This is a genomic window from Vibrio sp. 2092, assembly GCF_033339635.1.
Lineage (GTDB): Bacteria > Pseudomonadota > Gammaproteobacteria > Enterobacterales > Vibrionaceae > Vibrio > Vibrio alginolyticus.
Window position 1 is genome coordinate 1 of sequence record NZ_JAWOUY010000003.1, and the last position, 57,671, is coordinate 57,671.

Sequence of the window (57,671 nt, forward strand, 5' to 3'; positions counted from 1 at the left end):
CGTAGATATCTATAATCAAATGAGGCCTCATACGGCTTTAAAATACAAAACGCCCGATGAAGTACATCGAGCGTTTTGGTTAAAAAGTGTCAACCCATATCAGGACGGGTCATTTGGATGTCGATTTTTTCTTCTTCGGATAAACACGAACGAGCTTGATTCGGTTCTCTTTAATCTCAACAAGTTCCATTGGGTGACCCGCTACTCTCACGCTTAAATGGCTCTCTGGAATATCTTCCAGGTGCTCCAAAATAAGACCGTTTAACGTTCTTGGGCCATCCGTTGGTAAATCCCATTTCAGGCCTTTGTTGATATCTCGGATATTGGTGCTGCCTTCAATAAGAAAGCTTCCGTCACCTTGAGGACTGATTTCATCAGAGAGGCTTGGAGAAATGGACGTCGTGAACTCACCAATGATCTCTTCCAGAATATCTTCAAGAGTGATTAGACCGATGATATCACCGTACTCATCCACGATCAGACCGATACGTTGCTTGTTACGTTGGAATTTTAACATTTGCACGTTCAGTGGTGTGCCTTCTGGGATGTAATAGACCTCATCAGCAGCACGTAATAGCGTTTCTTTGTTGAATTCGTTCTTTTCCAACATCAGACGATAAGCTTCACGCAAGCGCAGCATGCCAACCACTTCATCAATTTGGTCACGATAGAAAACTATGCGTCCATGTGGTGAGTGTGTTAGCTGGCGAACAATGGATTTCCAGTCGTCGTTAATATCAATACCGGTAATTTCATTGCGTGGGACCATAATGTCGTTCACGGTGACGTGCTCAAGATCTAAAATAGACACTAGCATGTCTTGGTGTCGGCGAGGGATCAAACCGCCAGCTTCATTTACCACCGTACGCAGCTCATCGGAGCTAAGATGATCTTCTGCTGAGTGATCCGCTCTTACACCAAGTAAGCGGATAAAGCCATTCGTAATAAAGTTAACAAGCATCACTAAAGGCGACAGTAACTTCATCAGTATGGTCAATAATATACTGCTCGCGTAGGACACACGTTCAGGGTAAAGCGCTGCAATTGTTTTAGGGGTAACCTCGGCAAAAACCAATACAACCATAGTTAGTGCACCGGTTGCGATAGCGACACCTAAATCACCATACAAACGCATACCAATAATGGTCGCGATCGCGGACGCGAGAATATTAACGAGGTTGTTGCCAATAAGAATAAGACCAATCAAACGATCTGGACGGTCTAATAGTCTTTCGACTCGCTTAGCACCCTTATGCCCGTTTTTGGCTAAGTGTTTTAAGCGATAACGATTCAGAGACATCATCCCTGTTTCTGAACCGGAAAAGTAACCTGATATGACGATAAGACACGCGAGTAGCGCAAACAAGATACCCGTAGAGATGTCGTCCAAAACGTTGCTGTTCCTTGTAAGTATTGGGTTATATAACGGTTGAGTAAGTCCGTTAAGTCAAAGAGTTAAGGCGTACTGTATTTTATCTAGCCTAAAATATAAAGGATAGGAGCCCTAGAGCTCCTTAATTCAAGATGATTTCTTTTACAAAGCGACTGCCAAAATATGCCAGAGTTAACAGTGTTGCTCCTGCAACAGCGAACCATGTGACTTTTCTACCACGCCAGCCTTTTTGATAGTGACCCCAAAGCAGTATTGAGTACACCACCCAAGCGATGAAAGAAAGAATGCCCTTATGTGCCTTACCTTGGGCAAACATATCCTGCACAAAGACAAAGCCAGTAATGAGCGTGGCAGTTAACAATAAGTTACCGATCAAAATAATTTTGAAGAGTTGACGCTCCACCATTAATAGAGGCGGCAGGTTTGGGTTAATCGCCAAAGATTTTTTTGCTTTCAGTTTGTGATCCAGCCAAGCCAACTGAAGCGCATAGAGTGCCCCGATAGTTAAAGTCGCGTATGAGAAGAGCGCAAATGAAATATGAATGAGTAGCTTAGGGTCATTCTCTAGGTGCTTTATAAACGTGCTTGGCAAAAATGTGGCAGCAGATAAATTGATGGCAGCAAAGCTATAAACGACAGGCAATAAAAACCACAGTCGGTTTTTCAACATAGCAAGGCTCATGACCAGAGAAATAATAAAACTGATCAAAGAAGCCACGTTGAGAATACTCAGGTTTTGACCTGAACCATCAAAAATCAGATCACTCAAAATCCACGCATGAAAAACAAGCGCACAGGCAGCACTAGCAAACACTGTTTTTGCTTTGATTCCTGACTGTTGTGAGAGTCCGGGTATGATGGTCGCAATCGCCAAGACATAAAGTATGGCGGCCGCGATGGCTATTAAGCTATCCATGAATCCTAAATATTATTGTGCACGATGGAGAAATTATACCTTGCATTACACTTTGGGGCTACGTTATATCCGACATCAATCGTGAGAGATGAGATATTGAAATTAATAAGTTACCGCACCATATATAAATAGAGACAAGAATAGGACAGCGGTACGGGTATGACTCAGACCTTGGCTAATGTATACTCACACTAATTAATCGCCATTTTAGCGAAGAGACAAAGATGTTTGAGAATTTAACGGATCGATTATCCAAAACGCTGAAAAATATCAGTGGTAAAGGTCGTCTGACCGAAGACAACATTAAAGAAACCCTACGTGAAGTCCGAATGGCTCTACTTGAAGCTGACGTTGCGCTTCCGGTCGTTCGTGAATTTGTGAACCGCGTTAAAGAAAAAGCGGTGGGCGTAGAAGTTTCTAAATCTCTGACTCCAGGTCAGGAATTTATCAAGATCGTTCAAACAGAACTTGAAGCCGTAATGGGTGAGTCGAATGAGGCGCTAAACCTTGCTGCTCAACCACCTGCTGTGCTTCTTATGGCTGGTCTACAAGGTGCGGGTAAAACCACATCGGTAGGTAAGTTATCTAAGCTTCTAAAAGAACGTGACAAGAAGAAAGTCTTGGTTGTGTCTGCCGACGTTTACCGTCCTGCGGCAATCAAGCAGCTTGAAACACTGGCATCAGACATCGGTGTTGACTTCTTCCCATCATCACCAGACCAAAAGCCTATTGATATCGCCAATGCAGCGATTGACCATGCGAAGAAAAAATTCTACGACGTATTGATTGTCGATACCGCAGGTCGTTTGGCAATTGATGAAGAGATGATGGGGGAGATCAAAGATCTTCACGCAGCTATCAACCCAGTAGAAACGCTATTTGTTGTTGACGCCATGACGGGTCAAGACGCAGCAAATACAGCAAAAGCCTTTGGCGATGCGCTACCTCTTACCGGTGTAGTTCTAACTAAGGTTGATGGTGATGCTCGTGGTGGTGCGGCACTTTCAGTACGCCATGTCACGGGCAAGCCAATCAAATTCTTGGGTGTCGGTGAAAAAACTGACGCGCTAGAACCGTTCCACCCAGATCGTGTTGCTTCACGTATTCTTGGCATGGGTGACGTTCTGTCTTTGATTGAAGACCTACAACGCAACGTTGACCAAGAAAAGGCAGAAAAGTTAGCGAAGAAGTTCAAAGAGAAGAAAGGTTTCGACCTTGAAGATTTCCGTGAACAGCTAGGCCAGATGCAAAACATGGGCGGCATGATGGGGATGATGGATAAGCTTCCAGGAATGTCCCAGCTACCAGACAATGTGAAAGATAAAGTCGATGACAAGATGTTCAAACAGATGGAAGCGATCATCAGCTCCATGACAATGAAAGAACGTCAACGCCCAGAAATTATCAAGGGCTCGCGCAAGAAGCGTATCGCGGCTGGTTCTGGTGTGCAGGTTCAAGATGTAAACCGCTTACTAAAACAGTTCACCCAAATGCAGAAAATGATGAAAAAGATGCAAAAAGGTGGCATGAAAGGCATGATGCGCAACATGCAAGGCATGATGGGCGGCATGGGTGGTGGCGGTGGCTTCAACCCATTTGGTCGTTAATTAATCGATCACGCATAGATTCAGGGTGTTAGGTACGTCACAAACTTTAAATTCAATTTATGTTGGTGAAAAAGTAACTAAACTCCTTGCATTGCTCCGGGAGAAGAGTAAAATTCCGGAGCTTTATTTTGGCACGAGACCCCAAACTGTTTAATTTCTTGAATGGTTTTTGGGGTTAATTTTATTTTTGAGAAAGCAAAGAGGACGACATGGTAACCATTCGTTTGGCACGTCACGGCGCTAAAAAGCGTCCATTTTATCAAATCGTAGTAGCGGACAGCCGCAACGCTGCAACTGGCCGTTTCATCGAGAAAGTTGGTTTCTTCAACCCAACTGCTAAAGGTCAAGAAGAAGGTCTACGTCTAGACCTAGACCGCGTTAACCACTGGGTTGGTCAAGGCGCGTCAGTATCTGACCGTGTTGCTAAGCTAGTTAAAGACGCTCAAAAAGCGGCTTAATTTTTTACTTGAAAAGTAGAAACTAGTTTATGTCGATGAAAGGTAAAGAAACAATGAGCAACGAAAAGATTGTTGTAGGCAAGTTTGGTGCTACTTACGGCATTCGTGGTTGGCTTAAGGTTTTTTCCTACACAGACAATGCTGAAAGCATTTTCGATTACAGCCCTTGGTACATTAACCAAAAGGGCAAGTGGGTTGAGTACAAAGTAGAAAGCTGGAAGCGTCATAACAAAGGTATGGTGGCTAAGCTGGAAGGCATGGATGTTCGTGAAGACGCGCATCTAATGACGAACTTTGAAATTGCTATTGACCCTGCGGTACTTCCTGAATTGTCAGAAGATGAGTTCTACTGGCGCGAATTGTTTGGGATGCAAGTTGTAACTACTAAAGGTTACGATCTAGGTGTCGTTACTGACATGCTAGAAACTGGCTCAAACGATGTTCTGGTTGTTAAAGCAAATCTTAAAGATGCTTTCGGGCAGAAGGAACGATTAATCCCGTTCCTTGAAGAGCAAGTGATCATTAATGTTGATCGCGAAGCTCAACGGATCGAAGTTGACTGGGATCCTGGATTCTAATCTCCAAAATTACAGAGCGAGATAAACATGTGGGTTGGCGTTATTAGCCTTTTTCCAGAAATGTTCCGTTCTGTTACTGATTTTGGAGTAACAGGTCAAGCGGTTAAAAAAGGTCTTTTGTCGATTGAGACTTGGAATCCTAGAGATTTCACTCACGACAAACATCGCACAGTCGATGACCGACCTTACGGTGGTGGCCCTGGTATGTTAATGATGGTTCAGCCTTTGCGCGATGCCATTCATACCGCGAAAGCAGCCTCACCGGGCAAGACGAAAGTCATCTACCTTTCTCCTCAAGGTCGCAAGCTCGACCAGAAAGGAGTGGAAGAACTGGCAACGAATGAGAACTTGCTTCTGATTTGTGGTCGTTATGAAGGGGTAGATGAGCGCATCATTCAATCTGAAGTCGACGAAGAATGGTCGATTGGTGATTTTGTGATGACGGGTGGTGAGATACCAGCCATGACGTTAATCGACTCTGTCTCTCGGTTTGTTCCGGGTGTACTAGGGGATTTCGCGTCAGCAGAAGAAGACTCTTTTGCAAATGGCTTGTTAGATTGCCCTCACTATACGCGTCCAGAAGTATTGGATGACAAAGAGGTACCAGCGGTACTGATGTCAGGCAATCACAAGGACATTCGTCAATGGCGACTCAAGCAGTCGTTGGGCCGTACTTGGCTAAGAAGACCAGAGCTCCTGGAAAACCTAGCTCTGACTGACGAACAGGAACAATTACTTGCTGAGTTTGTTAATGAGCATAAAGCCATTAAAGAACATAACGCAAAGTAACCTAATTTATTTAGTATCAGTTTATTCTAGGAATTTAAAAAATGAGTAACATCATCAAAGCTCTTGAAGAAGAGCAAATGAAATCAGACCTACCTAAATTTGCACCAGGTGACACTGTTGTAGTTCAAGTTAAGGTAAAAGAAGGTGACCGTGAGCGTCTACAGGCTTTCGAAGGCGTTGTAATCGCAATCCGTAACCGTGGTCTACACTCTGCTTTCACTGTACGTAAGATCTCTAACGGTGAAGGTGTTGAGCGTACGTTCCAAACACACTCTCCAATCGTTGATAGCATCGAAGTTAAACGCCGTGGTGCAGTACGTCGTGCCAAGTTGTACTACCTACGTGAGCGTTCTGGTAAGTCTGCTCGTATCAAAGAGAAACTTGCTAAGAAGTAATGCTATAACTAGCGTTCTCATCTTAAACGGAGTCCTTTTAGGGCTCCGTTTTTTATTTGTGTAATTAGCTTGCTCGTTTCTTTTCACCCGACCTGAACTGTCGATGCTCATGCACTGATGTACACTCCACGCCTCTGCCTTGCTGTGAATAGATTCCTGATGTCGCTATGGCTCCTCGGAATGACGGGAAATGATGGCCAAAGATTACAGGGTACCGCGGTTAAAATTCGTCATTTTGAATAGCGACGGAGGACCGTGATTCAGAATCTACTAGTCGAGCATGCAAGTGTTTACGTTGTTAGCTTCATCCTTGCTATGAGTAGATTCCTGATGCCGTTATGGCTCCTCGGAATGACAGGAAATGATGGTCAAAGATTATAGAGTACCGTGGTTAAAATTCGTCATTCTGGACAGCGACGAAGGAGCGTGATTCAGAATCTACTAGTCGAGCATGCAAGTGTTTAAGTTGTTAGCTTCATCCTTACTGTGAGTAGATTCCTGATGTCGCTATGGCTACTCGGAATGACGGAAAATGATGGTCAAAGATTATATAGCACCGAGGTTCAAATTCGTCATTCTGGACAGCGACGACGGAGCGTGATTCAGGTTCCCCAAGAAGGAACCTAGGGTATTCCTTTACCCTAGGTCTCAATTTAATACTGGTCTTCAGACCAGCCATCACTATCGGACATATCGGGTGCGCCTGGGATGGTGTTTTCTTCATCTGCCCATTCACCAAAATCAATCATTTGGCATTGTTTACTGCAGAAAGGGCGATGAGGACTTTGTTCTCCCCATTCTACGTCGGCGCCACATTGTGGACATTGAACGATGGTAACTTTAGACATAGTTGAGCGTCCCATTACTAATTGGTGTTAAAGGGTAGTATACCTAAACGAATTAAAGATGGCTTATTCAACGCGCTATTGCTGCTACGAAATTTTATCAAATATAAGCGCAATAAAGCGTTGAATTTTAGATTATGGAGGCGAGGCTAAGTGTCGTCTTAGCTGCACACAGCAAGTTCAAATTCAATATCTTGTGTGCACGCTTGACCGTTTTCAAACGACATGAACTTGATCGCAAAGCGGTTTTTATGGCCTGAAATCATAGGATACACGCCATATTCCATTGGGATGTGAAGTCTTAGAATGTTGGCTTCATCAGCGTCACTTTGGAAGAAACCTGCACGACCGATTTGAGCTTTGAAATGTCCGGTCTCTCTAGTGAGCTTTAACCATAACGAAAGCGCATCAGATAAGGGCTTTAAGCTTGCTTGCCACTGTTGTGCATCACGCTTTTTACGTTCAATAGGTAGATGAAGCCAGTAGTGTAATGCTGGCAGATCAAAACAGCATGAACCACCCGGTAGATTAAAGCGTTGACGGATAGAGCTTAGGAAGCGATCTTCTTTTAGTGCTTGACCAAAACGTTCTGCACCCATCAGTTGGCTATGAACGACATCTATCTCTTGTAGTAGGGTATTTAATGCGTCTTGATCGACGCCATCAACATTTAGCCAATGGCGGTACGACAGCCGTTGCTTCTCAAGATCTTTAGCCAGTTCACTTTTCAACTGGATCTGTTCGAAGATCTCAACCATATCGAATAACGCACGGAAAAACAGTTGATACTGATGATTTTCGCTAAACCCAGAGGCCAAGTGAGCCTGACGCAGCAGAGACTCCACTCTTAGATAAATACGAGTTTTCTCATTTAACGGATGTTCAAATTTGTGCGTGGTCATCGACATAAGCCTTTGTGAGTTTCGTTCCTATTTTCGCAGATTTTTCTTACACATGGCTAGGTACTTTTCGTGCAAATCTGTGATTTGAAGCAAAAGATCAGGGTCACTTGGATTATTCTTAACCACATCGTCTGCAAGCGCGAGCCTTTGCTCTCTTGATGCTTGAGAGGCAAGGATGGCGCGAACTTGATCTTCACTCACATTGTCTCGTTTCATCGTGCGAGATATCTGTGTATTCGGTTCTACATCGACGACAAGAACGCGATCACACAAACTATCTAGCTTGTTTTCTACGAGCAACGGCACCACAAGTAACGCATACTCTGAAGTGACTTGCTGCAAATCTTCGATCATCTTTTCACGAATTATCGGGTGCAACAGTGCGTTGAGCCATGCTTTTTCATCTGAATTCGAAAAGATTTTTTCTCTCAGCTTTGCGCGATCTAAAGTTTGGTCTTCACGAACGATATCGTGACCAAAGTGTTCAATAATCGCGTTTAGGCCGGGAGTACCTGGTTCGACAACTTCTCTTGCTACAATGTCGGCATCAACGATATCGATTTTAAATTGTTGTTTGAACAGATTCGCGACGGTTGTTTTTCCACTAGCGATACCACCTGTTAAACCAATAACCAAAGCCATTTACACTCCTAGAACTGAAGTAAAGTACCAGTTTAAAATCTGCTCGCCCCAAATTAAGCTTATCCAACCAGCAATTGCTAAGTAAGGACCGAAAGGGAAAGCTTTTTCAATTCCCTGCTTTTGCAAGCGTAGTTGAATGATGCCAAATACGATGCCAACCACAGAAGAAAGTAGAATGATCATCGGCAGTGACTGCCAGCCCAGCCAAGCCCCTAGTGCTGCTAGTAGTTTAAAATCACCATATCCCATTCCTTCTTTACCAGTAAGTAGCTTAAAGCCCCAGTAAACGGACCAGAGACATAGGTAACCAGCAATAGCACCAATGACAGAATCTTGTAGAGTAACAGGACTTATTTCGACTAATGCTAAGGCAATGCCAGCCCAAGTTAATGGTAATGTTAATTGGTCAGGTAACAACATAGTATCGAGATCGATAAATGTTGCAGCGATTAAGATAAAAGTGAAAAAGAGTAGTGCAACGGTAAAGTAACTAAAACCAAAGTGGTAAGCGACAAAGCCTGAGCAGAATGCAGTGAGCAGTTCAATCAGTGGATAGCGTGTGCTAATGGTTGTCTGACAGTTGTGACATTTGCCTTTTAAAAGCAGCCAGCTAATCACAGGAATGTTGTCGCGAATACGTATCGGTGTTGCGCATTTCTGGCAGGAGGAGCGTGGGACGCTCAAGGTCAGCACTTCTTTAGGAGGTTCTATTTTGTATTCAGGAAATGACTCGGCACATTCGCGTCGCCATTCTAGTTCCATGATTTTAGGTAGTCGATAAATAACCACATTGAGGAAGCTACCCACGATAAGACCGAAGATGGTGGCAAACACAACGAATAGCCAAGGGTAGTACTGGAATACTTCCATATTTGTCTCTTGAGCGATGAGTGAAATCAGCAAGATGCTGTTTTAAAGGAGTTAACAGCTCATTCTAGCCCAATACACTCATTAAGTTAAAGATTGGCAAGTACATTGCTGTCACTAATCCGCCAACAACGATACCTAAAAAAACGATAATTAGTGGCTCTAGAATTTTACTAAGGTTGTCGACGGTGTTGTCGACTTCAAACTCGTAGATTGTTGCAACTTTATTGAGCATATCGTCAAGTCGACCAGACTCTTCACCGATCATAACCATTTGTAACACCAATTCAGGGAACACATTACAGTTGCGCATGGCTACATACATTGGCATACCTGCGGCGGTATCACGGTAAACTTCTTCTATGGCGAGTTGATAGTGCAAGTTTCCTGATGTTTTTGATGTAGTTTTTAAACTGGTTAGAATTGGAATGCCCGCTGTAAAGCTTGTGGCGAGTGTTCGACTAAATTTGGCGATCGCTGCTTTTGATAATACAGGCCCAAGGACAGGAAATTTAAGCACAGATCGATTGAGCGTTAAGCGAAAAGAATCTGAACGCTTAGAGAGGATTCTCGCCGAGATGAATAAACTAATGGAGCCTAGTGCGATAAACGGACTCCAGTTTTGTGTCCAGGCGGAAAGATCTAATACTTGCCTCGTAAACCAAGGTAAGTCAGCACCAAAACCAACAAACATTTTTTCAAACTCGGGAATGACTTTGGTGAGCATGATAAACGACACGCCTAACGCGACGAGCACTACCATCGCTGGGTAAATCAGTGCTTTGATCACTTTCGCACGGAGTTGTTCATTTTTTTCTCGGTAGGTGGCTAAGCGCTCGAACACTTCTGCTAAGTTACCGGATTGCTCACCTGTGGCGATAAGATCGGTATAGAGTGGGTCAAAGTGTTCACTTGCAGTGCGCATGGCTTTTGACATGGGCGTCCCCGCTTCAACGGCGCGTGTCACGCTCATCAAAATGGATTTCATCTCTGCTTTTTTGTGATTTTCTGAGACCAATTTTAAAGCCTGAACTAAGGGCACACCGGTTATCAACATCGTCGAAATCTGACGGGTAAACACCGTGATGTCTCTGGCTTTCACGCGATGGCTGAGTTTAGTGAGAAACGAAATACTGCTTTTCTTTAACTTCTTGATCTTGATGTGCTGTGCGTCTAGACGCTCGCGTACTTCAATTTCTGTCATCGCGAGAGTTTGTCCAGACGTCTTTTTGCCTGAACTGTTGATGCCTTTCCAGCGGAAGTTTTTAAGTTGTGGTGTAGTGGTTTTCATAGAGGTGACTGCTGATTAAAGGATTAAAAATAAAGTACGCGCTGTAGTTCACTAAAACTTGTGATCCCTTGTTTGAGTTTTTCTATGCCCGACATTTGTAACGTGCTCATACCATTTGCGATGGCGAGTTTTTCTAGTTCATGTACCGACGCGCCTTTAATAAGCGCTTCGGAAAGAAATTCATCAAAGCGCATCACTTCATAAATCCCCGTTCGGCCAGAATAACCATGGGTACACTCATTGCATCCATCGGGATTGGCTTTAAAAATGTTGTCGCTTGCTTGAATTCCGAGATGTTGTAGCTGAACGGTAAGCTCTTGTGATTGTTTGCAGTGCGAGCACAGTTTACGGGCTAAGCGCTGGGCAATAATCAAACTAAGAGATGAGGCCAAGTTAAAGCTTTCTACGCCCATGTTTGATAAACGAATAACCGTTTCAGCCGCAGAATTGGTATGCAAGGTTGAAAGTACTAAGTGACCGGTTTGCGATGCTTTTATGGCGATTTCCGCAGTGTCTAAGTCACGAATCTCACCGACCATGACCACATCGGGGTCTTGACGAAGAAAAGAGCGCAGGGCTTCGGCAAAACCAAAACCAATCTTAGGCTGAACTTGAACTTGGTTAATGCCCGATAAGTTAATTTCTACTGGGTCTTCTGCCGTGGAAATGTTGATTTCTGGTTTATTGAGAATACTCAGCCCAGTGTACAGAGAAACGGTTTTCCCGCTCCCAGTTGGGCCTGTCATCAGAATCATGCCTTGTGGGCGACGCAGCGCATCCAAGTACAATTGTTTTTGTTGTTCGCTATAACCAAGCTTGTCGATATCCAGTGACGCAGAGCTGCTGTCGAGCAGTCGTAATACAATTTTCTCTCCGAATAGAGTCGGTAGTGTGGATACACGCATATCAATCGCGGTGTCTTGATTCAACTTGAGCTTTATACGCCCATCTTGTGGTAAACGTCGCTCTGCAATATCAAGCTTAGAGAGGATTTTGATACGAGCGGATAAGCGGCGACTTAAGTGGCTTGGTGGCTGCTGTGTTTCAATTAAGATGCCATCACAGCGTAAGCGAACGCGGTACATCTTTTCATAAGGCTCAAAGTGGATATCGGATGCGCCTTTGCGCACAGCGTCCAGCAGAATTTGGTTTATGTAACGGCTGACGGGTGACTCGTCTTGGCTCAAGTCTTCAATGTTGTCGATTCATCTGCGCCCACATCAACCAGGTTGGCTAACTCTTCTTGGTTGATCTCTTTTAACCCAGACTTTTCCTGCCCAAGTGCGCGGCCATATAAGCGCCGAATCGCAGCGGTCAGCTCGCGAAAATCAGCGAGAACAAGTTCTACTTGCAACCCTGTCGCAAAGCGGAAGTCATCTTCTGCTTGTTGGTTCGTGGGGTCGGCAACCGCTAATAATAACGTTGAAGGCGTACGTTGGAGTGGGAGTGCGTTATGCCGAGTGATTAATTCACGTAGACCGAGTTGTTGACAAAGCGAAGCGTACTCGTACTGAGATAACTCGGGCTGATTTAAACCAAAGAGAGAGCTTAAGTGCTCAGCGAGTTCGCTTGACGTGAATAACCCTGAACTGAGTAAAGCTTCTGGCATCGAAATGCCAGAAGCTTTGACTTGCTCAAGCAACGATTCTTCTTGGGAAAATGTTAGTAATCCGGCCTGGCGAAGAACCGTGGAGAGATTGGTTAGCATTAGCTCTTAGGACAGTAGTCATTGCTGCCAAGATCACAGGTAACCTCCCAAGTCACCCCTGACATAGTCAATTTTGGCGCTAGATTTATGGTCCCGTTCTTTTTCAGACCTGCTTTACCGTCAGTTGCATCTACTGTTGCGGTAACGGTTCCTGTGATGCTAGCTGCTGCTGACGAGGTAGCTGCAGCAGTTACTTTGACATCAGAGGTAACTGCAAAATGGTTTCCGGCACCTTTATCAAATTCTTGACTTGCGGGAACATTAGGCTGTCCGGCTCCGCAATCAGTGCCACCACTTAATAGGCAGACGCCTACACCCGCTTTCATCGCTGATGCAGCACTGAGCATTTCAGAAGCATGAGTTTTGTTGGTGTAATTTTGATATGCAGGCACGGCAAATGCGGCCAAAATACCAATAATCGCGACGACAATCATTAATTCAATCAAGGTAAAACCTTGCTGTTTTTTCTGTTTACTGTTTTTCATTTTTAACCCTTTCCTAAAAATTAATAATGCTCTTGCATTGGCGAAAGATTATGGAGAGTTAAGGTGGGTTGAAAATGGGGAAGGGATGGGCTCTCGAGTGAGATAAAATTCTTTGGTGAAAAATTGCATATCGCATGCAGAGTTTTGCGAGTAGTACTATTTTTTTAGTGGATAAAAAGAAAGGGCCAATTGGCCCTTTTAAATGATGAATTGCTCACAACTCACTGAGTTAGTTGAAGTAATTTAAGATTTGTTGCTTTTATTATTTGAAGCGCATCGAAAGATCCATCGCTTGTAGATGCTTAGTCAACGCGCCTACCGAAATGTAATCGACACCGGTTTCTGCGTATTCTGCGATGGTCTCTAGCGTAATGTTGCCGGAGTTCTCTAAAGCGGCACGACCTGCGTTAATCGCTACGGCTTCACGCATCATTTCTTTTGTGAAGTTATCGAGCATGATGATGTCGGCACCAGCCTCTATCGCTTGTTTCAACTCTTCTAAGCTTTCCGTTTCTACTTCTACCGGTTTGCCTGGGTTAAGCTCTTTCGCTTTTTGGATGGCTTGAGTGATGCCACCACAAGCAATAATGTGATTTTCTTTAATAAGGTAAGCGTCGAACACACCGATGCGATGGTTAAAGCCACCACCGCAGGTCACGGCGTATTTTAGTGCGCTACGCAGACCAGGAATGGTTTTGCGTGTGTCTAGTAGACGGCACTCAGTATGCGCGATTTTTTCAGCGTACTCTGCGGTAACTGTTGCGCAGCCAGACAGCGTTTGGATGAAATTCATTGCGTTACGCTCACCAGTCAACAGGTCACGAGCAGGGCCTGTCAGCGTGCAAAGGGTTTGGTTAGGTTTGACTTTATCGCCGTCCTTTACGTGCCATTCAATGCTGACCTTGCCACCGAGCTGTTTAAAAACTTCATCAGCCCATGCTTGACCACAGAACACACCATGCTCACGAGTAATAATCGTTGCGGTATTAACCGCATCGGCAGGGATCAAAGATGCAGTAATGTCGTTATCTGCGTCGACACTGCCACCTAGATCTTCTTTTAAGGTATCAGCGACAGAGCGAGTGATCTCTAAAGGGAGTTGTTGTTTAAGGTATTCTAGGCGTTCTTGAATGTTGTGTGTGTTCTTCATCGCAAATCTTGTCTTGAAAGGGAGATGGCAACGAATGATACTCTCCGGTGTCAATAATTTCAGCAGTTAATTTGCAAAGTAGAGAGGTTGATATGCGCCCAATTATCGAGAATGGCTGGCTGACACAGGCAAAGCATGTTCCGTCACCATTTTTTGATGCTCGCTCTGATACAAACGACATCTCTCTGCTGGTGGTACACAACATCAGTTTGCCTCCTGGGCAGTTTGGTGGACCGTATATTGAGGACTTCTTCACTGGCAAGCTAGACCCAAATGCACATCCATTTTTTGAAGTTATTCACAAAATGGGCGTTTCTGCACATTGCTTGATTAAAAGAAACGGCGAGGTTGTTCAATTTGTTTCTTTTCTCGATAGAGCATGGCATGCCGGTCAATCCAGTTTCGCGGGCAGGGAGCGTTGTAATGACTATTCCATTGGTATCGAGCTTGAAGGGACAGAATTTACTGCCTACACAGAAGCGCAATATCAATCACTTGCAGAGATCACTGAGGTGATTATGCAGTCTTATCCTCAAATCACCCCGCCACGAATTACCGGTCATCAATATATTGCGCCCTTGAGAAAAAGCGATCCTGGTCTAAGCTTTGATTGGGTGAAATATAGACTGCTTATACAGCGTTGATTTGTAGCGAAAGTGTAAATTCAAAAAAGCGAAATAAATAAGGCATACGATCAGGTATGCCTTTTTTTGATACCAGAAATATTAATGATTGTTAAAAGTTAACTACATTTTTACGCTCGCACATGCCGTTTTGGTGAATAAATAGACTGATAATTTTGTCATTTTCTGTATTTCTTTTCCAAAACTGCTAGCACGTCGACTTCCCATTTGTATGCTTTATGTAATTGGTCATACCAATTCTATTGCTGTTTTAACAGTCGATTGTTATCAGAGTGTTGGAAGTAAGCTCGTTCTATGATTTAGGTCAATTTTCGGCTGGACAGTGGCGTTTTAATTATGTTAATTTCTGCACCAACTTAAAATTGGTATTACCAATTACCTGCAAGAGTAGAAGAACAATAAATTATGGCTTATCAAAGGATTCGTCAGCCAAAACTCTCTGATGTTATAGAACAAGAGTTAGAAAGGTTGATAGTGGAAGGAACATTGTCTCCGGGGCAACAACTGCCTCCAGAGCGTGAACTGGCAAAACAGTTCGATGTGTCTCGTCCTTCAGTCCGAGAAGCCATTCAACGTTTGGAAGCGAAGCGTTTGTTGACTCGTCGCCAAGGTGGCGGAACATTCGTAAGTGAGAATATCTGGAAGAGCTTTTCAGATCCCTTGTTGAATTTGTTGTCTAGTCATTCTGAAACCCAGCTTGATGTGCTTGAGTCTCGTCATGCGATGGAAGGAATTTCAGCCTACTTTGCAGCTTTACGTGGTACCGAAGAAGATTTTGCGCGTATTCAAGGTTGCCTTGAGCGCATTAGTCAAGAGCAAGCAAACAACGATATCGAAGCTGAATCTGCGGAAGTAATGCAATTTTTGATCGCTTTGACAGAGGCCGCGCACAACGTGGTTTTGTTGCACATTGTTCGAAGCTTAGCACCTTTGCTTGAGCAAAATATTCTACAAAATTTTAAATTACTACGTCGCCGCCCAGAAGCGGTCGAGAAAGTCAGTAAACACCGAGCCAATATCGTGGATGCGATTGTTTCTGGTCAGCCTGAAAAGGCGCGAGAAATGTCCCACTCGCACTTGGCTTACATCGAAGAAACATTGTTGGATTTGACTCGAGAAGAGTCTCGACGAGAGCGTTCTCTACGTCGAATTCAGCAGGGTAATGACTCGTAAGAGCGTTACTTAAATAAGTAGATCCAACCAACAGAAGGATAGATCGCCATGTCTGATATGAAGCATGACGTAGATGCACTGGAAACTCAAGAATGGCTACAAGCGCTTGAGTCAGTTGTACGTGAAGAAGGTCTAGAGCGTGCTCAATTCCTATTAGAGCAAGTTCTAGATAAAGCACGTCTAGACGGTGTTGATATGCCAACAGGTATCACAACTAACTACATCAACACGATTCCTGCAGACCAAGAACCAGCATACCCAGGTGACACAACACTTGAGCGTCGTATTCGCTCAATTATTCGTTGGAACGCTATCATGATCGTTCTACGTGCATCTAAGAAAGACCTAGAGCTAGGCGGCCACATGGCGTCTTTCCAGTCTTCTGCTGCGTTCTACGAGACATGTTTCAACCACTTCTTCCGTGCACCAAACGAGAAGGATGGTGGCGACCTAGTTTACTACCAAGGTCACATTTCACCAGGTATCTACTCACGTGCATTCGTTGAAGGTCGTCTAACTGAAGAGCAGCTAGACAACTTCCGTCAAGAAGTAGACGGCAAAGGTATTCCTTCATACCCGCACCCTAAACTGATGCCTGAATTCTGGCAGTTCCCGACAGTATCGATGGGCCTAGGTCCAATCGCTTCTATCTACCAAGCTCGTTTCCTTAAGTACCTAGAAGGCCGTGGTCTTAAAGATACTTCAGAACAGCGCGTTTACGCGTTCCTAGGTGACGGTGAGATGGATGAGCCAGAATCACGTGGTGCTATCTCTTTCGCTGCGCGTGAGAAACTAGACAACCTATGCTTCCTAATCAACTGTAACCTACAGCGTCTAGATGGCCCTGTAATGGGTAACGGTAAGATCATTCAAGAACTTGAAGGTCTGTTCAAAGGTGCTGGTTGGAACGTAGTGAAGGTAATCTGGGGTAACAACTGGGATTCACTACTAGCTAAAGATACGACTGGTAAGCTTCTACAGCTTATGAATGAAACGATCGACGGCGACTACCAAACATTCAAATCAAAAGATGGCGCGTACGTACGTGAGCACTTCTTTGGTAAGTACCCAGAGACAGCTGCACTTGTTGCTGACATGACTGATGACGAAATCTTCGCACTTAAGCGTGGTGGTCACGAGTCTTCTAAGCTATACGCGGCATACAAAAACGCGGCAGAAACTAAAGGTCGTCCAACAGTAATCCTAGCTAAGACTGTTAAAGGTTACGGCATGGGTGAAGCGGCTGAAGGTAAGAACATCGCGCACCAAGTTAAGAAGATGGATATGACTCACGTACTACACCTACGTGATCGTCTAGGCCTTCAAGACATCCTAACTGACGAAGCAGTGAAAGAACTTCCGTACCTGAAACTTGAAGAAGGTTCAAAAGAGTACGAATACCTACACGCTCGTCGTAAAGCGCTACACGGCTACACGCCACAGCGTCTACCAAAATTCACTCAAGAATTCATCGTTCCTGAGCTAGAAGAATTCAAGCCACTACTAGAAGAACAGAAGCGTGATATCTCTTCTACTATGGCATTCGTACGTGCGCTAAACGTTCTACTTAAGAACAAGAACATTGGTAAGAACATCGTTCCTATCATTGCTGACGAAGCACGTACATTCGGTATGGAAGGTCTGTTCCGTCAAATCGGTATCTACAACCCGCACGGCCAAACTTACACACCAGAAGACCGTGGCGTTGTTTCTTACTACAAAGAAGCGACTTCAGGTCAGGTTCTACAAGAAGGTATCAACGAGCTAGGTGCTATGTCTTCATGGGTTGCTGCTGCGACTTCATACTCGACAAACGACCTACCAATGATCCCGTTCTACATCTACTACTCAATGTTCGGCTTCCAACGTGTTGGCGACATGGCGTGGATGGCTGGTGACCAACAAGCACGTGGTTTCCTACTAGGTGCAACTGCGGGTCGTACAACGTTGAACGGTGAAGGTCTACAGCACGAAGACGGCCACTCGCACATTTTGGCGGGTACGGTTCCTAACTGTATTTCTTACGACCCAACATTCGCGTACGAAGTAGCAGTAATCATGCAAGACGGTATCCGTCGCATGTACGGTCCAGAACAAGAAAACGTGTTCTACTACCTAACGCTAATGAACGAAAACTACGCAATGCCAGCAATGCCAGAAGGCGCTGAAGAAGGCATCCGTAAAGGTATCTACAAGCTAGAAACTTACACGGGCGACAAAGCGAAAGTTCAGCTAATGAGCTCTGGTACTATCATGAATGAAGTACGTAAAGCAGCTCAAATCCTAAGCGAAGATTACGGTGTTGCTTCTGATGTTTACTCTGTAACGTCATTCAACGAACTAACTCGCGATGGCCAAGATGCAGAGCGTTTCAACATGCTTCACCCAGAAGCGGAAGCGAAAGTACCTTACATCCAAACAGTAATGGGTACTGAACCTGCTATCGCAGCAACTGACTACATGAAGAACTACGCAGAGCAGGTTCGTGCATACATTCCTGCTGAGTCTTTCAAAGTTCTTGGTACTGATGGCTTCGGTCGTTCAGACAGCCGTGAAAACCTACGTCGTCACTTCGAAGTGAACGCAGGTTACGTAGTAGTAGCAGCGCTAACTGAACTAGCGAAACGTGGCGAAGTTGAGAAATCTGTAGTTGCAGAAGCAATTAAGAAATTCGACATCGACACAGAGAAAACAAACCCGCTATACGCTTAATTAAGAAGGTAGATAAGAAATGGCAATCGAAATTAATGTACCAGACATCGGTGCGGATGAGGTTGAAGTTACTGAGATTCTTGTAAGCGTTGGCGACAAGGTTGAAGAAGAGCAGTCTCTGATCACAGTTGAAGGCGATAAAGCTTCTATGGAAGTTCCTGCTTCTCAAGCGGGTATCGTTAAAGAAATCAAAGTTGCAGAAGGCGACAAGGTTTCTACTGGTTCTCTAATCATGATTTTCGAAGCCGAGGGTGCAGCTGACGCTGCACCTGCTCCTGCGGCAGAAGCAGCTCCAGCAGCAGCTCCAGCTCCAGCAGCAGCGGCAGAACTAAAAGAAGTTCACGTACCAGACATCGGTGGTGATGAAGTAGAAGTTACCGAAATCATGGTTGCCGTTGGCGACAGCATCGAAGAAGAGCAATCTCTTCTAACTGTTGAAGGCGACAAAGCTTCTATGGAAGTTCCAGCGCCATTCGCAGGTACTCTAAAAGAGATCAAAGTTGCAGCAGGCGATAAAGTATCGACTGGCTCACTTATCATGGTATTCGAAACAGCAGGTTCAGGCGCTCCAGCAGCACCAGCGGCAGCTGAAGCTCCTGCGGCAAAAGAAGTGAACGTTCCAGATATCGGCGGCGACGAAGTTGAAGTTACTGAGATCATGGTTGCGGTTGGCGACACAGTGGAAGAAGAGCAATCTCTAATCACTGTTGAAGGTGACAAAGCTTCTATGGAAGTTCCTGCACCATTCGCTGGCACAGTTAAAGAAATCAAGATTGCAGCTGGCGACAAAGTGTCTACTGGCTCACTAATCATGGTATTCGAAGTGGCGGGTGCAGCACCTGCTCCTGCAGCCGCTCCAGCTCCAGCTCCAGCTCAAGCGGCAGCACCTGCAGCTCCGGCTCCTAAAGCAGAAGCTCCAGCGGCAGCAGCTCCAGCAGCGACTGGCGATTTCAAAGAAAACGATGAGTACGCTCACGCGTCTCCAGTTGTTCGTCGTCTAGCGCGTGAATTTGGCGTTAATCTTTCTAAGGTTAAAGGTTCTGGTCGTAAGAGCCGTATCCTAAAAGAAGACGTTCAAGCTTACGTGAAAGATGCACTTAAGCGTCTTGAGTCTGGCGCAGGTGCAGCAGCATCTGGCAAAGGCGACGGCGCGGCTCTTGGTCTACTACCATGGCCAAAAGTGGACTTCAGCAAGTTTGGTGAGACAGAAGTTCAACCGCTATCTCGCATTAAGAAGATCTCTGGCGCAAACCTACACCGTAACTGGGTAATGATCCCGCACGTTACACAGTGGGATAACGCAGACATCACGGCTCTTGAAGCATTCCGTAAAGAGCAAAACGCGATTGAAGCGAAGAAAGATACTGGCATGAAGATCACACCACTTGTGTTCATCATGAAAGCGGTAGCTAAAGCGCTTGAAGCGTTCCCAGCGTTCAACTCTTCTCTATCAGAAGACGGTGAGAGCCTAATTCTGAAGAAATACGTGAATGTTGGTATCGCGGTAGATACACCAAACGGTCTAGTTGTTCCTGTATTTAAAGACGTGAACAAGAAAGGTATCTACGAGCTATCTGAAGAGCTAATGGCGGTTTCTAAGAAAGCACGTGCAGGCAAGCTAACAGCTGCTGACATGCAAGGTGGCTGTTTCACTATCTCTAGTCTAGGCGGTATCGGCGGTACGGCGTTTACTCCAATCGTAAACGCGCCAGAAGTTGGTATCCTAGGTGTGTCTAAGTCAGAAATGAAACCGGTATGGAACGGTAAAGAGTTCGAACCGCGTCTACAACTTCCACTGTCTCTATCATACGACCACCGTGTGATCGATGGTGCTGAAGGTGCGCGCTTCATCACTTACCTAAACTCATGTCTATCTGACATTCGTCGTCTAGTTCTGTAATAGAAATTAGATGAATGAGAGGCGGCAACTTAGCCGCCTCTGCTAATCATAATTACCGACAATTTGGTTATCAGCCTTGCTTCGTTCAGGGTTTTCACAATCGAATTGTTGTCTAGCTCACAGGCTAAATTGATTTACTTTTCACACCATTAACATCTCTGTAAACTGTTAGCGGTCTGAAAATAACTGTTTAAAACAAATCTCTCTTAAACATAAAAAATCGATACCCACTCAGCCTGTTAGGGATAATGACTACAAGAGGTCAAAATGAGCAAAGAAATTAAAGCCCAAGTTGTTGTACTTGGTTCTGGTCCTGCTGGTTACTCCGCTGCATTCCGTTGTGCGGACTTAGGTCTTGAAACTGTACTAGTTGAACGTTACAGCACGCTTGGCGGTGTATGTCTGAACGTGGGTTGTATCCCATCTAAAGCACTGCTTCACGTTTCTAAAGTAATTGAAGAAGCGAAAGCGATGGCTGACCACGGCGTTGTGTTCGGTGAGCCTCAAACAGACATCAGCAAAATCCGCATCTGGAAAGAAAAAGTTGTTAACCAACTAACTGGCGGCCTAAGCGGTATGGCTAAGATGCGTAACGTAACAGTAGTTAACGGTTACGGTAAGTTCACTGGCCCTAACTCTATCCTTGTAGAAGGCGAAGGTGAGCCAACAGTTGTTAACTTTGACAACGCAATCGTTGCGGCTGGTTCTCGTCCAATCAAACTGCCATTTATCCCGCATGAAGACCCACGTATTTGGGACTCTACTGACGCTCTTGAACTAAAAGAAGTGCCAGAAAAACTGCTTATCATGGGCGGTGGTATCATCGGTCTAGAAATGGGTACGGTTTACCACTCTCTAGGTTCTAAAGTTGAAGTTGTTGAAATGTTTGACCAGGTAATTCCTGCAGCAGACAAAGATATCGTGAAAGTATTTACTAAGCGTATCAAAGACAAGTTCAAGCTAATGCTAGAAACGAAAGTAACAGCAGTTGAAGCAAAAGAAGACGGTATCTACGTTTCAATGGAAGGCAAGAAAGCGCCAGCTGAAGCTGAGCGTTACGATGCGGTTCTAGTTGCTATCGGTCGTGTACCAAATGGTAAGCTAATCGACGGTGAAAAAGCGGGTCTAGAAATTGACGAGCGCGGCTTCATCAACGTTGATAAGCAAATGCGTACTAACGTTCCTCACATCTTCGCGATCGGTGATATCGTTGGTCAACCAATGCTTGCTCACAAAGGTGTGCATGAAGGTCACGTAGCTGCTGAAGTTATCTCTGGTAAGAAGCACTACTTCGACCCTAAAGTTATCCCTTCAATTGCGTACACTGAGCCAGAAGTGGCTTGGGTTGGTAAGACTGAAAAAGAAGCGAAAGAAGAAGGCATCAAGTACGAAGTAGCAACATTCCCATGGGCAGCATCAGGTCGTGCAATCGCATCTGACTGTGCAGACGGTATGACTAAGCTAATCTTCGACAAAGAAACTCACCGCGTAATCGGTGGTGCTATCGTTGGTACTAACGGTGGTGAACTACTTGGTGAAATCGGCCTTGCAATTGAGATGGGCTGTGATGCAGAAGATATCGCTCTGACTATCCACGCTCACCCAACTCTACACGAGTCTGTAGGTCTAGCTGCTGAAGTATTTGAAGGTTCAATCACTGACCTGCCAAACAAAAAAGCAGTTAAGAAGAAGTAAGCTTTTTCTGACTGAATGATAGAAGCCGCTGCATTGCAGCGGTTTTTTTATGCTTGTTACATAGGAATATAAATGTGTGCTTAGCTGACAGCAGACAATAAAAAGCCCACCAAACGGTGGGCTGACATATATTACTAGTTAAGCTTTAGTGTTCACGGTTGTAAATGCAAAGCATATCTAAGTATGAATTCACTAGATGTTTCAGTTCCGCTTCACCTTTAGCGCGGTTCGCTTGGACAAACAGTGAGTAACAAATACCGTGGAACAGGTTTGCCAAGTGTTCTGAATCGTGCTGGTCACACACCTCACCGCGTTCAATTGCTTTAATGAACATGTTTTGTACCAGCAACTGGTTAGTACGGTTAGTTGAAACAAACAATGGCCATACTTCATCACGTGTTGAAGCACTCCACTCGAACCATACTTTTAGCCAGTGACAGTCTTGGCTGACAAGCTCGATCATCGCATTAGTAATATTGGCGATGTTTTCACGTGCATGTAAGTCTAGGTCTATGTTATCCGATAGGAAGTTTGAGAACTGACGTACGACGTGATTGAGAACTTCATCCACCAAGTCTTCGCGTGTAGGGAAGTAGTTAAAAACAGTCGCCACAGAAACTTGAGCAATTTCTGCGATATCTGCGTGACCACCACGACCGATGCCGCGGCGCGCAAATACTTCCAATGCGATTTCCATTAACTGTTGCTTACGCTTAATTGGAGAAAGCCTAGTTCTAGGTCTCTTTGCAATTGAGTCCATATCCATTTTCCTTGCCATTTGAGTTGATATTGGGGGTAACCCCCTAATTGATTATTTTAATAGTTGCTTAAAGCAGTGATGAGTGTAATGGTGCATATGCACAAGGTCAACATCTGTAGAACAATTTATATACAGTAATGTCATTATTATTGATAAATTTAGCTATGAACTTTATAAAACTAAGACCTTCTTCCAAGATTTTTTGGCAACAGGATGCGACTTTCAACCCAATGAACGTGGTGATACACTACACGCCGTAAGATTAGGTGATCGTTTGCGTGCGACTTACCTCAACCCACAAATTTAGATTGAGCACAGTATGAAACATACAATAGAAGTCATGATTTCTGAGCAAGAAGTTCAGGAGCGAGTTCGTGAATTAGGCAAACAAATTACAGAGCGTTATCAAGGTAGTGAAGATCTTGTGTTGGTAGGCTTATTGCGTGGCTCATTTGTATTTATGGCAGACTTGGCACGTGCTATCGAACTGACTCACCAAGTTGATTTTATGACAGCGTCAAGCTACGGCAACACGATGGAAAGCTCACGTGACGTTCGTATCTTGAAAGATTTGGATGATGACATCAAAGGTAAAGACATTCTGCTTGTTGAAGACATCATTGACACTGGTAACACACTAAATAAAATCCGTGAGATTCTTTCGCTACGCGAGCCGAAGTCTATCGCTATTTGTACGCTCCTAGATAAGCCATCTCGTCGTGAAGTGAATGTTCCTGTGGATTGGATTGGTTTCGAAATTCCAGATGAATTTGTCGTTGGGGTGGGTATTGATTACGCGCAGAAATACCGCCACTTACCATACATCGGTAAAGTTGTACCTCAAGAATAATCATTGAGTTCAGCATTAAAAATATAAAAAACGCCCATCTAAGATGGGCGTTTTTCGTTCAACTTTTAGATATGACTTAGCGACAAAGGAGCTTGTTGTCTGTATTTAGAATCGTCGAAAGAGCTTTCTGGTAAGACGCTTCTACGGTTTCCTTAGAGTTAGAACGAATGCCTAAGTACTCTAAGCGACCATCTTCAATTCCGTATACCACACCATGAATTTCAACATCTTGCCCACGCTCCCAAGCGTTTTGCAGGATTGTTGAGTTACCCAAGTTGTACACTTGTTCTGCAACATTAAGCTCGCCTAGTTTATCCGCTCGATCTTGTTGCGGCATTTGATCTAGGTAAGTGCGGTGTTTGAAATAGATATCTCTGATATGTAACAGCCAATTATTAATAAGACCTAGCTTAGGGTTATCAATGGCTGCGTTTACGCCACCACATCCATAGTGTCCACAGACAATGATGTGTTTCACCTTAAGCACGTCTACGGCGTACTGGACGACCGATAGACAGTTGAGATCAGTATGGATAACTTGGTTTGCAACATTCCGATGAACAAAGAGTTCACCTGAGTATAGTCCGGTTAGTCGCTCGGCAGGAACGCGGCTATCAGAGCAGCCAATCCAAAGAAAATCAGGCTTTTGACCCTCTGCGAGTTTTGCGAAGTATTCAGGTCGATCAGATTTGATCTCTTGAGACCATTTCGAATTGTTTTCAAATAACTGTTTTATTTCCGGCATTTTGCAAACTACTTCCCTTAAAAGACAAAATCGCTGCCGCTGTTTGTGTGCACATGCAAGCGATCAGTGTTGTAACTATACACAATGTTACAATTTCGATCTCGTTAAATATTCGTCAGATAGGACTCATCTGACTAGTTTTCATTAAGAAAAAAGTAAAATCTGGTGAAACTATTTGTGGTGTGAATTTAGCCTTAATCTATTTATGGTTTAAATTTTCGCCTAGCTCGTTAAAGTAGTGATATTTTACTTTTTAAAATTGAATGCAGGGAAAATCAGCAGTGTTCGGTAGTCGTTTTGAAGATATCAATTTCAAAGGGGATGTATTTGGCGGGGTAACCACGGCGATTATCTCTCTCCCTCTGGCGTTAGCGTTTGGTGTTGCATCCGGAGCCGGTGCTGAGGCCGGCCTTTGGGGGGCAATAATGGTCGGTTTGTTTGCCTCGTTATTTGGTGGTTCTAATACGTTAATATCAGAACCGACAGGGCCAATGACGGTAATCATGACCGCAGTATTAACCAGTATGATGGCGAAATACCCAGAAACGGGCATGGCTATGACTTTCACGGTTGTCATGATGGCTGGCGCATTCCAAATCCTATTGGGGACGTTAAAACTGGGTAAATATGTTACCTTGATGCCTTACAGCGTTATTTCCGGGTTTATGTCTGGCATTGGTGTGATTCTTATCATTCTGCAGTTATCGCCTTTGATGGGGCATGCTGCGCCTTCAGGGGGAGTACTCGGAACGTTATCTGCTTTGCCGGAGACTATTTCTAACCTTAAATTCAGTGAGTTGTTTTTGGGACTACTGACTTTGGGGATTCTTTTTTTCTTCCCTAAGCAATATCGTAAATACGTTCCTGCACAGCTCGTGGCATTGGTCGCGGTAACGTTATTGTCTGTGATTCTCTTTGATACAGAAGATATTCGTCGTATCGGTGAAATTCCTGCTGGGTTACCTTCTCTCGTCGCCCCTTATATTGACACAGATATGTTTGTCGAGATGGTCATTGATGCATTAGTGCTCGGCACGTTAGGTTGTATTGATACTTTGTTAACGGCGGTTATCGGTGACTCATTAACTCGTAAAGAACACGACTCAGATAAAGAGCTGCGAGGTCAAGGGTTAGCTAACATGATCTCTGGCTTGTTTGGTGCGCTGCCGGGGGCGGGAGCTACCATGGGGACGGTAACGAATATCCAAGTTGGGGCTCGTTCGCCATTATCTGGTGTGATTCGCGCACTAATGTTGGCGTTGGTTGTACTGGTTGCTGGTGGGCTAACAGAGCCAATCCCGATGGCTGTGTTAGCAGGCATTGCGGTGTATGTTGGCTTTAACATCCTAGACTGGAGCTTTATTCAGAGGGCACATAAGGTAAGCTTTTCCGGAATGGCGGTGATGTATGGCGTTATGCTGCTTACAGTCTTCGTTGATCTTATCGTTGCGGTGGGTTTAGGCGTCTTTATCTCGAACATTATCATCATCGAGCGTTTGAGCCGAGAGCAGGCACGACAAGTAAAAGCGATCAGCGACGCGGATGAAGATGATGTGCCGTTGACTGACAGCGAGCGTGGTTTGTTGGATCGTGCGAATGGAAAAGTGCTGTTCTTTTATCTTTCCGGTCCGATGATCTTTAGTGTTTCTAAAGCCATTTCACGTCAGCACTCTAGTATTTCGGACTATGACGTGATGATTCTCGATCTTACGGATGTACCAATGATTGATGTGACCGTCGGTTTGGCGTTAGAGAATGCGATTAAGGATGCTCTCGATGCCAATTGTGCCGTGTATTTATTATGCCCGAATGAGCGAACACGAGAACAGCTAGAGAAATTCCATGTGATTGACCTTGTGCCTGATGAAAATATGTACCAATTCCGTTACGAAGCATTGAATGCGGCGGTGGCACATGTTGAGGCAGACCAGTATCAGCGCATAACGGCGTAATCATTCTGACAGTTAAAAACGCAACAGTGTCCTGTTGCGTTTTTTTATGCTCTATTTTGTCTTACTCAGAGATAACCTTTACGAGGTAAGGGTTATATTTCCAATATTATCGAAAGGTTTATTTGTAATCATCGTTATTCAACGATAAACTGATGGACCTCCAATACGATACCCAAGGCGATTTTGTAGTAAACCGCTGCTAAATATGAGTCGGTATTAGTAATCACAAACAAACGGCAATCAAGACCTTATGTACGCATTAGAAATTGAACAACTGCGCAAGACGTATGCAGGTGGCTTTGAGGCGTTAAAAGGTATAAGTCTCCAAGTGAAAAAGGGTGACTTCTACGCGCTTCTGGGTCCCAATGGTGCAGGAAAATCGACCACGATTGGCATCATTTCCTCCTTAGTGAATAAAACCTCCGGAACGACGAAAGTTTTCGGTTATGACATTGATACCGACCTCGAATTGGCCAAGCAGAATTTAGGCTTGGTGCCACAGGAGTTCAACTTCAACCAGTTTGAAACCGTTGAGCAAATTGTGATGCAGCAAGCTGGCTATTACGGTGTGTCTAAAGTATTAGCCAAAGAAAGAGCAGAAAAATACCTGAAAAAATTGGATTTATGGGAAAAACGCCAAGAGCGTGCTCGTAACCTATCCGGTGGGATGAAGCGTCGTTTAATGATCGCAAGAGCTTTGATGCACGAGCCGCAATTACTCATTTTAGATGAACCAACGGCTGGAGTGGATATTGAACTACGCCGCTCAATGTGGGGGTTTCTGAAAGAGATCAACCAAGAGCAAGGAATTACGATTATTTTAACGACACACTACCTAGAAGAAGCGGAGATGCTGTGTCGAAATATCGGCATTATTAATCGTGGTGAGCTGATTGAAAATACCACCATGAAGGCGTTACTAGGTAAGCTAAGCGTCGAGACATTTATCTTGGATATTGAGTCAGAAGTCGAGGTGCCTGAGCTTGAAGGTGTTAATCGACAAAGTATTGTTGATGGCTCTTTAGAGATAGAACTAGATAAGAGCCAAGGATTGAATTCGGTATTCAGTCAGTTAACAGAGCATGGCATTAAAGTTCTCTCAATGCGTAACAAAGCCAACCGACTTGAAGAGTTGTTTGTCAGCATTGTAAGAGAGGGGAGTAATTAAATGTACGGTTTATATTGGACGGCATTTCGCAGCTTGCTGAGCAAAGAAGTCACTCGTTTTACACGTATTTGGGTGCAAACCTTAGTGCCGCCAGCCATTACGATGACGTTGTACTTCATCATTTTCGGCAATCTTATTGGCTCTCGAATTGGTGAGATGAGCGGCTTTAGTTACATGGAGTACATTGTTCCAGGTTTGATCATGATGTCGGTGATCACTAACTCATACTCGAACGTGGCGTCGTCATTCTTTAGTGCAAAGCTACAGAAGAATATTGAAGAACTGCTGGTGGCACCGGTACCAAACTATGTGATTATTGCTGGCTATGTGATGGGCGGCGTGACTCGAGGTTTGTTGGTCGGTGCAATTGTTACTTGTGTGTCACTTTTGTTCGTTGATTTGCAAGTGGAGCACTGGGGCATTATTGTCGCGACTGTCTTCATGACGTCGGTTGTATTTGCTCTCGGTGGCTTGATCAATGCGGTTTACGCAAAAACGTTTGATGATATTTCGATCATCCCTACGTTTGTATTGACTCCTTTAACTTACTTGGGAGGAGTCTTTTATTCGATCAGTCTGCTGCCTGAATTTTGGCAAGGCGTTTCTAAGATCAACCCAATCGTCTACATGGTGAATGCGTTCCGCTACGGCTTTTTAGGTGTCTCGGATGTGGGTATTGTCACTTCATTTAGTGTACTTGCAGTGTTTGTTGTTGCACTGTATGCCATTGCGCATTATCTAGTAACCAAAGGGATTGGGCTAAGAAGCTAAGCCATTCTCATAAAGCAAAGAGCGGCGATTCACGCTGCTCTTTCGCGTGCATAACAATACATACCCATACAATTTTTCGGTTTTTATCATGGTAGGTTTCAATCATTTGTAATAAATGAGTGATCCTATGAATATTGTCCCGCCGCCGCCTTTCTCCTATCAGTTACTTAAGCCCAAATATTGGTCTGTATGGCTGGCATTTGGATCTTTAGCGATTCTTGTTAATGTACTGCCATACGTAGTATTGCGAATCTTAGGTAGAAGCATCGGCTGTATTGCGATGCATGTAATGAAGCGCCGACACAAGATCGCTCTGCGTAATCTCCAGCTGTGTTTCCCTGATTTTACGGATTGGCAATGTAAGGACGTAGTACGAAAAAACTTTCAATATACTGGAATGGCGATCATCGAAACCGGTATCGCTTGGTTTTGGCCAGATTGGCGGATACGTCGGATAACCTCTATTGTTGGAAAAGATCGTTTACTCGCTGAGGAAAAGAATGGACGTGGTGTGTTGGTGGTGTGCAGTCACCATTTAAACTTGGAGATAACCGCTCGTATTTTTAGCCAGTTTGCCCAAGGTTATGGCGTTTATCGCCCAAATTCGAATCCTGCTTATGAGTTTATTCAACATCGAGGTCGAACTCGTTTTGGACATCAAATGATTGATCGAAAAGACGTGAAATCAATGCTCAAAGTTCTGAAGAATGGTCATCGACTTTGGTATTTACCCGACCATGATTATGGCGTTAGCCATTCTGTTTTTGCGCCGTTTTTTGCTGTTGAACAAGCGGCGAGTACCGTCGGGTCTAGTGTTCTCATTGATGCAACAAAGTGCGCGGTTATATCTGGCGTTACAGTGAGTAAAAATCACCATTACACGCTGTACATTGGAAAAGACATTAGCGAGCGTTTCGAGAGACGTAATGCGGTTAAAGCGGCAAGCATCTTGAACCAAGAGCTTGAGAAAATGATAAAACGTGATATTCCAGCGTGGATGTGGCTGCACAAGCGGTTTAAAACTCGCCCTGAAGGGTTAGATTGCGTCTATACGTAGAGTATAAAAAAGGTCGACTAAGAGTCGACCTTTTTACTTTTATGGCTCAGAGCTTACTCTGCGTTCTCTGAGTTTGTATTGTTAGATTCAGCTTCTTCCTTCGTTTCGACAACCATATCTACCGTTTGGTTATCGATAAGACGAGCTTTGCCTAGGAACGCAGACATCAGAATGACAGCTTGTGTCGTTTCTGGTGTGATCACTTGTAATGTACGAGCATCACGAATGAAGATCTCATCAGGGTGCAGACCTGCAGCTCGAAGTTGGTCGCTTGCATCTTCGATGATCGATGCGTAGTCATCGCGGCCACCGCGAATGGCACTGCTGATCCAACGCATTGTACGAGCAAGTACAGGCGCACGTTGACGCTCGTCCAGCGTAAGCAAGCCATTGCGTGAACTCATTGCTAAACCGTCCATTTCACGTACGGTTGGTACACCGATGATTTCAATGTCCATTGCTAGGTCATCAACCATCTTGCGGATAACAGCAAGTTGTTGGAAGTCCTTCTCGCCGAAGCACGCGACATCCGGTTGTACGATGTTAAACAGCTTATTCACTATCGTCGTCACGCCACGGAAATGACCTGGTCGAGACGCGCCTTCGAGAATTGTTGATAGGCCAGGGACATCGACGAAGGTTTGCTTATCCAGACCTTCAGGGTAGATAACTTCTGGTGTTGGCGTAAATACCACATCGACCCCTTCAGAGGTTAACTTGCTTAAGTCTTCCTCTAGCGTGCGTGGGTAATTATTTAAATCGTCTGCACGATCAAACTGCATCGGATTAACAAAGATGCTTACGACAACGATATCAGCGTATTCGCGTGCTTTACGCACTAAAGTTAAGTGGCCTTCGTGAAGGTTGCCCATGGTAGGGACAAACGCCACTTTACGACCTTCACGTTTAAAGGTTTTAAGGTGTTCACGAACTGCTGAGATTTCCGCAAAAGTTTGCATGCATTTATCCTCTAGGCAATGGTATGAGCGTCGTCTGGGAATACACCGTTGGCTACATCTTCAATGTATTTAGTAACGGCTTTGCGCATATCACCTGTTTCAGCAAGAAAGTTTTTGGAGAATTTCGGCATGTAGTTGGCAGAAATACCAAACATATCATGCATTACGAGAATCTGGCCATCTGTTACGTTACCTGCACCAATACCGATAACAGGAACGTCAAGCACTTGCGTAATACGTTCAGCAAGCTCAGCTGGTACGCATTCTAGTAAGACGATTTGAGCGCCTGCTTCTTGTAGCGCTAATGCGTCTTTTACCATGCGGTCTGCTTTTTCTTGATCGCGACCTTGGATTTTGTAACCACCAAAAATATTAACAGCTTGAGGAGTTAAACCAAGATGAGCACAAACTGGAACTGATCGTTCAGTGAGCATTTTCACCGTGTCGACAAGCCAGTCACCACCTTCAATTTTTACCATATTGGCACCAGCACGCATCAGTTTAGCCGCATTTTCGCAAGCTTGCTCTGGCGTGGTGTAGCTCATGAATGGCATGTCTGCCATCAACAAACAATTTGGGCTACCAGCGCGTACGCAACGAGTATGGTAAGCGATATCATCGACCGTTACTGGTAGAGTATCGTTGTGACCTTGCAAAACCATACCTAGAGAATCACCGACAAGAAGTACTGGCATTTCTTGGCTTTCAAACAGTTGGGCAAAGCTCGCATCATAAGCGGTTGAAGTAGCAAATTTACGACCTTCTTGCTTCCACTTGATTAGGTCGTTGATGGTCATTTTTTTCATGGTTTTATCCTTACTAGGAGTTGGCTATGACTGCCAGATACTGAGGCCGTTTCTATCTACTTGTTCCAGTAGTTTAGAGACCTCGGTCCCATCAGGGAGTTGTAAATTTGGTGCAATTTCCGCAAGAGGGTAGAGTACGAATTCACGCTCTTTCATTCCATAATGAGGAACGATCAGCCTCTCGGAATTAATCACCTCATTGCCATAAAGCACAATGTCGAGGTCCAAGGTTCTTGGTCCCCAGCGTTCGTCTTTACGGACACGCCCTTGTTCTTGCTCTATAGCTTGTGTGCAATTGAGCAATTCAATAGGCGTCAAACTGGTGTTAATAGACACAACCGCATTGATGTAATCCGGTTGGTTTTGTGGCCCCATTGGCGTGCTGCTGTATAGCGAAGAAGCTTGAACAAACTCTGATTTAGGCAGCGTTTTTAATGCTTCAATCGCTTGCTTCGCTTGGCTGACAGGATCCGCCAAGTTACTGCCTACCGCAATGTACGCTGTAATCATGATTTGGGCTTACTCTTTTTCTTGCGATAAGTTTTACGGCGGCGCTGGCCTGTTTTCGGTGATTGACCGTCTAAGTCGGCAGCCATTGCTTGACGCATTTCTCGGCCTGCATTTTGAAAAGTTTCCCACCACTTGGCAAGCTTCTGAGTGTCACCACCTTCAATTTCACCGCGCATTTCAAGAAAATCAAAGCCAGCTCTAAATTTATTGAGCTCCATAAGACGGAATGCACGTTTACCGTTACGTCGTGGAAGACGAAGCTGTAACTGCCAAATCTCGCGAATGGTTGCGGTGTGGCGTCTTGGAATGGCAATTGTGCGAACTTGCTCGTCAAGAATGATGTTGCTCGCTTCCATAATGGCGTCGTAATGGCCTAAGTTGCGCTCTTCCATCAGTTCATCGGCTTTCGCACACAGTGGGTACCACAGCATTGCAGCAAACATAAATGCTGGATTGATGCGTTTCCCATCTTCGATGCGCATGTCGGTAGAATCTAGGACAAGATCCAACATCTGCTCAGTATGAGAGGAGTAATCTTCTGTAAAGTGCGCTGCAATCGTCGGGAATAGTTGCTGGAATAGGTTGTACTCACGCAGTAGGTGGTAGGTTTCTAAGCCATGACCGGATTGCAATAATTTGAGTGACTCTTCAAAAAGACGCGCTGACGGAATGTCACCGAGCAACGGTGCCATGTGTTCGATTGGCGCTGCGGTGTCTTCTTCAATATCAAAGTCTAGTTTTACCGCGAAACGAACCGCACGCAGCATGCGCACAGGGTCTTCACGGTAGCGTGTTTCTGGATCACCAATCAGTCGAATTAGGCGATCTTCTAAATCTTCAATACCACGTGCGTAGTCGTGAATCGAGTAATCTGCGATGTTGTAGTACATCGAGTTAATCGTGAAATCACGGCGCTCAGCATCTTCATCGATGGTGCCGTAGACGTTGTCACGCAGCAGCATACCCTCTTTTGATTGCTGAGAAATGCTCTTATTCTTTTGCTCTTGGTGGTGACCACGGAATGTCGCAACCTCAATGATGTCTCGGCCAAACATAATATGAGCCAAGCGGAAGCGGCGACCAATCAAACGGCAGTTACGAAATAGCTGTTTGATCTGTTCCGGCGTTGCGTTGGTCGCAATGTCAAAATCTTTTGGTTTTTGTCCAAGCAGTAAGTCTCGAACCCCGCCACCCACAAGAAAAGCATCGAAACCAGCACCATTTAGGCGGTACAGTACCTTCAGCGCATTATCACTGATCTGCTTACGCGAAATGTTGTGCTCTTCACGAGTTATTACATTGAGAGCGAGCTCTGGAATTGTGGCAGGTTCGCTTGGTGTATAGTCGTTTGTATTCATGTGCATCTGGCAATAACTGGGTTTAATCCAATCTTGCTTTGGTTAGTTTTATACGCCTCTAGGGCCTAATTTGCGGCTAATGATAGCCTACACAATGCCATTTGAGAATCACGGTGTGATCTCGATCTCTGCTGGAAGCTGTTCCAACCGCCAGTTTTCGCAGCCCCAACGAAGAATATCTTCTATGTTGGCCGCCCTTACGGTTTCAGGTATCTCGAAACCTAAAAATGTCATGGCGCGCAATAGAGTAGGTTTTGGTGTATCTATATCAATAGCCGTCGCGTGATTTTGTTTCGACAATTTATTGCCGTTGTTGTCCATCGCCAATGGTAAATGCAAGTAGCTAACTTCAGGCTGACCAAGTATTTGGTACAGGCTAATTTGACGCCCTGTCGGCTCGATTAAGTCTGCACCTCGCACGACTTCTGTGACGCCTTGGTCGATGTCGTCCAATACTACCGCAAGATTATAAGCAAATAATCCATCTCGACGTTTAATAATGAAATCTTCATTAACGAGTTGCTCTGGAATCGTAATGGTTCCCTGCTTTTGGTCGAGGAAATGAGCGACAGGCTTGGTCATTTTTAGGCGAATCGCGCCGTCTTTCAAGTTTTTATCGCGGCAAGTGCCAGGATAAAAACCGCCATGCTCTTTAATTTGCTTACGAGTACATTGGCAATAATAGGCTTCTCCATTTTCGAGCCATTTGTTTATTTGAGCTTGGTAAAGGTCGTGACGTTCGCTCTGGTATACCACTTCTCCATCCCAATGCAGCTGATAGGCCTTGAGTGCCTCTAGGATAAGTTGCGCTGCACCTGGCATTTCTCTTGGTGGGTCTAAGTCCTCAATACGTACTAACCAAGCTCCGTTTTGTGCTTTCGCTTGAAAATAACTGCCAAGAGCGGCAATCAGTGAACCAAAATGCAGTGGACCAGAAGGAGATGGGGCGAATCGACCTACATAGCGTGTCATGCGTGTATCTCGAATTTAGTAAACAAATAGGGTGCGAAGATAGCCAAAACAAAAAGGGAGCCTGAGCTCCCTTCAACAATCATAATGCTGGGTGATTAACCTTGCATTTGCTTCTCTTTGATTTCTGCAAGTGTTTTACAGTCAATACAAAGGTCAGCGGTTGGACGTGCTTCAAGACGGCGAACGCCAATCTCTACGCCACAAGACTCACAGAAGCCAAAATCGTCTTCTTTGATTTTATCCAAAGTCTTTTCAATCTTCTTGATCAAACGGCGTTCGCGGTCACGGTTACGCAGTTCTAGGCTGAACTCTTCCTCTTGAGAGGCGCGGTCAACTGGATCTGGGAAGTTTGCTGCTTCGTCCTGCATGTGGTGAACAGTACGATCCACTTCAGCTCTTAGCTGGTCGCGCCAAGCTGTTAAGATTTTCGTAAAGTGTTCAACCTGCTCTGGTGACATGTACTCTTCACCAGGTTTTTCCTGATATGGCTCCACGCCGGCAATGGCTAGGATGCCTATCGTTTTCTTCTTTGATTCTGGCATACAGCATCTCCTACTTACACCTAGTCAACTGCTACGCAGTCAATTTAAGGCGGGTATCTATAGCAAAAAGAGGCGGTGCAAGCAAATACTGAATCGCAAAGTTATCGTCAATGTGAAGACGACATCATTTTTTCTCTTAATTGATAAAATCAATAGCGGAAATCAGCTTCATTCCAGTATCGCTCAGTTCAGCTTTGTAGCAGAGAACTTCCACTCCAGCGTCTTGTGCTTGTTTGAGTAATAGTGAATATTTCGCGTCTATATGGTGCGCCGCGGATACTTTTTCAATACCTGAATGTAAAACAGTGAATAAAAGTATGGCTCTACTTCCATTTTGTGCCATTTCTGTGAGCTCTCTCAGGTGTTTTTGTCCCCGAGTCGTGACCGCATCTGGGAAGTATCCTTGTCCAGTAGAGTCGGTCTCATCAAGAAGAGTGACGCTTTTCACTTCTATATAGCACTTTGGCTTGTCGTCTGCGCTGAGCAAGATATCAATTCGGCTATTTTCATTGCCGTATTTCACCTCAGTTTGAAGTGTGTCATAACCACAAAGCTCTGAAATGACATTATTTTCAATAGCCTCTACGGCTAATTGATTGGCGCGCGCGGTATTGATACAAATACGGTGGCCTTGTTCGGTCTCACTCAACTCCCAACTATTGGGGTATTTTCGTTTCGGGTTGTCGGAAGTAGAAAACCAAACCTTGTTTCCGGGCGTAGCACAACCCGTCATTGCACCTGTATTTGCGCAGTGGATTGTACGGATTTCACCAGTATCGAGCTCGATATCGGCAAGAAAGCGTTTATAACGTTTGAGTAGAGTGGCGGACTCTAAAGCGGGTGTGAAATGCATTTGCTTATTTAGACAAAAAATTTTTTATGTACAATGTTGCCACCATTACACCATAAGGTATTTCCTTTGTCACAATTGCCGATTGAAGCCGTGATGCCTGAGTTGCTGACGGCGGTCAAAAATCAACATCAAGTGATCTTAAAAGCGGCGCCTGGTGCCGGTAAGTCGACTTACTTCCCTTTGCAGTTACTCTTAAATCATTCGGTTGCTGGAAAAATCATCATGCTTGAGCCAAGACGACTCGCGGCGCGTAACATTGCCCGTTATCTTGCTGAGCAATTGGGAGAACAAGTTGGTCAACGCGTGGGTTATCGAGTTCGTGGCGAGGCAAAGGTAAGTTCTGCAACGCAGCTGGAGATCGTGACCGAAGGGATCATGACCAGGATGATCCAAACTGACCCTGAACTGGATGGGGTTGATCTACTGATCTTTGATGAGTTTCATGAACGCAGCATTCATGCCGATACCGCTTTGGCATTCAGTTTAGAAGTTCAAGAGGCATTGCGAGACGATCTCAAGCTGGTGGTAATGTCGGCAACGCTTGACCAACAAGCATTACAATCGTTGTTGCCAGAAGCCAGTTACATTGAATCTGAAGGGCGCAGCTTTGATGTGGCAATGCGCTACCAGCCGTTAGGTGTGAACGAGCATTTACCTACGAGTATGGCAAAAACAATAGAAAGTCTTATGAACAAAGAGTCTGGATCTTTGTTGGCTTTCCTACCGGGTGTTGGTGCCATAAAACAAGTTGAAGAGCGGTTGTCTCATTTAGCGGATGATATCGACATATACCCACTTTATGGTCAACTGAGTTTTGCAGATCAACAAAAAGCGATTACGCCAGCAGAACAAGGTAAGCGTAAAGTCGTTCTAGCGACCAACATTGCAGAAACTTCACTAACGATTGAAGGCATTCGCCTCGTGGTTGATTCTGGGTTAGAGCGTATTGCCCGCTTTGATTTGAAAAACGGTTTAACACGCTTAGAGCAAACACGCATTGCACAGTCTTCAGCGATTCAGCGTGCAGGACGAGCGGGACGAATAGAAGAGGGCATTTGTGTTCGTCTTTATTCTGAAAGCCAGTTCAAGCAGCAACCGCTGGTTCCCCTACCCGAAATTTTGCATTCCGATTTGGCTAGTTTAGTTATGGAGCTTGCCTTTTGGGGAACGGGTGATATCCACGATCTAAAGTGGCTTGATGTTCCCGCTAATGCGTCATTGGAACAAGCGAAGCAGCTATTGGTGTCATTGGGACTACTGACGGAAAAAGGGCAATTAACGTCCGAAGGAAAACAGGCGCATGAACTAGGCGTTGAGCCTCGTGCGGCTGCGATGCTAATTAAAGCGCTATCTTACAGTGATAAGATGTTAAATGCTGCTTTGGCGGCGGTCGCACTGATTGAAGAGCCAGAGAGAAATGTTACCAATATCGCTCATAGCTTGCATCGTTGGCTTGTTGGTACTCATCCAAAAAAGTCGATGTTGTTCAAGCGTGCTCAATCTCTGGCGTACAAATTGGATACGGTATTTGACCTGAAAGGCGTGGATGAAGATGCATTACCGCTGGTGTTAAGTTTGGCATTTCCAGATCGCATTGCGCAGCAGCGCACAAATCAATTTGGGCGATTTACTTTGGCTAATGGTCATGGTGCAGAATGTCATCAGGAAGACATGCTAGGTGGCTGTGAGTATTTGGTTGCCGTTGACTTAATGCGTTCTCATTCTAATTCAAGTCAAATTCATTCGGCATGTGAATTGGATGTCAATATATTGCGAACGACCTTTGATACGCTATTTTCGTCTGAAGAAGTAGTGGACTGGGATGAAAAAAGAGGCCGTCTAATAGCTGAGCGACAAACAAAACTCGGTCTGCTGGTCGTTGAACGCGAGCCGTTGCCAAGCCCGGGCAAAGAAAAAATGACACAAGCTTTACTCACGTATGTCCGCCGCCAGGGCTTACAGAGTCTAAACTGGACACCGGCAGCGGAGAGCTTGTTGGCTCGGATTCGTTGTGCGGTGGAATGGTTACCTGAGCAGTCATGGCCAGTGTTTGATGAAGCCAGTTTGCTGGATTCATTAGAGGAGTGGTTAGAACCATACATGACGTCTGTCAGCTCGGTTAAAGACCTGAGCAAGATAAACTTGGTCGAAGCGCTTAATGCTCTATTAGGTTGGCCACTCAATCAACAACTGGATGAATGGTTACCTGAGCATTACCAACTACCCACAGGTTCAAAGAAGCGTATCCGTTACCAATATGGCCACGAGCCGATATTATCGGTGCGTATGCAAGAAGTATTTGGGGAGAGTGGTTCCCCAACGGTAGCTCTTGGCCGCAAGCGTTTGGTGCTTGAACTGCTTTCACCGGCACAACGTCCATTGCAAGTAACGTCGGACTTGGCGGCTTTCTGGAACGGAAGCTACAAAGACGTTCAAAAAGAGATGAAAGGGCGCTACCCAAAACACGTTTGGCCAGATGATCCTGCCAATCATGTAGCAACAACGAAAACAAAAAGACAATTGAATAATGACTGACAGCAAGAAGCCTAGCGCGAAAAAAGCGCCAGCGAAGAAAAGTACAACCAATAAAGGAACCGCAAAACAGACTCGACGTACGCCGAGTAAAAAGCCGACTAACGAGAAACGTTCGTGGTTGAAAGTTCTGTGGTCGTTTAGCTGGAAAGCTGGCGTTGCACTTGCCGCTGTTTTGCTGTTTGTTGGGATTTACTTAGATAGTGTGGTGAAAGAACGCTTTGAAGGTCAGCTGTTTGAGCTGCCAACGGTGGTTTATGCCCGTATCTTGAATCTAAGCCCTGGTGAGAATATCACCATCCAAGAACTGCGCAACGAGCTAGATGTGTTGAATTACCGTAAAGTGAGTCAACCTCGTTACCCAGGCGAATATTCCTCTTCTTCCACTCGGATTGAATTGATTCGTCGTCCATTCGAGTTTGCCGATGGTCCCGAGCCGGATCGTCACATTATGCTGCATTTCTCTGATTCCGGCTTGCAACGTATTCAGTCTTTAGAATCTCGAGGAGACCTTGGTTACTTGCGCCTAGAACCGAAGATGTTGGGCATGCTGGAGAAAGACCGTGATGAACAGCGCCTTTTCTTACGTCGTGATCAGTTCCCTGAAATTTTGGTGGATGCACTGCTTGCGACCGAAGACCGGGATTTTTATCAACATGACGGGGTGTCACCGCTCGCGATTGCACGTGCATTGGTTGCGAACATTAAGGCGGGTCGTACTGTTCAAGGTGGTAGTACGCTGACTCAGCAATTGGCAAAAAACCTGTTTTTGACTCGTGATAAAACACTGTGGCGTAAAGTTCGAGAAGCGTATATCGCGCTAATTTTGGATTACCGTTACAGCAAAGATCGTATCTTAGAAGCCTACCTAAACGAAGTGTACCTAGGTCAAAGTGGAGGTGAAGCGATCCACGGGTTTGGCTTGGCGTCGCGTTATTATTTTGGGCAGCCAATTCAGGAGTTGCGAATCGATCAATTGGCGATGTTAGTTGGGATGGTAAAAGGACCGTCTTACTACAACCCAATTCGTTACCCTGAGAGAACGAAAGAGCGTCGTGATCTCGTTCTGCGCCTGTTAATGCAGCAAAACATGTTGACTTCAGAGCAGTATGAACAAGCTGTAAGTCGTCCACTCGATACGCAAAGCAAGCCACGTATTGCGAGCCGTCAGCCAGCTTATTTCCAACAATTGAGCATTGAATTAAAAGAAAAAGTTGGGGAGCGATTTAAAGCAGAGACCGGACTGCGCGTGTTTACGTCTCTGGACCCAGTATCGCAAAGCAAAATGGAACAAGCTATCGCGAAAAAGATCCCAGAACTAGCTAAACGGGGTGGTAAAGAGTTAGAAGCCGCTGCTGTGGCCGTTGATCGCCATAGTGGTGAAATCCGTGCGATGGTTGGTGGTAAACGTGTCGGTTATGAAGGCTTTAACCGCGCGCTCAATGCCAGTCGTCCAATTGGTTCTTTAGTGAAACCAGCGATTTACTTAACGGCTCTAGAACAACCGGATAAATACAACCTAGGCACGACGCTACACGACACGCCGTTAAGTCTGAAGAGCAGTAAAGGTAACGTGTGGACGCCGCGCAACTACGATAGAAAATATCGTGGTGATGTGCCACTTTACATTGCTTTAGCGAAATCACTTAACGTACCAACCGTGCGCTTAGGTATGGCACTTGGCATTCCTGAAGTCTCCAATACTTTAGAGCGTTTGGGCGTGAACAAAGACGAAATTCGCCCAGTGCCTTCGATGTTTTTGGGTTCGTTTTCTTTGACGCCATTCGAAGTCGCACAGATGTATCAGACTCTGACGAATTCAGGTAAGCGTGCAAAACTGACCGCTCTGCGCTCAGTCATGGATATGGAAGGTAATGTGCTGTATCAATCCTTGCCTCGTTCATCAAGAGCCGTGGATGAACAAGCTGCATGGCTAACGACCTACGCGATGAAACAAGGGGTTGCTCAAGGCACTGGCCGCTTCTTACAAAGCCAGTTTGGTTGGGCTGCATTGGCAGGAAAAACGGGTACCAGTAATGACAACCGCGATAGTTGGTTTGTCGGTGTTGATGGTCGTGAGGTGACGACAATTTGGCTAGGCCGCGACGATAATAAACCCGTGAATCTAACGGGGTCGAGTGGTGCATTACGAGTGTACGCAGAGTACTTGAAGCAGCGTATTCCTGAGCGCTTAGAGCTCCCATGGCCAAGAGAAATCACCACATTAGGGTTCAAGCCTACATCTGATGGAGGTTTAGAAATGAACTGCCGTAGTGATTACAAACTGCCGGTTTGGGATAAAACCGGTCAGATAAAGCAACAGTGTGAGAAGAAATCAAACTGGTTAAATAGCATATTTGATTGGTAGCATCGCCAAATCAACAACATTAGCTTGTTTATCTGATTAATTCTTAGTACATATTAGGGCGTGTTAGTACAGTACTGCTAGCACGCCCTACTTGATCAGATATTCAATAAAGGAAGAAGTGAATGTTCAAAAAGCTGTTATCAAGCCCATCGGTTCGCAACTTTGCGCTTTGGGTTAGTACCTTTTTGATGATCACTCCTTCTGTTTCCCTCGCAAACTCTCTAACAAAAACGGATGACTTGGAACCTCGACCAAAGGTGGCGGTTGTGCTCGCTGGTGGCGGAGCGAAAGGGGCGGCACACATTGGGGTTTTAAAAGCATTGGAAGAAATGCAGATCCCTGTCGATATTGTGACCGGTACCAGTATGGGCGCCTATGTGGGTGGGCTCTATGCCACGGGGATGAGTGCTGATGAAATTGAGAGTTTTATCTACACCGTCGATTGGGGCAGCGGTTATCGAGATCGTGTTGACCGTAGCCAACGTCGAGTTCGTGACAAAGAGTATGAAGACCGCTATCAAATTAATACCGACCTCGGCTTAAGGTTCGGTGAGGTACGAGCACCAACGGGTGTGGTGCAAGGCCAGAACATGTTGCGAGTATTGCGTGAGACTACAGGGAACTTAGGGCGATTCGATTCTTTTGATGAGCTTGCCATTCCTTATCGTTCTGTTGCGACTGATATTCTTGCCCTAGAAGAAGTCGTACTGGGTAATGGTTACCTTGTGGATGCCATGATGGCTAGCATGTCTGTACCAGGAGCACTTCCTCCCTATAAGCTCAATGGTCATATGCTTGTCGATGGCGGCGTCGTCAATAACATGCCTGTCGATGTGGCTCGCGCCATGGGGGCTGATGTCGTTATTGCCGTCGATATTAGCACCGACTACAAAACCGAAGATGAATTTACGGGGCTGTTTACTGTCGCGGACCAACTCTCTAACTATCTCGTTCGTCGTAGTACACAACAGCAAGTGGACGAGCTTGAACCTCAAGATATCTATATTCGTCCCAATGTGGGCACCATGGAAACCGTCGAGTTCGACAAAATGCCTTGGGCTTTTCAAGCTGGGTACGATATTACCAAGCAATTAAAAGACAAGCTGAAAGAGTTACGCTTGTCCAACGCGGACTATCAAAAATACATCGACCGCAAACAAGAAGTTCGTAAAACTTTGATTTATGGCGATCAGCGTGTGGTTGATGACATTGTGATTGTAAATAACACGCACTACAGCGATGTGTTGTTGACGAATCGTATTGAATTAGAAACCGGACGTCGTATTTCAACGGCCGAAATTGAGAAAGCCGTTGAAAACCTCTACGCGTTAGATCGGTTCGAGCTCATCACTTATCACTTTGAAGAGGTTGATGGTGAGACATTGTTGGTTTTTGATGTTAACGAGAAGTCGTGGGGGCCTAATTATCTCAACTTCCGATTTTTTCTTGAAGATGACTTCGATACAGATAGCCAGTACGGCATAGGGATATCAACCAACTTTACCAACTTGAACTCTCATGGCGCGGAGTTGGCGTTCAACGTAGAAATGGGCACGGATAAGCTGATTGAAGCTGAGTTGTATTCCCCTGTTTTATCTAGCCAAGAACTTTTTGTATCGGGGCGTATTTCCTATGGCAGTGAGAGCCGAAACTTACCTTTAACAGAGCCTCAAGCACCAGATTTAGAGTCAGTAAATGACTTTTTTCCGGTCACTTACGATGATTTTACAACAGAGTTAGCGATAGGTATCCAACCCACATTGTGGCAAGAACTTCGATTTGGCGCTCGCTACTCAACCGGAGATATTGAGCTTTCTACTTTGGCTTCTGCTGGTAAATTGGATTTTGAACGTCGTGGCCTGTTTGCCAATTATCGCCTAGATACACTCGATGATTTCGCATTTCCGACTCGTGGGCTTTTAGTCGATCTCGAATATTTAGTGTCTCATGATCAAAGTCCTCAAGGCGTTAGCCTTTTAGAAACTGACAAAATTATTGAAGATACCGTTTATGAAATCTCTGCACGATTTAAAGGTGCAGTGAGTCATCAGCGTCATACTTTAGTCGGACATGCTGAATATAGTTTTGTAGAGAGTAAAAACTCATCTTTACCGCTTGATCCCAGAGAGTTGGGCGGCTTCTTAAGCCTATCGGGAATCCCAAGAAATAGCCTGATCGGACAGAACTTATTTTTCAGCAGTTTGGTGTACCGATATAAGTGGTTTGATAATGATTTCGGATTGTTTGAAGCTCCAGTCTACCTGGGCGCATCGGTCGAATATGGCGGTGTTTGGTCTGATAATGATCTGAAACTAAACGAAGCGCCGCTTTACAATGCTGGTTCCATCTTCTTTGGTGTTGACTCACCAATAGGACCAATAATGTTGGCATACGGTCGTACCGAGCAAGATTTGGATGCTGTGTATTTGATCGTAGGAACATCGTTTAATTAACCGGGTATGAGAAAGCAAAAACTTGGCATATTTGGTCAAAATTAGCAGAACTTTAGTCGTAAGTTGCTATGTTGGTCAAAATGATAAGATTTTAATTTAAGGTTAAATTTGCTATTATTTTGCCCACAGTTTGGCCTCTACGGCGCTGTTTCTCAATCATAATTGAATGAAAACAAGGGCAATGGAGAGCCAAGTTTCCAAGGATGTTCACTCCTTTACTTTAACAATAGTAATAATAGAGGAGGAACCGCAATGAGAGGAAAAAGTCGTGCTTGAAGCCTACCGTAAACACGTCGAAGAGCGTGCTGCTGAAGGAGTTGTTCCTAAACCGCTAGACGCAGAACAAGTTGCTGGACTTGTAGAACTTCTGAAAAATCCCCCGCAAGGTGAAGAAGAAGTCATTCTTGACCTACTTGAAAACCGTATCCCTCCAGGTGTTGATGAAGCTGCTTATGTAAAAGCGGGTTTCCTAACAGCAGTAGCAAAAGGTGAAGTTAAATCACCATTAGTGAGTCGTGAAAAAGCGGCTGAACTGCTAGGCACTATGCAAGGTGGTTACAACATCGAACCGCTAGTTGAGCTATTGGATGATGAAGCACTGGCAGAGATCGCAGTAAAAGCGCTGTCTCATACGCTGCTGATGTTTGATGCTTTCTATGACGTAGAAGAGAAAGCGAAAGCTGGCAATGCGCATGCACAGAAAGTACTTCAATCATGGGCTGATGCTGAGTGGTTCCTTTCTAAGCCTAAGCTTGAAGAAAAAGTCACTCTAACCGTATTTAAAGTAACAGGTGAAACGAACACGGATGACCTTTCACCTGCACCTGACGCTTGGTCTCGTCCTGATATCCCAGTACACGCACTGGCGATGCTTAAAAACGAGCGTGAAGGAATAAACCCTGATCAACCGGGTACTATTGGTCCGATCAAGCAAATTGAAGAGTTAAAAGACAAAGGTCATCAATTGGTTTACGTTGGTGATGTTGTTGGTACTGGCTCTTCACGTAAATCTGCAACCAACTCAGTGCTTTGGTTTATGGGTGATGATATCCCTTACGTTCCAAACAAACGAGCTGGTGGGTATGTGCTTGGTGGCAAAATTGCCCCTATCTTCTTTAACACAATGGAAGATGCTGGCGCACTACCAATCGAAGTTGACGTAACTAAGCTCAACATGGGCGATGTTATCGATGTTTACCCATATGAAGGTAAAGTTTGCAACCACGAAACTGGTGAGGTTCTAGCTGAGTTCTCGCTAAAAACAGAAGTACTGATTGATGAAGTTCGTGCTGGTGGTCGTATCCCATTGATCATCGGTCGTGGTTTGACAGACAAAGCGCGTCAATCGCTAGGTCTTGAGCCTTCGGACGTATTCCGCAAACCTGGTGAAATCGCAGATTCTGGCAAGGGTTACACGCTTGCACAGAAAATGGTTGGTAAAGCATGTGGCGTAGAAGGCATCCGTCCTGGAACCTACTGTGAGCCGAAAATGACGACAGTAGGTTCGCAAGATACTACTGGCCCTATGACTCGTGATGAACTTAAAGACTTGGCGTGTCTCGGCTTCTCTGCTGATCTTGTCATGCAGTCTTTCTGTCACACATCGGCTTATCCAAAACCAGTAGACGTTAACACTCACCATACACTTCCGGACTTTATTATGAACCGCGGTGGTGTATCTCTTCGTCCTGGTGACGGTATTATCCACTCATGGCTAAACCGTATGCTACTACCGGATACTGTCGGTACGGGTGGTGACTCACATACTCGTTTCCCTCTGGGTATTTCATTCCCAGCTGGCTCGGGCTTGGTTGCCTTTGCTGCTGCGACAGGCGTTATGCCGCTAGACATGCCAGAGTCAATCTTGGTTCGTTTTAAAGGTGAAATGCAACCGGGTATTACACTGCGTGATCTTGTTCATGCCATCCCTTACTACGCGATTCAGCAAGGTCTACTAACGGTAGAAAAAGCGGGCAAGATCAACGAATTTTCTGGCCGTATCCTTGAGATTGAAGGCTTAGAAACGCTAACGGTTGAGCAAGCATTTGAGCTTTCTGATGCATCTGCAGAGCGTTCGGCGGCAGGTTGTACTGTGAAATTGTCTCAAGAGTCGATCGAAGAGTACTTAAACTCTAACATCGTGATGCTGAAGTGGATGATCTCTGAAGGCTACGGTGATCGCCGTACTATCGAGCGCCGCATTACAGCAATGCAAGAGTGGCTAGCAAACCCTGAGCTGATGCAAGCAGATAAAGACGCTGAATACGCACATGTGATTGAAATCGATATGGCTGAAATCAATGAGCCAGTACTATGTGCACCGAATGACCCAGATGACGCTCGTTTGTTGTCTGAAGTACAAGGCACAGCGATTGATGAAGTGTTCATCGGTTCTTGTATGACGAACATCGGTCACTTCCGCGCAGCAGGTAAATTGCTTGATAAGTTCAATGGCCAGTTAGCAACGCGCCTTTGGGTAGCGCCACCAACAAAGATGGATAAAGACCAACTGATTGAAGAAGGCTACTACGGTATCTTCGGACGTGCAGGGGTTCGTATTGAAACGCCAGGGTGTTCACTTTGTATGGGTAACCAAGCACGTGTTGCAGATAAATCAACAGTAATGTCGACTTCAACGCGTAACTTCCCGAACCGTCTGGGTACTGGGGCGAATGTTTACCTATCGTCAGCTGAGCTAGCTGCAGTAGGTGCAATTCTAGGTAAGATTCCAACCAAAGAAGAATACCTAGAATACGCGAAGCAAATCGACGCTACGGCAACGGATACATACCGCTACTTGAACTTCCATAAAATGGATCAATACACCAAGAAAGCGGACGAAGTGATCTTCCAAGAACCGGCATAATCAGAAATGCACAATTCAAAAGCACCTCATATGAGGTGCTTTTTTTATGGGAGCAATTCGCTATACTCGCACCAAATTGATACGAAATAGGCAATCTCGGTGGAATTTGAATTCATTCGTAACACGTTGATGGGCGAGTACTACGTAAAATGTAGCATGGGACATGAGATTGTAGGGCGCTGGTTGCAAGAAGAAATTGGCAAAGATCCGATGAAGATTGCACAGGTTGAAAAGCTAATTGAGCGGTCATTTTCAGCGCCTTCTCAGGAGCATAACCTAACAGGCACGGAAATTAGCTTGATGATTCAGGGCGATGAAGTTCTTGTACAAGAAAACGCATTAGCCCATGAATATGATGTCGAGATGGAAAGTGAGTTCGACTTCTACAATGCAGAAAGTACAGCAAGTTGTGGGATAGAGGATTTCATGGCACTTATCGAACAGTGGAAAGACTTTTTGAACATTTAATGCACAGTTTTGGGTAACTTCTCTGCCGTTGCTTTAAATTTGTGAAAAGGGCGCACCGATATGGTGCGCTCTTTTTGTTTATAGATATGTAAATTGAGGTTAGTTTTTATTATTCAATAACTTAAAAACTTGGCACGTAGATTGGATTATAAGAAGTGTTTCAGGATGAAAGCTTCGGAGATAACTCAATGAAAATAATCAATGCCATTATTAAGCCGTTTAAATTAGACGATGTACGAGAAGCATTGGCTGATGTCGGTATCGAAGGGATGACAGTATCAGAAGTTAAAGGGTTCGGTCGTCAAAAAGGTCACACGGAATTGTATCGCGGTGCAGAGTATCAAGTCGATTTTCTACCAAAGGTGAAAATTGAAATCGCGACTCACGCAGACAATGTAGATCGCGTTGTTGAAGCAATTACAAAAGCTGCGCAAACCGGAAAAATCGGCGACGGTAAAATTTTTGTTTACGATCTGAACCAAGCGGTGCGTATCCGAACTGGCGAAATGGACGCAGAAGCACTTTAAGAATTCAAAGGATTGGAGATACTTATTATGGAATTAGCAACAACAGTAACCGAGTTACGTTACGCACTTGACACCTTTTTCTTCCTCATTTCCGGTGCGTTGGTAATGTGGATGGCAGCAGGCTTTGCGATGCTAGAGGCTGGCCTTGTGCGCTCTAAAAACACAACAGAAATTCTTACGAAGAACATCTGTTTGTACGCCATCGCATGTACGATGTTTCTGATTGTCGGTTATAACATCATGTATGTCGATAATGGAGAAGGAGGCTGGTTACCTTCATTTGGTACGTTAATTGGTACTCAAGGTGAAGGGGCCGACCACTCTTTAGAGTCTGACTTCTTCTTCCAAGTTGTCTTCGTTGCAACTGCCATGTCCGTCGTTTCTGGTGCGGTAGCTGAGCGCATGAAGCTTTGGTCTTTCTTGATTTTCTCTGCGATTTTAACTGCGTTTATCTATCCAATGGAAGGTTACTGGACATGGGGTGGAGGCTTCCTCGCAGAAGCTGGATTTAGTGACTTTGCGGGTTCTGGTATCGTACATATGGCAGGTGCTTCTGCTGCTCTAGCTGGTGTGTTACTGCTTGGCGCGCGTAAGGGTAAGTACGGTAAAAATGGTGAAATTTATCCGATTCCAGGTTCTAACATGCCTTTGGCAACGTTGGGTACTTTTATCCTTTGGTTTGGCTGGTTTGGATTTAACGGTGGTTCTCAGTTGATGGTTTCAGATTTTGAGAATGCTACAGCGGTAGGTCAGATCTTTCTAAACACTAACGCAGCAGCGGCTGCCGGTGCAATTGCGGCGCTATTCGTTTGTAAAACTACTTGGGGTAAAGCCGATTTAACGATGATTCTCAATGGCGCGCTAGCTGGCTTGGTTGCCATCACTGCAGACCCTCTATCGCCATCACCACTGTACGCGGTTGCGATTGGTGCGGTGTCGGGTGCACTAGTAGTATTCAGTATCATTGCTCTAGATAAACTTAAAATTGACGATCCAGTAGGTGCTATCTCAGTTCACGGTGTGTGTGGTTTCTTCGGCCTAATGGTAGTGCCACTGAGCAACGGTGATGCAACGTTTGGTGCACAGCTTTTAGGTGCCGTAGTTATCTTTGCTTGGGTATTTGGTGCTAGCCTAGTTGTGTGGGCAATCTTGAAAGCGACCGTTGGGATTCGCGTTACAGAAGATGAAGAAATGGAAGGTATGGACATGCATGATTGTGGTGTTGGTGCTTACCCAGAGTTTGTTACGGTGAAATAATCATTAGCTTGTAATAAATGGTTACACACTTAACACAATAAAACCTGCTCCGATGAGCAGGTTTTTTAATATTCGTCATTGTCTTCTTATTGAACATACATATAATAACGCAACTGATAAACGTTATCATTAGCATGGTAAAGGATTAAACAATGAAAAAACTGCTAACTCTTTCAGCACTAACTTGCGCTACTCTAGCTCCAACAGCAATGGCTGCTGAAGAAGTGAACGTCTACTCTTACCGTCAACCTTTCCTAGTTGAACCTATGTTCAATGAGTTCACTAAAGAAACTGGTATCAAAGTAAACGTAAAATTTGCTAAAAAAGGCTTAGCAGAAAAGCTAGCTCAAGAAGGTGAGTACAGCCCTGCTGACGTTATTCTTACGACAGACATCAGCCGTCTAGCTGAACTGACAAACAAAGGTTTAGTTCAGAAAGTCGATAGCAAAATCATTGAAGAAAACGTACCTGCTCAATACCAAGATAAAGAGAATGAGTGGTTTGCTCTAACTCTACGTTCTCGTAGCGTTTATTCATCACGTGATCGCGTAGGTAAACTAGGCGCAGATTTCAACTACGCAGACTTAGCTAAGCCAGAGTTCAAAGGTAAAATTTGTACTCGTAGCGGTAAGCACCCGTACAACGTTTCTCTAGTTTCAGCAATGATTGCTCACAATGGCGAAGCAGAAACCAAAGAGTGGTTAGAAGGCGTGAAAGCAAACCTTGCTCGCAAACCACAAGGCAACGATCGTGCACAAGTTAAAGCGATCAAAGAAGGCCTATGTGATGTTTCTCTAGGTAACAGCTACTACCTAGGTAAAATGGTTAACGACAAAGAGCAAAAAGCTTGGGCTGATGCAGTTTACATCAACTTCCCTAACCAAGAGACTACAGGCACTCACGTGAATATCTCTGGTATGGCGATGGCTAAGTACTCTCCAAACAAAGACAATGCTGTGAAGCTAATGGAATTCCTAACGGGTGACAAAGCGCAGCAAATGTACGCAGAAGTTAACTACGAGTACCCAGTTAAAGAAGGCGTGAAGCGTTCTGAGCTTGTGGAATCTTGGGGTGACTTTAAAGCAGACAAGCTTTCTCTAGACGATATTGCAGCCAACCACGAAGCGGCAATTAAGCTATTAGATGAAGTGAAATTTGACCTTTAATTCCTTGTGGGGGTATAACAGTACCCCCATTTGATTAAAGGATATGAGATGTATTTGCAACAGCATTTGTATTTCATACAGCCTTGCAGTAATTAGGCGATGAAAGATAAACACTCTTTATGGAAAACCAGTAGTGGGGTAATAACTCTGCTACTGGTTTTGCCGATCTTAGCGATCTTCTACACCGCAATTGGTGAAACGGATGATTTGTTTGCTCATTTAATGGCAACGGTCATGCCGACTTATATTTTTAACACGGTTGCGCTAACTGTTGGCGTAATGGTGCTGTCCTTAATTCTTGGTATTCCAAGCGCTTGGATAATGGCCATGTGTAAACTGCCGACCGAAAAATGGTTGCAGTGGGCATTGGTGCTACCTCTTGCAATGCCAGGTTATATCATTGGTTATATTTTTACTGATTGGTTTGATTTTGCAGGCCCGATTCAGATCTTTTTGCGTGATGTAACCGGATGGGGACCTGGCGAGTATTGGTTCCCTGACATTCGTACGTTGCCTGGTGCGACCTTTGTGTTGGCTTTGGTGTTGTATCCTTACGTGTATTTATTGTGCCGGGCTGCGTTTATGGAGCAAAATGTCTCTTTATTGCAAAGCGCGCGTTTGCTCAAGTGCTCTCCATGGGAAAGCTTTTGGCGCATCTCGATGCCGTTAGTAAGACCCTCTATCGCAGTAGGTTTATCATTGGTCGCAATGGAGACCATCGGTGACTTTGGTACGGTAAGTTACTTCGCGGTGAATACGTTAACCACAGCGGTCTACGATACTTGGTTGGGGTACTCTAATCTTAATGCGGCAGCCAAGATTTCTGCCATGATGCTCGTCATTGTAGTACTGCTTCTTAGTGCCGAACGATACAGCCGCCGTAAACAAAAGCTTTTTCAAAGCCAATTTAACAGTCACGAAGATTTTCGTTACGAGTTGACGGGCTGGAAAAAGTGGACCGCACTGGTTTGGTGTTGGGGCTTGGTTTCAGTCGCTTTTATTTTGCCGCTACTACAGCTGATTGATTATGCGATCACTTATTTTGCGCAGAGTTGGACCTCAGAGTTTCGTGAATACGCATGGAATAGCTTAGTTGTGTCTGTTATTGCTGCGATTATTGGTGTTGCTGTCGCACTGATCGTTAACTTTACCCATCGAGTCAGTGGTAAACGAGAAAGCTTGGCATTTATGCGTCTTTCTTCTATGGGCTATGCAGTACCAGGAACGGTACTAGCCATCGGTGTGATGGTCGCTGTGCTGTTTATGGATCATCGTGTCAACGATGTTGCTAAAGCCATGGAGTGGGGAAGGCCGGGACTTATCTTTTCTGGTTCCATGTTCGCACTAGTATTTGCCATGGTTGTGCGCTTTTCCGCGGTAGCGATTGGTAGTATCGAAAGTAATTTAAATAAAATTTCTCCGTCGTTAGATATGGCATCGCGCACTATGGGTTGTAAGCCCAATGCCATGCTGTGGCGCGTGCACTTTCCGCTGGTTAAGCGCGGTGCACTGATTGCGGCTTTATTAGTGTTTATCGAGTCGATGAAAGAGCTTAATGCGGCTTTGTTACTTCGTCCGTTTAACTTTGAAACACTAGCCACATACGTTTATAACTTCGCCTCGGATGAGCATTTAGAATTGGCCGCTTTGCCAGCGGTTCTGTTGGTTCTTGTTGGGTTGATCCCGCTTGTTGTTGTTAACCGTTCACTGGAGCAAAATCACTGATGAGCTGTGCATTATCAATTAAAAACCTAACGTGCCAATATGACGATCAAACTGTACTCGAATCATTGTCTCTTGAGGTAGAACAAGGGCAGATTGTCTGTTTGCTAGGAGCCAGTGGCTGTGGGAAAACAACACTATTAAAGGCCGTTGCGGGATTATTGCCGTTAACGTCAGGCGAAATGAGTCTAAATTGCGTCACAATTGATGATGGGGAAAACTGGTTGCCGCCAGAACAGCGTAATATCGGGATGATTTTCCAAGATTACGCACTTTTTCCTCACTTGACGGTGGAGCAAAACATTGCCTTTGGCTTAAAGCAGTGCTCGACAAAAGAGAAAAATGCCAAAGTTCAAGAGATGTTAGAACTCGTGCATCTTCAAGGTTATGGCGATCGTTATCCTCATCAATTGTCTGGTGGACAGCAGCAGCGTGTTGCGATTGCTCGCTCATTAGCTTACAGCCCAGACTTATTGTTACTTGATGAACCGTTTTCTAATATTGATACGCAAGTTCGCCATGAGTTGATAAGTGAGATCCGTAAGATTTTTAAGGCCCAAGGTGTGACTGCCATTTTTGTTACGCATAGCCGTGAAGAGGCTTTTGCTTTCGCCGATAAAATGGCAGTGATGAACAATGGAGTCATCGAGCAATATGGCACAGCATCTGAGCTTTACTACCAGCCTTCAAGTAAATTTGTCGCTGATTTCTTAGGTGGTGGCAGTTACCTTGCTGCTAAACGGGTTTCGAATTCAGAATATGAAACCCACTTGGGCGTGGTTGAAGCCACGGCTCAACAAGATATTCCAGTACAGGCGGAGTGCTCTTTACTGCTAAGACCGCAGCATGTGCAAATTCAATCCGATGAAGATAGTTCGGTAACCGTATTGGAACAGCATTTTATGGGTGATCACTGCCGTTATGTGATTAACGCGAATGGTGACCGTTTGTTAGCTACAGCTTCGCAAGCATTAAATATAGGTGAGTCCGTCGCGGTGAAAATTGAAACGCAAGGCGTCCTGGCATTTGCTTAACGCTCCTGAGTATCTTTTCTATCTCGTTTACGACTTCCCAACATACAATAAAAAGCCCGGCTGTGGAGCCGGGCAAGTGCTCTTCTCCTGTTGATGAGCGCCTTTTCCGACAGCGTTGACTCTCATCATAGTGCTCGAAGCGGGCACAAGGTTCAGTTATAAAGACAAGAAGTCTTTAAACTGTTGAAGAACACGTTCCGCAGTGTCCTTATCTTGCATCTCTGCAAAAATTCGTAGCAGTGGCTCAGTGCCAGAGAAGCGAGCGATGATCCAACCGCCGTTCTTGAAGTAGACTTTCGCACCATCTTCATAGCTGACTTTTTCGATTTCAAACTCGAACTCAGGCAACTGCTTTTCAACATAAATCTTGTTGAACAGTACGTCTTTTTGCGCTGGTTTGAACTTGCAATCGCCTTCTGCCATGTAGGCATAGCCGTACTTGCCGTAGATTTCATCCAGCAACTCAGACAGCTTCTTGCCGGTTACTGAAATCATTTCTACCAATAGGCTTGATGCGAATACGCCGTCTTTACCTTTGATGTGGCCGCGAATGGTTAGGCCACCAGAGCTTTCCCCGCCAATCAGTGAGTCATCCGCTTCCATTTGGGAGCTGATGTGCTTAAAGCCTACAGGAACCTCAAAGCATTTCTCGCCATGATCTTCGGCGACTTTATCGAGAAGGTGGGTGGTTGCGATGTTACGTACCACGGAGCCTTTCCAGCCTTTGTATTCAAGTAGGTAGTAGTAAAGCAGCAGTAGAACTTCATTTGGATGAATGAAGTTACCTTTTTCGTCGATAATACCAAGACGGTCCGCATCGCCATCAGTACCGATGCCAATATCGTAACCTTGTTCTTTCACTAGGTGCATCAAACGGTAGAGTGTTGCAGCGCTTGGCGAAGGCATTAACCCACCGAAGTCTGGGTTTTTGCCATCGTTAATCACATCAACGTCACAGCGGCCGTTGATTAATACGGTTTGCAGTGCGTTTTTCGCGACACCAAACATTGGGTCGATCAAAACACGTAAATTCGCCTTCTTGATCGCTCCGATGTCGATAAAGTCGATGATTGAGTCAACGAATTCGTTCATCGGATTGATGATTTCAATCAGCTTATCTTCAACCGCTTGTTCAAAGTCGACGCTTTTTACATCTTGCGCAGTGAGCGCGTCTATTTGTGATTCGATTTTTTGGGTGATGATTTCATCTGCGTCACGACCACCTTCAATGAAGACTTTAATGCCGTTGTAATCGGCAGGGTTGTGTGATGCGGTAATACATGCCGAGTATGCGCAGCCCATTTCTTTCGCTTTAAACATTACGATAGGTGTTGGGACAAATTTGTCGATAAAGCTAACCATAATGCCGTTTGCTGCTAGAACTTCAGCGAACCAACGACCTGCTTTATCGGAAAGAAAACGACGGTCATAGCCAATCACAAAACCGCGATCAGCAACCGATTCGTTATTCGTGATGTTTGCAACTGCTTGGGCAACCAAGCGTACGTTATCTTTGGTGAACTCCTCACCAATAAATGCACGCCAACCGCCTGTACCAAATTTGATCATGATTCGATCCTCGATAAGAGCGGCATCCCACCGCGTCTTAAATCTTTGCTAGCGAACCGATGCACTTGTAAAACATAAATGCACCGGATAAATCAAAAGGGGAGAAGGACTCCCCCAAAAGATGATTAACCTAGAGTAACGATAACTTCGTTTACTGAACCTTCCGCTTGAACTGGTACAGATGCACCATTTACAGCTTCACCGTTCACGGTAATCGACTTAACGCCTTTGCTTACTGAGTCTGGGTTAACGACTTTGATGTTGTACGTTGCTCCTAGCCATTGGCGAGTCACTTCGAAACCAGGCCAGTTCGTTGGGATACATGGATCGATAGTTAGGCCATCGAAGCCTGTACGCACACCAAGAATAAAGTTGGTAACAGCGAAGTAAGCCCAGCCTGACGTACCTGTTAACCATGGGTGGTTTGCACGACCGTGGTCTTGGTGGTCACGACCCATGATGAACTGAACGTATGAGTATGGTTCTGCAATACGTTTTTCGATGATGTCGTTCTGGTTGTATGGGTTTAGCGCATCGTAGAACTTCATTGCACGATCACCACGACCCAGTTTCGCTTCAGCTACCCAAGCCCATGGGTTTGGATGCGAGAATATCGCACCGTTCTCTTTTACGCCTTGGTAAACACGAGTTACGAAGCCGATATCATCATTCGGTGTTGCAAAAGATGGTGAGTTTAGGTGGAGGCCGTATTCAGAGAATAGGTTCTCATCGACAGCGTCCATCGCTTTTTCGCCGCGCTCTTGAGATACCGCACCAGAAAGTACCGCAAGTGTGTTTGACTCTAGGTGTACACGACCTTCTTTTTGTTGCGCTGTACCGATCTTTTCGCCGTTTTTCGTTAGACCACGGATATACCAGCCGCCTTCTTCGTCCCAAAGGTGTGTTTCACACGCTTCACGCACGTTTGCTGCCAGCTCGGTGTATTTTTCAACGTCGGCTTCCTTACCTAGGTATTTCGCTAGGTCGATGAACTCCTGCAGTGCCCAGAAATGTAGGAACGACACCATTGAAGATTCGCCGCCACCTAGGTTCAGACAGTCGTTCCAGTCTGCACGCAGACCTTTACAGATACCGGTTTGACCTACGTATTCAGCCGAGAAGTCTAGCGCGGCTTTCATGTGGTCATAAACCGTTGCATCGCCACCGTCGGCGTAAGGGATCACTTCGTCGAAGAAGCTGTGCTCACCGGTTTCCATCACGTACTTACAGATGGTTGGAACTAGCCATAGGTGATCATCAGAACAGGTGTCTTCGATGCCGTGAATTTTGTCTTCATCAGAAGGTGTTGGAACTACGGTTGGAGATTTAGATGGTTTAACATCCGCTTTTTCTGGATCAAACCAATCTGGATCGAATAGGTGTAGACCGTAGCCCGCTTTTACTTGGCCGCGCAGTAGGTCAACGATACGTTTGCGCGTCATTGCTGGGTTAGCGTGAGGAACTGAGATTGCATCTTGCGCTGTATCGCGGTAACCAAGACCAGTACGGCCTCCCACCTCGATGAATGAAGCAAAGCGAGACCACACCACACACGTTTCCGCTTGGTATAACGTCCAAGCGTTGATCATGGTATCTAGACCTTCGTTTGGTGATTTCACTTGGAACTTGCCACAACGCTCATCCCAGTGTGCTTTGATACCCGCAAATGCGTTGTCGACTTCTGCAAGGTCTTGGTACTTAGCACGCAGACGCTCTCCGTTGCCTTTACCGATACCGAGAATGTAAGCAAAGCGAACTTCTTCACCCGGCTGAATAGTAAATTGCTTATGCAAAGAGCCACAGTGGTTGTAACAAGTTTGCGCTGTATTGAAACACTTACCTTGTTCTACCGCTAACGGGTTTGCTTCGTCACGGTATAGGCCTAGGAAGCTGTCACGTTGGCCGTCGTATGAATCTGGGGCAAATGTTGAAGCTAGGTAGTAGAAGCCTTCGAAATCGTTGGTGTTGTAGTACAGGTCGTACTCTATCACGCCTTCGTTGTAAGCCGTACCTGCCGAGTACAGAGACATCTGATGGTTTTGGTTATCAGATTGAATGTGGCTGAATGAGAACTCAACAAATGAGAATGCACTGATCGTACGTGGTTTGTCAGAGGTGTTTTTAATCACTACATCCCAGATTTCAGCGTCTTCGCCTTTTGGCACGAACAGAGTTTTTGTTGCGGTAATACCGCTGTATTCACATTTGAACTTAGAGTAAGACAAGCCGTGACGAACTTCGTAGTTTGCTTCGTCTAGGCTCTTCGCAACTGGTTGCCAAGAGATTGACCAGTAATCACCTGTCTCATCATCACGCAAGTAAACGTAGTGTCCTGGGCGATCGAATGTCGCATTTGGACGGAATTTAGTAACACGGTTGTATTCTGGAGAGTTGTAGAACGAGTAGCCACCCGCGTTGTGCGAGATAACCGTACAGAACTTCTCAGTACCTAGGTAGTTGGTCCATGGTGCTGGTACGTCAGGGCGAGTGATGACGTATTCGCGATTCTCGTTATCGAAATAGCCGTATTTCATTTGTGTCTTTCCTTTTTACGAAGCTGCATCAGCAGCCAAAATTTAAAAACTCTTCAAGCGTGATGTTTCGACATCAGTTTTGTATTACTTCCACGGTTTACGGTAATTCACTCCCTGCAAATCAAGCAGAGGTAGATGGCCTTTCAAGCGTGATAAATAGTCGGTCCAATCTCGGTGTTGTTTGTCTGTCCAACATGCTTCTGCCATTGCAGTTAAACGAGGGAAGATCATGTAGTCCATGCGAGGTTGGTTATTGATAATTTCGCACCATAATGCTGTTTGAATGCCCCAAATGCGCTTACGTATTGGGTCGTCAGCAGGCACTTCAGCGAGCGGCTCGTAGTTGTAAGCTTTTTCTAGTGGCAGTGGGTTTGCCCAGTCCACGCCCGGTTCTTCAGGTGCGTAGTCTTGGGTCATATCTAGGTAAGTGGTTTGTGCTGGTTGCAGCACCACATCAAAGCCTTGGCGAGCACAGTTCAAGGCCGCTTCTTCGCTTAGCCATGAGTAGATCACCGTATCTTTACTGACTTTGTCGCCGTGTTGAGCTTCTTCCCAGCCCAGCATGCGTTTGCCCAATTTACGAAGTTTGTCTTCGGCATAACGCAAGAAGTGTCCTTGCAAATCTTTGTAGTCGCTGTAACCCAGTTGTTCCATTAGTGCTTGGCATGCTGGGCTTTTTGACCATACGCCGTTAGGTACTTCGTCGGCACCAATATGAACGTAAGGCGCAGGAAAAAGCGCAGAGACTTCTTCTAGCACTTTGTCGATAAATTCATAGCTCCCCGGCAGAGCTGGGTTAATGACGTTGTCGTTGTAATGCTGAATACTGCGGTATTCGGTGGTATCTTCCGCTTCTACCAATAGGTGTGGTAACGACTTGATGGCGGCTCGGCAATGACCAGGTACATCAATTTCAGGAATGATGGTGATGCCGCGTTGTGATGCAAATTCGATAACGTCTTTGATGTCTTCTTGTGTGTAGAAGCCGCCGTAACGTTCATCAAAGTGCGTGTACTGTGGTTCATTGATCTCATCCAATCCGCGCCAAGCACCAATATCGGTCAGTTGAGGCAGTGATTTGATTTCAATTCGCCACCCCTCATCGTCGGTAAGATGCCAATGGAACGTATTGAACTTGTAATGAGCCAGTTGGTTGATCAAGCGTTTGACTTGCTTAACGGAGTGAAAATGACGAGCACAATCCAGCATCATACCGCGGTAACGAAAACGTGGCCTGTCCTTGATTGAACAGCAAACTACTTCCATTGAGTTAGGTTGATCGCCAACTTTGATTAGTTGTAATAACGTTGCACAAGCATGGGTAAAACCAGACGAAGATCCTGCTTCAATTTTGATTGACTCTTCGGCTACTTTCAGTTTGTAAGCGCCTTCATCCAAGGTTGGGTTGCCTTTGAAGATGATCTGACTGCCATTGTCTGATGCGAACTCAAATTGGTGAATGCGCTTAAGCTCATCAAGTAGCCATTCTTTAGCTGAATTGGCCAGGCTTGAATAAACCGCGACGCCAGCATGATGATCAAAGCTAAAATAGTGATCGCTGACCTCAATATGGTTTGGTTTTGGCAGCAAGGGCTGTGCATGGGTTAAACTTGCAGGAATCTCACTGCGTTCACGGTATGGTGAAGCTAATACGATAGGCGTGACATCCACTTGTGCGCGCTGTGGGTTTCCATCAACGACAAAGTTGATCATCGCTTCGTT

The 57,671-nt window shown here is 45.1% G+C and carries 46 protein-coding genes and 1 pseudogene (1 of these 47 running past the window's edge); 25 read left to right on the top strand and 22 right to left on the bottom strand.

Going from position 1 to position 57,671, the window contains the following annotated elements:
• Nucleotides 1–109: 109 nt before the first annotated feature.
• Nucleotides 110–1,390: an HlyC/CorC family transporter gene (locus R7P80_RS06485; RefSeq protein WP_225491537.1), complete on the bottom strand. Its 1,281-nt coding sequence runs from the start codon at nt 1,388–1,390 to the stop codon at nt 110–112.
• Nucleotides 1,391–1,514: 124 nt separating this feature from the next.
• On the bottom strand, nt 1,515–2,309 hold the full coding sequence (locus R7P80_RS06490; RefSeq protein WP_005379950.1) for an inner membrane protein YpjD: 795 nt from the start codon (nt 2,307–2,309) through the stop codon (nt 1,515–1,517).
• Between the two features lie 224 nt (nt 2,310–2,533).
• Between R7P80_RS06490 and ffh the strand changes: the two genes are divergently transcribed.
• From ffh to rplS, 5 genes are all read left to right on the top strand, one after another.
• Nucleotides 2,534–3,916 (top strand): signal recognition particle protein, encoded by a 1,383-nt coding sequence (gene ffh, locus R7P80_RS06495; RefSeq protein ID WP_005385423.1) that lies wholly within the window; start codon nt 2,534–2,536, stop codon nt 3,914–3,916.
• A 209-nt stretch (nt 3,917–4,125) separates the two neighbouring features.
• On the top strand, nt 4,126–4,374 hold the full coding sequence (gene rpsP, locus R7P80_RS06500; protein WP_005379962.1) for a 30S ribosomal protein S16: 249 nt from the start codon (nt 4,126–4,128) through the stop codon (nt 4,372–4,374).
• A 29-nt stretch (nt 4,375–4,403) separates the two neighbouring features.
• Nucleotides 4,404–4,952 (top strand): ribosome maturation factor RimM, encoded by a 549-nt coding sequence (gene rimM / locus R7P80_RS06505; RefSeq protein WP_005379964.1) that lies wholly within the window; start codon nt 4,404–4,406, stop codon nt 4,950–4,952.
• 27 nt (nt 4,953–4,979) lie between these two features.
• A complete protein-coding gene (trmD, locus tag R7P80_RS06510; RefSeq protein ID WP_005385420.1) occupies nt 4,980–5,741 on the top strand; it encodes a tRNA (guanosine(37)-N1)-methyltransferase TrmD in 762 nt (253 codons plus the stop codon).
• Nucleotides 5,742–5,782: 41 nt separating this feature from the next.
• Entirely contained in the window at nt 5,783–6,136 is a 354-nt protein-coding gene (rplS, locus tag R7P80_RS06515) for a 50S ribosomal protein L19 (RefSeq protein WP_005379971.1), read from the top strand.
• Between the two features lie 653 nt (nt 6,137–6,789).
• Here the strand turns inward: rplS and yacG are convergent.
• The 8 genes and pseudogenes from yacG to nadC form a co-directional block, all read right to left on the bottom strand.
• Nucleotides 6,790–6,984, bottom strand: a complete 195-nt coding sequence (gene yacG, locus R7P80_RS06520) for a DNA gyrase inhibitor YacG (RefSeq protein ID WP_017635922.1) — start codon at nt 6,982–6,984, stop codon at nt 6,790–6,792.
• Nucleotides 6,985–7,142: 158 nt separating this feature from the next.
• Nucleotides 7,143–7,883 (bottom strand): cell division protein ZapD, encoded by a 741-nt coding sequence (zapD, locus tag R7P80_RS06525; RefSeq protein WP_005373086.1) that lies wholly within the window; start codon nt 7,881–7,883, stop codon nt 7,143–7,145.
• Between the two features lie 27 nt (nt 7,884–7,910).
• A complete protein-coding gene (coaE, locus tag R7P80_RS06530) occupies nt 7,911–8,525 on the bottom strand; it encodes a dephospho-CoA kinase (protein ID WP_017635920.1) in 615 nt (204 codons plus the stop codon).
• Nucleotides 8,526–9,395 (bottom strand): prepilin peptidase, encoded by an 870-nt coding sequence (locus R7P80_RS06535; protein WP_025768182.1) that lies wholly within the window; start codon nt 9,393–9,395, stop codon nt 8,526–8,528. It lies immediately after the preceding gene.
• Between the two features lie 64 nt (nt 9,396–9,459).
• On the bottom strand, nt 9,460–10,683 hold the full coding sequence (locus R7P80_RS06540; RefSeq protein WP_005379974.1) for a type II secretion system F family protein: 1,224 nt from the start codon (nt 10,681–10,683) through the stop codon (nt 9,460–9,462).
• 23 nt (nt 10,684–10,706) lie between these two features.
• A pseudogene (gene pilB / locus R7P80_RS06545) lies at nt 10,707–12,391 on the bottom strand (type IV-A pilus assembly ATPase PilB).
• Nucleotides 12,391–12,876 (bottom strand): pilin, encoded by a 486-nt coding sequence (locus tag R7P80_RS06550; RefSeq protein WP_005386619.1) that lies wholly within the window; start codon nt 12,874–12,876, stop codon nt 12,391–12,393. The pseudogene pilB and the gene R7P80_RS06550 overlap by 1 nt, the downstream one beginning before the upstream one ends.
• Nucleotides 12,877–13,138: 262 nt before the next feature.
• Entirely contained in the window at nt 13,139–14,026 is an 888-nt protein-coding gene (gene nadC / locus R7P80_RS06555) for a carboxylating nicotinate-nucleotide diphosphorylase (RefSeq protein WP_054700461.1), read from the bottom strand.
• Nucleotides 14,027–14,118: 92 nt separating this feature from the next.
• Between nadC and ampD the strand changes: the two genes are divergently transcribed.
• The 5 genes from ampD (at nt 14,119) to lpdA (ending at nt 22,150) form a co-directional block, all read left to right on the top strand.
• Nucleotides 14,119–14,670 (top strand): 1,6-anhydro-N-acetylmuramyl-L-alanine amidase AmpD, encoded by a 552-nt coding sequence (gene ampD / locus R7P80_RS06560; RefSeq protein ID WP_167415436.1) that lies wholly within the window; start codon nt 14,119–14,121, stop codon nt 14,668–14,670.
• Between the two features lie 405 nt (nt 14,671–15,075).
• Nucleotides 15,076–15,843 carry a pyruvate dehydrogenase complex transcriptional repressor PdhR gene (gene pdhR / locus R7P80_RS06565; protein WP_005379989.1) on the top strand — a complete coding sequence of 256 codons (768 nt, stop codon included), beginning with the start codon at nt 15,076–15,078 and terminating at the stop codon, nt 15,841–15,843.
• Between the two features lie 48 nt (nt 15,844–15,891).
• Complete coding sequence (gene aceE / locus R7P80_RS06570) at nt 15,892–18,555, top strand: pyruvate dehydrogenase (acetyl-transferring), homodimeric type (protein WP_005386612.1); 2,664 nt, start codon at nt 15,892–15,894, stop codon at nt 18,553–18,555.
• Between the two features lie 19 nt (nt 18,556–18,574).
• Nucleotides 18,575–20,455: a pyruvate dehydrogenase complex dihydrolipoyllysine-residue acetyltransferase gene (gene aceF / locus R7P80_RS06575; RefSeq protein ID WP_225491536.1), complete on the top strand. Its 1,881-nt coding sequence runs from the start codon at nt 18,575–18,577 to the stop codon at nt 20,453–20,455.
• 267 nt (nt 20,456–20,722) lie between these two features.
• Complete coding sequence (gene lpdA, locus R7P80_RS06580) at nt 20,723–22,150, top strand: dihydrolipoyl dehydrogenase (RefSeq protein ID WP_005379993.1); 1,428 nt, start codon at nt 20,723–20,725, stop codon at nt 22,148–22,150.
• Nucleotides 22,151–22,295: 145 nt separating this feature from the next.
• On the opposite strand, the gene opaR is transcribed toward lpdA, so the two are convergent.
• Nucleotides 22,296–22,910 carry a transcriptional regulator OpaR gene (gene opaR / locus R7P80_RS06585; RefSeq protein WP_005379994.1) on the bottom strand — a complete coding sequence of 205 codons (615 nt, stop codon included), beginning with the start codon at nt 22,908–22,910 and terminating at the stop codon, nt 22,296–22,298.
• A gap of 319 nt (nt 22,911–23,229) precedes the next feature.
• On the opposite strand from opaR, the gene hpt reads away from it, so the two are divergent.
• Nucleotides 23,230–23,760 (top strand): hypoxanthine phosphoribosyltransferase, encoded by a 531-nt coding sequence (gene hpt / locus R7P80_RS06590; RefSeq protein ID WP_005379995.1) that lies wholly within the window; start codon nt 23,230–23,232, stop codon nt 23,758–23,760.
• A 76-nt stretch (nt 23,761–23,836) separates the two neighbouring features.
• On the opposite strand, the gene can is transcribed toward hpt, so the two are convergent.
• Nucleotides 23,837–24,505, bottom strand: coding sequence for a carbonate dehydratase (can, locus tag R7P80_RS06595; protein ID WP_005379996.1), 669 nt, complete (start codon nt 24,503–24,505; stop codon nt 23,837–23,839).
• A gap of 281 nt (nt 24,506–24,786) precedes the next feature.
• On the opposite strand from can, the gene R7P80_RS06600 reads away from it, so the two are divergent.
• From R7P80_RS06600 to R7P80_RS06615, 4 genes are all read left to right on the top strand, one after another.
• Nucleotides 24,787–26,457 (top strand): SulP family inorganic anion transporter, encoded by a 1,671-nt coding sequence (locus R7P80_RS06600; RefSeq protein WP_005379997.1) that lies wholly within the window; start codon nt 24,787–24,789, stop codon nt 26,455–26,457.
• A 250-nt stretch (nt 26,458–26,707) separates the two neighbouring features.
• A complete protein-coding gene (locus R7P80_RS06605; RefSeq protein ID WP_005380000.1) occupies nt 26,708–27,625 on the top strand; it encodes an ABC transporter ATP-binding protein in 918 nt (305 codons plus the stop codon).
• Complete coding sequence (locus R7P80_RS06610; RefSeq protein ID WP_005386598.1) at nt 27,626–28,396, top strand: ABC transporter permease; 771 nt, start codon at nt 27,626–27,628, stop codon at nt 28,394–28,396.
• 127 nt (nt 28,397–28,523) lie between these two features.
• Nucleotides 28,524–29,453: a Kdo(2)-lipid IV(A) acyltransferase gene (locus tag R7P80_RS06615; protein WP_053304122.1), complete on the top strand. Its 930-nt coding sequence runs from the start codon at nt 28,524–28,526 to the stop codon at nt 29,451–29,453.
• 53 nt (nt 29,454–29,506) lie between these two features.
• Here R7P80_RS06615 and panC read toward each other — a convergent pair whose 3' ends face one another.
• The 7 genes from panC to sfsA form a co-directional block, all read right to left on the bottom strand.
• The gene (panC, locus tag R7P80_RS06620) at nt 29,507–30,412 is read right to left on the bottom strand and encodes a pantoate--beta-alanine ligase (protein WP_065274834.1); all 906 of its coding nucleotides are present in this window, start codon (nt 30,410–30,412) and stop codon (nt 29,507–29,509) included.
• Nucleotides 30,413–30,423: 11 nt separating this feature from the next.
• Entirely contained in the window at nt 30,424–31,218 is a 795-nt protein-coding gene (panB, locus tag R7P80_RS06625; RefSeq protein WP_005386592.1) for a 3-methyl-2-oxobutanoate hydroxymethyltransferase, read from the bottom strand.
• A gap of 24 nt (nt 31,219–31,242) precedes the next feature.
• Nucleotides 31,243–31,728, bottom strand: coding sequence for a 2-amino-4-hydroxy-6-hydroxymethyldihydropteridine diphosphokinase (folK, locus tag R7P80_RS06630; protein WP_054700470.1), 486 nt, complete (start codon nt 31,726–31,728; stop codon nt 31,243–31,245).
• Nucleotides 31,725–33,092 carry a polynucleotide adenylyltransferase PcnB gene (gene pcnB, locus R7P80_RS06635; RefSeq protein WP_005386589.1) on the bottom strand — a complete coding sequence of 456 codons (1,368 nt, stop codon included), beginning with the start codon at nt 33,090–33,092 and terminating at the stop codon, nt 31,725–31,727. Before pcnB ends, folK begins: the two co-directional genes overlap by 4 nt.
• A gap of 102 nt (nt 33,093–33,194) precedes the next feature.
• Nucleotides 33,195–34,058, bottom strand: coding sequence for a tRNA glutamyl-Q(34) synthetase GluQRS (gene gluQRS / locus R7P80_RS06640; protein ID WP_047102653.1), 864 nt, complete (start codon nt 34,056–34,058; stop codon nt 33,195–33,197).
• Nucleotides 34,059–34,153: 95 nt separating this feature from the next.
• On the bottom strand, nt 34,154–34,600 hold the full coding sequence (gene dksA / locus R7P80_RS06645) for an RNA polymerase-binding protein DksA (protein WP_005386584.1): 447 nt from the start codon (nt 34,598–34,600) through the stop codon (nt 34,154–34,156).
• 136 nt (nt 34,601–34,736) lie between these two features.
• Entirely contained in the window at nt 34,737–35,453 is a 717-nt protein-coding gene (sfsA, locus tag R7P80_RS06650) for a DNA/RNA nuclease SfsA (protein WP_017635909.1), read from the bottom strand.
• Nucleotides 35,454–35,519: 66 nt separating this feature from the next.
• On the opposite strand from sfsA, the gene hrpB reads away from it, so the two are divergent.
• The 10 genes from hrpB to R7P80_RS06700 all read left to right on the top strand — a co-directional run bounded on the left by hrpB (nt 35,520) and on the right by R7P80_RS06700 (nt 51,846).
• Complete coding sequence (gene hrpB, locus R7P80_RS06655; RefSeq protein ID WP_225491535.1) at nt 35,520–37,988, top strand: ATP-dependent helicase HrpB; 2,469 nt, start codon at nt 35,520–35,522, stop codon at nt 37,986–37,988.
• On the top strand, nt 37,981–40,353 hold the full coding sequence (gene mrcB, locus R7P80_RS06660) for a penicillin-binding protein 1B (protein ID WP_005380020.1): 2,373 nt from the start codon (nt 37,981–37,983) through the stop codon (nt 40,351–40,353). Before hrpB ends, mrcB begins: the two co-directional genes overlap by 8 nt.
• A 122-nt stretch (nt 40,354–40,475) precedes the next feature.
• Nucleotides 40,476–42,806, top strand: a complete 2,331-nt coding sequence (locus R7P80_RS06665) for a patatin-like phospholipase family protein (protein WP_033905586.1) — start codon at nt 40,476–40,478, stop codon at nt 42,804–42,806.
• A 268-nt stretch (nt 42,807–43,074) separates the two neighbouring features.
• Nucleotides 43,075–45,672, top strand: coding sequence for a bifunctional aconitate hydratase 2/2-methylisocitrate dehydratase (acnB, locus tag R7P80_RS06670; protein ID WP_005380009.1), 2,598 nt, complete (start codon nt 43,075–43,077; stop codon nt 45,670–45,672).
• Between the two features lie 99 nt (nt 45,673–45,771).
• On the top strand, nt 45,772–46,140 hold the full coding sequence (locus R7P80_RS06675) for a YacL family protein (RefSeq protein ID WP_017635908.1): 369 nt from the start codon (nt 45,772–45,774) through the stop codon (nt 46,138–46,140).
• Nucleotides 46,141–46,328: 188 nt separating this feature from the next.
• A complete protein-coding gene (locus R7P80_RS06680; protein WP_005386570.1) occupies nt 46,329–46,667 on the top strand; it encodes a P-II family nitrogen regulator in 339 nt (112 codons plus the stop codon).
• Between the two features lie 27 nt (nt 46,668–46,694).
• On the top strand, nt 46,695–47,924 hold the full coding sequence (locus tag R7P80_RS06685; RefSeq protein WP_047102648.1) for an ammonium transporter: 1,230 nt from the start codon (nt 46,695–46,697) through the stop codon (nt 47,922–47,924).
• A 152-nt stretch (nt 47,925–48,076) separates the two neighbouring features.
• Entirely contained in the window at nt 48,077–49,090 is a 1,014-nt protein-coding gene (locus R7P80_RS06690) for a Fe(3+) ABC transporter substrate-binding protein (RefSeq protein WP_005386566.1), read from the top strand.
• 99 nt (nt 49,091–49,189) lie between these two features.
• Nucleotides 49,190–50,815: an ABC transporter permease gene (locus R7P80_RS06695; RefSeq protein WP_025768193.1), complete on the top strand. Its 1,626-nt coding sequence runs from the start codon at nt 49,190–49,192 to the stop codon at nt 50,813–50,815.
• Nucleotides 50,815–51,846 (top strand): ABC transporter ATP-binding protein, encoded by a 1,032-nt coding sequence (locus R7P80_RS06700; RefSeq protein WP_005380055.1) that lies wholly within the window; start codon nt 50,815–50,817, stop codon nt 51,844–51,846. The genes R7P80_RS06695 and R7P80_RS06700 overlap by 1 nt, the downstream gene beginning before the upstream one ends.
• Nucleotides 51,847–52,002: 156 nt before the next feature.
• On the opposite strand, the gene R7P80_RS06705 is transcribed toward R7P80_RS06700, so the two are convergent.
• From R7P80_RS06705 to R7P80_RS06715, 3 genes are all read right to left on the bottom strand, one after another.
• On the bottom strand, nt 52,003–53,415 hold the full coding sequence (locus tag R7P80_RS06705) for a phosphoglucomutase/phosphomannomutase family protein (protein WP_005380053.1): 1,413 nt from the start codon (nt 53,413–53,415) through the stop codon (nt 52,003–52,005).
• 125 nt (nt 53,416–53,540) lie between these two features.
• Nucleotides 53,541–55,949, bottom strand: coding sequence for a GH36-type glycosyl hydrolase domain-containing protein (locus R7P80_RS06710; protein WP_225491534.1), 2,409 nt, complete (start codon nt 55,947–55,949; stop codon nt 53,541–53,543).
• A gap of 84 nt (nt 55,950–56,033) precedes the next feature.
• On the bottom strand, nt 56,034–57,671 hold the 3' portion of the coding sequence (locus tag R7P80_RS06715; protein ID WP_005380048.1) for a beta-N-acetylhexosaminidase. 282 nt of this gene lie beyond the right edge of the window; only the last 1,638 of its 1,920 coding nucleotides appear in the window; its start codon lies off the right edge, out of view; the stop codon is at nt 56,034–56,036.

Coding starts and splice junctions, on each gene's coding strand:
- R7P80_RS06490 (WP_005379950.1), bottom strand. CDS start 2,309: ATGGATAGCTTAATAGCCATCGCGGCCGCCATACTTTATGTCTTGGCG.
- ffh (WP_005385423.1), top strand. CDS start 2,534: ATGTTTGAGAATTTAACGGATCGATTATCCAAAACGCTGAAAAATATC.
- rpsP (WP_005379962.1), top strand. CDS start 4,126: ATGGTAACCATTCGTTTGGCACGTCACGGCGCTAAAAAGCGTCCATTT.
- rimM (WP_005379964.1), top strand. CDS start 4,404: ATGTCGATGAAAGGTAAAGAAACAATGAGCAACGAAAAGATTGTTGTA.
- trmD (WP_005385420.1), top strand. CDS start 4,980: ATGTGGGTTGGCGTTATTAGCCTTTTTCCAGAAATGTTCCGTTCTGTT.
- rplS (WP_005379971.1), top strand. CDS start 5,783: ATGAGTAACATCATCAAAGCTCTTGAAGAAGAGCAAATGAAATCAGAC.
- yacG (WP_017635922.1), bottom strand. CDS start 6,984: ATGTCTAAAGTTACCATCGTTCAATGTCCACAATGTGGCGCCGACGTA.
- zapD (WP_005373086.1), bottom strand. CDS start 7,883: ATGACCACGCACAAATTTGAACATCCGTTAAATGAGAAAACTCGTATT.
- coaE (WP_017635920.1), bottom strand. CDS start 8,525: ATGGCTTTGGTTATTGGTTTAACAGGTGGTATCGCTAGTGGAAAAACA.
- R7P80_RS06535 (WP_025768182.1), bottom strand. CDS start 9,395: ATGGAAGTATTCCAGTACTACCCTTGGCTATTCGTTGTGTTTGCCACC.
- R7P80_RS06540 (WP_005379974.1), bottom strand. CDS start 10,683: ATGAAAACCACTACACCACAACTTAAAAACTTCCGCTGGAAAGGCATC.
- R7P80_RS06550 (WP_005386619.1), bottom strand. CDS start 12,876: ATGAAAAACAGTAAACAGAAAAAACAGCAAGGTTTTACCTTGATTGAA.
- nadC (WP_054700461.1), bottom strand. CDS start 14,026: ATGAAGAACACACACAACATTCAAGAACGCCTAGAATACCTTAAACAA.
- ampD (WP_167415436.1), top strand. CDS start 14,119: ATGCGCCCAATTATCGAGAATGGCTGGCTGACACAGGCAAAGCATGTT.
- pdhR (WP_005379989.1), top strand. CDS start 15,076: ATGGCTTATCAAAGGATTCGTCAGCCAAAACTCTCTGATGTTATAGAA.
- aceE (WP_005386612.1), top strand. CDS start 15,892: ATGTCTGATATGAAGCATGACGTAGATGCACTGGAAACTCAAGAATGG.
- aceF (WP_225491536.1), top strand. CDS start 18,575: ATGGCAATCGAAATTAATGTACCAGACATCGGTGCGGATGAGGTTGAA.
- lpdA (WP_005379993.1), top strand. CDS start 20,723: ATGAGCAAAGAAATTAAAGCCCAAGTTGTTGTACTTGGTTCTGGTCCT.
- opaR (WP_005379994.1), bottom strand. CDS start 22,910: ATGGACTCAATTGCAAAGAGACCTAGAACTAGGCTTTCTCCAATTAAG.
- hpt (WP_005379995.1), top strand. CDS start 23,230: ATGAAACATACAATAGAAGTCATGATTTCTGAGCAAGAAGTTCAGGAG.
- can (WP_005379996.1), bottom strand. CDS start 24,505: ATGCCGGAAATAAAACAGTTATTTGAAAACAATTCGAAATGGTCTCAA.
- R7P80_RS06605 (WP_005380000.1), top strand. CDS start 26,708: ATGTACGCATTAGAAATTGAACAACTGCGCAAGACGTATGCAGGTGGC.
- R7P80_RS06610 (WP_005386598.1), top strand. CDS start 27,626: ATGTACGGTTTATATTGGACGGCATTTCGCAGCTTGCTGAGCAAAGAA.
- R7P80_RS06615 (WP_053304122.1), top strand. CDS start 28,524: ATGAATATTGTCCCGCCGCCGCCTTTCTCCTATCAGTTACTTAAGCCC.
- panC (WP_065274834.1), bottom strand. CDS start 30,412: ATGCAAACTTTTGCGGAAATCTCAGCAGTTCGTGAACACCTTAAAACC.
- panB (WP_005386592.1), bottom strand. CDS start 31,218: ATGAAAAAAATGACCATCAACGACCTAATCAAGTGGAAGCAAGAAGGT.
- folK (WP_054700470.1), bottom strand. CDS start 31,728: ATGATTACAGCGTACATTGCGGTAGGCAGTAACTTGGCGGATCCTGTC.
- pcnB (WP_005386589.1), bottom strand. CDS start 33,092: ATGCACATGAATACAAACGACTATACACCAAGCGAACCTGCCACAATT.
- gluQRS (WP_047102653.1), bottom strand. CDS start 34,058: ATGACACGCTATGTAGGTCGATTCGCCCCATCTCCTTCTGGTCCACTG.
- dksA (WP_005386584.1), bottom strand. CDS start 34,600: ATGCCAGAATCAAAGAAGAAAACGATAGGCATCCTAGCCATTGCCGGC.
- sfsA (WP_017635909.1), bottom strand. CDS start 35,453: ATGCATTTCACACCCGCTTTAGAGTCCGCCACTCTACTCAAACGTTAT.
- mrcB (WP_005380020.1), top strand. CDS start 37,981: ATGACTGACAGCAAGAAGCCTAGCGCGAAAAAAGCGCCAGCGAAGAAA.
- R7P80_RS06665 (WP_033905586.1), top strand. CDS start 40,476: ATGTTCAAAAAGCTGTTATCAAGCCCATCGGTTCGCAACTTTGCGCTT.
- R7P80_RS06680 (WP_005386570.1), top strand. CDS start 46,329: ATGAAAATAATCAATGCCATTATTAAGCCGTTTAAATTAGACGATGTA.
- R7P80_RS06685 (WP_047102648.1), top strand. CDS start 46,695: ATGGAATTAGCAACAACAGTAACCGAGTTACGTTACGCACTTGACACC.
- R7P80_RS06690 (WP_005386566.1), top strand. CDS start 48,077: ATGAAAAAACTGCTAACTCTTTCAGCACTAACTTGCGCTACTCTAGCT.
- R7P80_RS06695 (WP_025768193.1), top strand. CDS start 49,190: ATGAAAGATAAACACTCTTTATGGAAAACCAGTAGTGGGGTAATAACT.
- R7P80_RS06700 (WP_005380055.1), top strand. CDS start 50,815: ATGAGCTGTGCATTATCAATTAAAAACCTAACGTGCCAATATGACGAT.
- R7P80_RS06705 (WP_005380053.1), bottom strand. CDS start 53,415: ATGATCAAATTTGGTACAGGCGGTTGGCGTGCATTTATTGGTGAGGAG.
- R7P80_RS06710 (WP_225491534.1), bottom strand. CDS start 55,949: ATGAAATACGGCTATTTCGATAACGAGAATCGCGAATACGTCATCACT.